Source organism: Mesorhizobium sp. M0621 (assembly GCF_040320745.1).
Taxonomy (GTDB): Bacteria; Pseudomonadota; Alphaproteobacteria; order Rhizobiales; family Rhizobiaceae; genus Mesorhizobium.
The window spans coordinates 56,341-114,011 of record NZ_JAMYQF010000002.1 but is presented as its reverse complement, the minus strand read 5'-3'; the positions used below and the strand labels follow the sequence as shown (position 1 = coordinate 114,011).

The following is a 57,671-nucleotide window of genomic DNA, read 5'->3' as shown; positions in this document are numbered from 1 at the left end:
TCTGGCGATGTCGGCCCCCGGTGCCTACTCGATCGAGATCCTGTCGCCGAAAAAGGACATAGAGGGCAAGCGCAAGGCGCTTGGCCTGAACTATGGCGATACCTGGCAGCAGATCGTTCCGGCCGGCGACTATGTGTTCGTCCGCCACATGTCCGATGCAGGCCATGACAAGGAAATGCCGGTGACGGTCAAGGCCGGCGAACGGAGCGAAATTACCGTTACGCCATGACCGCCATTTGACCGGTAGCAAAAAGGGCGGCCAAGCGCCGCCCTCTTTCATGGACAGGATGATGATTGCGTCAAGCCGTGCCGAAGGCGCTGGCGCCATGATCGGCGCGGCCGACCAATTGCCGGAACCCGGCAAACAGCTCGCGGCCGAAACCGAATTCGTTGCCGATGAGATCGGCATCCGCCGTCCGGCGCAAGGCGAAGTCGCCAGCCGGCACCAGAACCTCAAGTGTCCCAGCCTCGGCGTCGAGCCGGATGACGTCGCCTTCGTGGATCCTGGCGATCGGCCCGTCCTCGACCGCTTCCGGCGTCACATGGATCGCCGCCGGCACCTTGCCGGAGGCGCCCGACATGCGCCCGTCGGTGACCAGCGCCACGCGCTGGCCGCGATCCTGCAGGATGCCGAGCACGGTGGTGAGCTTGTGCAGTTCCGGCATGCCGTTGGCCTTTGGCCCCTGGAAGCGGATGACGGCGATGAAATCGCCGGTCAGCGTGCCCGCCTTGAACGCCTCGTTCAGCCCTTGCTGGCTGTCGAAAACCTTGGCCGGCGCCTCGATGATGCGCCGTTCCGGCTTCACCGCGGAAGTCTTGATGACGGCGTGGCCGAGATTGCCCGACAGCACTTTCAGACCGCCGGTCGCCTGGAAAGCCTTGCTGAACGGCGCCAGCACTTTCTCGTCGCCGCTTTGGCGCGGCGAGGCTTCGCGCACTACGCTGCCGTCGGCGCCGAGCTTTGCTTCGACCGCATAGGGCCGCAGCCCTTCGCCCCATACCGTCTGCACATCCTCGTGCAGGATGCCTTCGTCGAGCAGTTCGCGGATCAGGAAGCCGAGGCCGCCGGCCGCGTGGAAATGGTTCACGTCGGCGAGACCGTTGGGATAGACCCGCGCCAGCAGCGGCACCGCTTCCGAAAGGTCGGAAATATCCTGCCAGGTGATGGCGATGCCGGCCGCCGCCGCCATGGCGATCAGGTGGATGGTGTGATTGGTCGAACCGCCGGTGGCATGCAGGCCGACAACGCCATTGACGATCGACCGCTCGTCGATCATCCGGCCGACCGGCGTATAGGCATTGCCGAGCGCGGTGATCGCCAGCGCCCGCTTCGTCGCCTCGCGGGTCAGGGCGTCACGCAGCGGCGTGCCGGGATTGACAAAGGAAGCGCCCGGCGTGTGCAGGCCCATGATCTCCATCAGCATCTGGTTGGAATTCGCCGTGCCGTAGAAGGTGCAGGTGCCCGGCCCATGGTAGGACTTGGATTCAGCCTCCAGCAGTTCGGCGCGTCCGGCCTTGCCCTCGGCATAGAGCTGGCGGACCTTGGCCTTTTCATCGTTGGGCAGGCCAGTGGTCATCGGTCCTGCGGGAATGAACACCGCCGGCAGATGGCCGAAGGTCAGTGCGGCGATCACCAGGCCCGGCACGATCTTGTCGCAGACGCCGAGATAGACGGCGGCGTCGAACATGTTGTGCGACAGGCCGATCGCGGCGGCCATGGCGATCACGTCGCGCGAAAACAGCGAGAGCTCCATGCCGGGCTGGCCTTGGGTGACGCCATCGCACATTGCCGGCACGCCGCCTGCGACCTGGGCGATGCCGCCGGCCTCGCGTGCCGCGTCCTTGATCAGCGCCGGAAAGGTCTCGAAAGGCTGATGCGCCGACAGCATGTCGTTGTAGGAGGTGATGATGCCGAGGTTCGGCACCTTGTCGGCACCCAGCGCTTGCTTTTCCGAGGGGCTGCACACTGCAAAGCCGTGGGCGAGATTGCCGCACGACAGCACGGCCCGGTTGGCGGTGTGGCTCGACGCCTCGGCGATGCGGCTGAGATAACGCTCGCGGCCTGGCTTTGAACGCTGGCGGATGCGCTCGGTGATGGCTTCGATGTCGCGTCTGGTGGTCATGGTGTCGGTCCTTTCAGGCGAGGTCCCGGAACACAAACCGGCTGTCTGCCGGGACCCTCAGCAAGTTTCAAATCAGGGAGCCCAGAAAACCTCTACGGGCTTGCGCGCGGCATCGAGCACGGCGCGGATTGGCTTTCGCGGTCCGGGTGCCATCGCGCCGTCGAAGGCGATGCGCTTGTCCTCGCCTTCGATGTGCAGCGCAATGAAGCCGGCATCGACAATGCGCGCCAGCGACAGCGTCAGCCGCGGCTCTCCGGCACTCAACGCATGAACCGGCAGCACGATCCTGTCGGAGGACGGATCGAGCAATTTTTCCAGGTCGTCGGCATCGGGAAAGAACGAGGCGGTGTGGCCGTCGGGCCCCATGCCGAGCACGACGACATCGAGCGGCCAGGGCAGTGACTGCAGCGCCGCATTGTCGGATGAAGCCGCATCCTCGATGCTGGTGGCTTCGTGATAGAGCGGCACGAAACGGGCCGCCTTGGCCGTGTTCTGCAAGAGATTGGCCGTCACCAGCCCGGCGTTGGAACGCGGCGAGGAGGCCGGCACGAAGCGCTCGTCGACCAGCGTCACGATCACCTTGTCCCATGCGATGGGTATCGCCGACAGGGCGGCGAAGAATTTTGCCGGCGTGGTGCCGCCGGAGACGGCGAGCAGCCCTGTGCCGCGCTCGGCGATTGCCCTGGTCAGGCGGCCGGCGACATGACCGGCAAGAGCAGCCGCCAGCTCCTGGCGCCCGGCGAAGCCGTTCCAGCTATAGGCGGCGCTGTTCAATTGCTCTCGTGCCATGTCCGCCCGTCACGTTCGATCAGTGCAATGGAGGCCGAGGGTCCCCAGGTGCCTGCCGTGTAGCCCTGCGCCTCTTGTCTGGCGCTTTCCCATGCGTTCTGGATCGGGTCGATCCATTTCCACGCCGCCTCGACTTCGTCACGGCGCATGAACAGGGTCTGGTTGCCACGGATGACATCCATGATCAGCCGCTCGTAGGCGTCCGGCGCGCGGCCATCGAAGGATTGCGCAAAACTCATGTCGAGCGAGATCTGGCGCAGCCGCATGCCGCCCGGACCCGGATCCTTGATCATGATGAACTGCTTGACGCCTTCGTCGGGCTGCAGCCTGATGACCAGCTGGTTGGCGAAGATCGGACCGGCGCTGTCGCCGAAGATCGAATGCGGGATCGGCTTGAATTCGATGACGATTTCCGAAACCCGGGTTGCCAGCCGCTTGCCGGTCCTGAGGTAGAACGGAACGCCCGCCCAGCGCCAGGTGCCGATCTCGGCCTTGATGGCGACGAAGGTCTCGGTGTTGCTGTCGTGGGAAAGCTCCTCGACATAGCCCTTTACAGCTCCGTTGGCCGAGGCGCCTGCGCGGTATTGCCCACGCACGGTGTGCTTCGGCGCCTCGTTGCCGTTGATGCGCTTCAGCGCCCGCAGCACCTTCAGCTTCTCGTCGCGCACCGCGTCGGCATCCATCGATGACGGCGCTTCCATGGCGACGAGGCACAACAGCTGCAGCATGTGGTTCTGCACCATGTCGCGCAGCGCGCCGGCCTTGTCGTAATAGGTGACGCGGTCTTCCAGCCCCACGGTCTCGGCCACGGTGATCTGCACGTGGTCGATATGGGCGGAGTTCCACAGCGGCTCGTAGAGCGCGTTGGCAAAGCGCAGCGCCATCAGGTTCTGCACCGTCTCCTTGCCGAGATAGTGGTCGATGCGGAAGATCTGGCTTTCGTGGAAATCGTCGCCGACCAGATCGTTGAGCGCTTGCGCCGAGGCAAGGTCGCGGCCGATCGGCTTTTCCAGCACGATGCGGGAGTTCGGCGTGATCAGATTGTGCTCTTTCAGCTTGTGCGAGATATCGCCGAACAGCGCCGGCGCCACCGCCAGGTAGAAGGCGCGGATGCGGTCGCTGTCGCCGATCGCCTTTTTCAGTTTGTCGAAGCCGGCGCCGGTCGTTGCATCGGCAGAGACATAGGATAGCCGCGCCAGAAAGGTCTTCAGCTCCTTGGCGTCGATATCGGCCGGTTTGACGTGCTCGGAGATCGCTTGGCTAGCGAAGGCCTGGAATTCCTCATCGCTCATCTTCGAGCGTGACGTGCCGATGATGCGCGTCGGCTCGGAGAACTGATGATCGCGCTGGCGATAGTAGAGCGACGGCAGAAGCTTGCGTTCCGACAGATCGCCGGTGCCGCCGAAAATGATGAAGTCGAAAGGGTCGACGGGGATGATCTGGCTGGTCATGGTCTGTCCGCTTTGACGCCGGTCGCAAGTACGCGGCTGATATAATCTAATCGATTTAAATTTTCCAGTGCCATGGTGTCACATCTGGGTGTATGCGCCTGCCCCTTGACAGTCCGATGACCTGGAGGCTTGTCGACAGGCGCGGCTCCGGAAGCCTTCGCAGTTGCAGCATAGAGCGTGGACGAGGCGAAAGCCAAAGGAGAAATCGGCGATGGCCGCAGATCTTTCGAACAATCTGCTCAGAAGCCGTGGCTTTGCGTGGATGTGCATTATTGGCGTGACGGTCGATCGTCACCAATCATGAACGGGAAAATCATGCGTCTGGAAAACAAGGTTGCCGTCATCACCGGTGCTGCGTCGGGTTTTGGCGAAGGCATCGCCAGGCGCTTTGCAGAGGAGGGCGCCAGGGTCGTTGTCGCCGATCTCAATGCCAAGGGCGCGGAGCGTGTCGCCGGCGAGATCGGTGAAGCGGCGATCTGGACCCAGACAGATGTTTCGCTGCGCTCCGAATTCGACGAGATGGTCTATGCCGCGAAGAGCGCCTTCGGCCGCATCGACATCATGGTCAACAATGCCGGCTACACCCATCGCAACGGCGACATGCTCAATGTCGACGAGGAAACCTTCGACCTGATCACATCGGTCAACATGAAGGCGATCTATCACGCAGCACTTGCCGTGGTGCCGATCATGGAGCGGCAAGGCGGTGGCGTCATCTTGACCACGGCCTCAACCGCGGGTCTGCGGCCGCGGCCCGGCCTCACCTGGTACAATGCGTCGAAAGGCTGGGCGATCACCGCCACCAAGTCGATGGCGGTTGAGCTGGCGCCGAAGAACATCCGCGTCAACTGCCTCTGCCCGGTTGCCGGCGAGACCGGGATGCTGGAGAAATTCATGGGCGCCGACACACCCGAAATCCGCGAGAAGTTCCGCGCATCGATCCCGCTCGGCCGGCTTTCGACGCCGCTCGACATCGCCAACGCCGCACTCTGGCTGGCCTCCGACGAAGCCGCCTTCATTACCGGCGTGGCACTGGAGGTCGACGGCGGCCGCTGCATTTGAAGGCGCCAACACATGACTCCGAAAAATCGGCACCGATTTTCGGAACGGATCATGCGCAAGTCAAAATGCCTGAAAGTGGCAGCGCACTTGGCGGCAGGTCGGTGGCGTCAGGCGCCGGTCTTGATGTAGCTCTTGTAGACCCAGCCGGTCTTGCCGTTGTAGGTGATCTGGCACCATTGCTTGCAGCTCACCACCTGCACCGAGGTCCTGGCCGGCACCGTGCCGACGGCGGCGGCATTCTTCTTCGGCCCGCTACGCATGGTCACGGTCCTCAGGATACGCCCCGTTCCGGCGGCTGCGACCTTCCCAGGCTTCGCCTTGGCCTGGCTGTCGTCGCCTTCTGTTGCCGCTGGCTGCTGAGCCGGCACTGGCGGCTTCACTGCGGGGATGGCGGCGGTTTGTGCGCCATCGGGATGGCTGCCCGCGGCCGCGGGGGGTGCGGCAACTTTGGCAAGTTCAGCGGTGGCATCGGTATCGGCTGCCGGCTGCGCGAATGCCGCCGCCGGCTTGTCCGGCGTCTGTTCAGCCTGGCTTGGAGCAGTCGAGTCGGAAGCGGATGCAGCCTTCGGCTGCGAATCGGTCCAGCGCGGATCATTGGCCGCGAGCGCTTGTACGTTGGCTTGAGCGGCCGTGGCGGTCGAAACCGCGTCAGGCTTGCGCGTCTGCGGCACGGTTGTGGCGGCGACTCCGGCCCCCACCGGGGCTATTTTCGTCGTCTTCACCGGAATCGCTGGAATTGTCTGCTCGGGGCTTGCTGACGCTTGCCTGTCGCCGGCCGGCAATGCCAGCCATAGCGCCACGGCAGCGACGCCAAGCAACGCGGCAGTGCCGATTGCGGCGATCACCAGATGCGAGTTCGAACGGACTCCCTGCCAGAAGGACGGCCGCATGTCGTATCCGAACTGCATGGCAAAGCGCCGACGTTCCGGCGTACCGAAACTGAAGGGCTCTTTCACTTTTGCCACCTCCATAAGTGAGCCAATGTTCTTTCGATCGAATGCCAAGAACCTGGCTAAAGATCTGCATCGGTCCCAAGAAACCAAAGCGGGCAAACCCGCAGAATTCCCCATCAGTCGCCCACAGCCGGCATCTTTTGCCGGCGATTGTGGCATCACTACGCCTTCCCAGCCGATTCTGCACCTTTGATGGGGATTCCGCAATGTGCCGCTACGGCAACAAATATTACAGCAATATTACAGGAATTCAGAGCGATCTTGTCCAGCCGAAACGCAATCCCGAAAAGTGGGAACAACCCTAGATCCTGTCGCGCAAAGCAAACCAGTTGAGCGCCAGAAACAGCAGCGGCGTGCGGAAGCGCCGACCGCCAGGGAACGGTGGGATTTTCAGATCCTCGATCAGCTTCAGCCGGTCGCGGTTGCCGGCAACGGTTTCGGCATAGAGCTTGCCGAAGAAGTTCGACAGCATGACGCCGTGGCCGGAATAGCCGCCGGCCGAGATGACATTGGGCATCACTTCGCGCACGAACGGCTTTCTCGGCACCGTGATGCCGACATAGCCGCCCCAGCCATGCGTGATCTCGACATCCCTCAGTGCCGGGTAGAGTTCCGCGATCTGGCGGCGGATGTGAATGTGGATATCCTTCGGATCGTTGACGCCATAGATCTCGCGCCCGCCAAACAGCAGCCGGCCATCCCTTGACTTGCGGAAATAGCGCACGACGAAGCGGGAATCGTCGACCGCCTCGCCACCCGGCAACACGTTCGAGTCCGCTCCCAGAGGCACCGTCGCGCCGATGAACGAACCGATCGGCATGATGTGCGCCGCACTCACCGGCTCGAGCGTGCCGCCATAGGCGTTGACCGCGATCAGGCATTTCTGCGCTGTCAGCGTGCCTCTCGGTGTCGAAATCTTGACCTTGCCGCCACTGGAAATGATGCCGGTCGATGGCGTCCCCTCGAACAGCTGCGCGCCGGCAAGCGCTGCCACCCGCGCCGTACCGATCACCAGCTTCATCGGATGGATGTGGCCAGTGCCGGTGTCGCGCGTCCCGCCAAAGTAGGCGGTCGATCCCAGCCGCTCCGCCGTCTCCCTGGCATCCATGAACGAGATATGCGGATAGGAAAAACGGCTCGCCATGATCTCGGCATGCGCCTTGTAGTCGTCGACGTAGCGCGGCTTGTGCGCTACCGAAAGCTGGCCCGGCATGTAGTCGATATCGATCTGGTTGGCAGCGGCGAATTCGAGGAGATGCGTCTTCGCCTCTTCGGCGAGATCGAACAGCGCCTTGGCGCGGGAAAAGCCATATTCGGCTTCCAGGTCTTCGGCCCAGGCACGCTGGCCGGTGCCAAGTTGACCACCATTGCGCCCAGAAGCGCCATCTCCGAAGCGATACGCCTCGATCAGCACGACATCCGCTCCAGCCTTGGCCAGATGCGCCGCCGCCGACAAGCCGGTGAAGCCGCCGCCGACAATGACGACGTCGCAGGTACGGTCGCCATCGAGGCTTGGGTATTCGGGTCTTGGTCCGGCGCTGTCCTCGTACCAGGAACGGCCAGGGGAAATCGGGGATTGGTAGGGCATGAGAAGTCCTAGGGCAGTAGGGCAGTAGGGCAGTAGGTGAGGATTATTCGGGTGACAATTTACGGATCAGAAGCCGCAAGAGCGTTCCGACGCTCTCGCTGCGGATCGTCAACGGTTCGACGGCCACATGTGAAGCGATTCCGACGCGTTGTGCGATCAGCAGATGGGTCTCCAACTCCTTGAGGGATCCCTGCGCGATTCTCAGAAATTGTTGATAGGAAGCTCGGCTTTCTCGACCATAACCCTCGGCGATATTGGCAGGCACCGAGATAGCTGCTCGCCGTAGCTGAGCTGTCAATCCATAGATTTCCTCTTTCGGCCAGGCTTTTGTCACCTCGTAGATTGATACCGCCAAGTCCATGGCCTGCTGCCAGACGATCAAATCCCTGTACGAATCGATCTTCGCCATCATCCCCTACTGCCCTACTGCCCTACTGCCCTACTGCCTTACTCCCTTATTCCCTTATTCCCCTAGACATTCAGCAACAAATACTCCCGCTCCCACGGGCTGATCACTTCCATGAACGTCTCGAATTCTGCCCGCTTAATGGCCGCATAGGTCGCGGCGAAGGATTTGCCCAGCAGCGCGCAGAGTTCCTCGTCGCCTTCGAACAGGTCGACGGCTTCGAGCAGGCTGCGCGGCAGATCGATCTCGTCGGCATTGGCGGTGGTCAGGACGGGAGGCTCGGCCTTGATCTTCCTGGTGATGCCGATCAGCCCGCAGGCAAGCGATGCCGCCAGCGCCAGATAGGGGTTGGCGTCGGAGGAGGGGATGCGGTTTTCGACGCGCCGCGCCGCCGGGTCCGAACGTGGCACGCGAAACGCCGTTGTGCGGTTGTCATAGCCCCATTTGTTGTTGACCGGCGCCGACGCCGCCTGGGTCAGCCGGCGGTAGGAATTGACATAGGGCGCGAACATCACCAGCGCGTTCGGCACATGCTTCTGCATGCCGCCGATGAAATGGAAGAAGTTTTCGGTTTCCGAGCCGTCAGCCGCCGAAAAGATGTTCTGCCCGGTCTTCTTGTCGATGATCGACTGATGGATATGCATGGCCGAGCCAGGCTGCCCCTGGATCGGCTTGGCCATGAAGGTGGCATAGATTTCGTGTTTCAGCGCTGCCTCGCGAATGGTGCGCTTGAACATGAACACCTGGTCGGCCAGTTCGATCGGATCGCCGTGGCGCAGGTTAATCTCCAACTGGCCGGCGCCCTCCTCATGGATCAGCGTATCGATCTCCAGGCCCTGGCTTTCGGAGAAATGGTAGATGTCGTCGATCAGTTCGTCGAATTCGTTGACGCCGGCGATCGAATAGCCGGCGCCGCCGCCGATCGCGCGTCCGGACCGGCCCACCGGCGGGGTCAGCGGATAGTCCGGATCGGGATTCTTGCGCACCAGGTAGAACTCGATCTCGGGCGCCACCACCGGCTTCAGGCCGAGCTTGTCATAGGCGGCAACCACGCGTTTCAACACGTTGCGCGGCGTGAATTCGACCGACCGACCGTCCTGGTGGACAAGGTCGCAGATGACAGCGGCCGTCGGGTCTTCTTCCCAGGGCACTACTGTCAACGTCGACAGGTCCGGCATCAGTTTGAGGTCGCCGTCGTCTTCCGGATAATGGAAGCCGTTGCCATCCTCGGGGTAGCCACCGGAAATCGTCGTCATGAAGACCGCCGACGGCAGCGCCAGCGAGGTGTTGGAGGTGAATTTCTTCGATGGCATCATCTTGCCGCGCGCGACACCGGCCTGATCAGGCGTGATGCACTCGATGTCCTCGATGCCGCGCCACTCCAGCCAGGCGCTGACTTCCTTCCAGTTCTTGACGCCACGTTGGTTTTTCACGAAGGCAGGCGTGCGGGCGCGTCCTCCGCGGCTCGACGGACGGACTTCCTTTTTTGCAGGCGGCATCATTCACCAGATTGGGTTGCGGATTGTGGAGTATAGCCGTGCCCCTCCATGGAAGGGAAGGGGAGCCGCGCCGGGCATTGGCCGACACGGTTGAAAATCGCGCCAATCGGCTTAGTTTCCGCAATCCCGATCCCAATCGAGACCCCAATCTCAATCGAGAAATTGCATGCGGCACGACGGCAAACTGACGACGATCGGCTTCGACGCCGACGACACGCTCTGGCAGAACGAACAGTTCTTCCGTCTGACCGAGAAGCATTTTGCCGCCATGCTTGCCGATCATGGCGAAGTTGAGCACATCTCGGCGCGATTGCTGGAGGCCGAAAGGCGCAACCTTGCCGTCTATGGCTTCGGCATCAAGGGATTTACCCTGTCGATGATCGAAACGGCGATCGAGGTCACGCAAGGTCGCGTGCCGGCCTCGGTCATATCCGGGATTCTCGATGCCGGCCGCGAGATGCTTAGCCATCCGATCGAGGTCTTGCCGCATGCGCGCGAGACGGTCGAGAATCTTGCCGGCGCATTCCGCCTTGTGCTGATCACCAAGGGCGATCTCTTCGACCAAGAGCGCAAGCTGGCCGGGTCAGGCCTGGGCGAATTATTCGACGCGGTCGAGATCGTCAGCGACAAGAACGCCGCCACCTATGGCAGGATCTTCAGCCGGCACGGCGACGGTCCGGCAAAAAGCATGATGGTCGGCAACTCGCTGAAGTCGGACGTGGTGCCGGCCATCGAGGCCGGCGGTTGGGGTGTCCATGTGCCGCATGAACTGACCTGGGTGCTCGAGCATGTCGAGGCTCCGGTGGCCGAATCGAGGTTCCGCCAGATATCCGATCTCGGACAACTGCCGGAATTGGTTGAAAGCATCGTGGGCGAAGGCTGATCCCCGGAAACCGCCTATGCTCTAGCGGCCTACCAAGCGATCGATCACCGGTTGCAGCCGTTCGGGCGTGATCGGCTTGGCGACCACCACGTCGATAATGTCAGACAGGCCCAGGCTTTCCGTAGTGCCATTTTTGGTCGAAAGCAGGATCACCGGTGGCAGCGATTTGCCCGAGGCGCGCCGCAACGCGCCGATGCTGGACATAAGATTGTCGCAGTCCTTGTTGTCGGCGCCGCCGTCAAGGACAACCACACCAGGAATGAGGGACCGCAAGGTCCTTACCGCCGTGTCGGGAGATTCCGAGATTGGCTTGAGCCCGGATCGCTCGACGATTTTCGAAATCACCACGCGATTGATTGGCGATTTGCAGATGACAAGCACCTGCGACGGATCACGGATCGCCTCCATGGTTGCGTCGCGGGTCACCCCATTCAGATGTCTTGGAGTCTCGCCTTCACGATTCACTGGGCACACAAGTCGACCAAGAAGCTCGCCCCCATTTCAATGCAGAGTTGAATCTGGGGCGCAATTGGCGTGAGATCGTGGTCCATGTCAAGTTGAAATAAAAGACCCCGAATTCATACTCAGAGCAGTGAATTTCAAGCAACGCTACTGTACTGAACTGTCCACACCGGCATTTCATAAAAAGAGAATTCACCTGCGCGGAGGCCGCGCAGGTGAAGGGGCGGTTGCACGGATTGCGATCAGCCGTGGCCCTGCTGCGTGACGATCACCGGGATCAGCAGATCGCCCCAGTTGCCGTCGCCGCCGTGATGACGTGCCGAGCGCACGAGTTCCACCGAGACGCCTGCCTCGACCGCCTTCATCACCGACTGGTTGAGGCGGTGCAGATCGTTGGCCAGCATGCGGATCGTCGCTTGCTGGTCGACGCTCATCGTCGTGGACTGTTCCTCGGCGCGTTCCTTGACACGGCTTATCGATGCCATTGGTCTTCTCCTTGTATCCCAAGCCCTGCTGGGCGTTTCCTCTGTATTTCTGTGGTCGCTATTCCGCGGCCGGTTTGAACTGCGCGTGCTCGGTCGATTCATGCATGGCGGTGGTTGATGACTGGCCGCCGGTGATCGCCATCGACACGGCGTCGAAATAGCTGGTGCCGACCTCGCGCTGGTGCTTGGTCGCGGTGTAGCCATTGGCCTCCGCCGCGAACTCCGCTTCCTGCAGCTCGGAATAGGCCGCCATCTGCCGTGCCTTGTAGCCGCGGGCCAGTTCGAACATGCCGTAGTTGAGCTGGTGGAAGCCGGCGAGCGTGATGAACTGGAACTTGTAGCCCATGGCGCCGAGCTCCTTCTGGAACCGGGCGATCGTCGCGTCGTCGAGGTTCTTCTTCCAGTTGAACGATGGCGAGCAATTGTAGGCGAGCAGCTTGTCGGGGTGATGTTTGCGCACGTCCTCGGCGAATTTCCTGGCCTGCGCCAGGTCCGGCTTCGAGGTCTCGCACCAGATCAGATCCGCGTAAGGCGCATAGGCGATGGCGCGGGCAATGCAGGGCTCGATGCCGTTCCTGACGTTGTAGAAACCTTCCACTGTGCGCCCGGCGCCGTAGTCGACGAAAGGCTGGTCGCGTTCATCGATGTCGGAGGTGAGCAGCTTGGCGGCTTCCGCGTCGGTGCGCGCGACGACCAGGGTCGGCGTGCCCATCACGTCCGCCGCCAGGCGTGCGGCGTTGAGGTTGCGGATGTGCGCCGCGGTCGGGATCAGCACCTTGCCGCCGAGATGGCCGCACTTCTTTTCCGATGCCAGCTGATCCTCGTAGTGGACGCCGGCGGCACCCGCCTCGATGAATGCCTTCATGATCTCGAATGCGTTGAGCGGTCCGCCGAAGCCGGCTTCCGCGTCGGCGACGATCGGCGCGAACCAGGTCTCGACCGAGAGTCCATTGCCTTCGGAGGTCTCGATCTGGTCGGCGCGCTGCAGCGTGCGGTTGATGCGCTTGACCAGTTCGGGCGCCGCATTGGCCGGATAGAGCGACTGGTCCGGATACATCGCGCCAGCCGTGTTGGCGTCGGCGGCAACCTGCCAGCCCGACAGGTAGATCGCCTTCAGTCCGGCGCGCACCTGCTGCATCGCCTGGTTGCCGGACATGGCGCCGAGCGCGTTGACGAAGTCCTCCTCGTGGATGAGCTTCCACAGCCGGTTGGCGCCCATCTCGGCAAGGCTCTGGCGGATCTGCACCGAGCCGCGCAGCCGCTTCACATCTTCCGCGGAATAGGGCCGTTCGATTCCGTCGAAGCGACCTTCCGGCGCCGATGGGACGAGGTTGTAAAAATCAGTCATTGGTCACTCCGAAGGATTGCTGCACCCGTGTCCGGGCATCAATCATCTGTGCGCCGGAATATGACTGAATTTACATTGCGGTGCGAAACAGACCAGAAAAATCAAGGAAATTGGCGAGAGATAAGAGAAAACCTGTGTTGCGTTTGACAGGCGAGCGCTGTAAATTTGTCATGATTGTAAAAGGCAACGCAGTGAGGTTGCCGCGAAACCTGTGTAAATTCCTGTCAAGGACAGTCGATGGCTGACCAGAAGATATTTGCCGGGCCGCGCATCCGCCGCATCCGCAACGCCAAGGGCCTGACCCAGACGGCGATGGCCGAGGGCCTCGGTATCTCGCCATCCTACCTCAATCTGATCGAGCGCAACCAGCGACCGCTGACGGTGCAGCTGATCCTGAAACTGGCGTCCGTCTACAAGGTCGATCCGCACGAACTGCAAGGCGAGGCAAGGGGGTCTGTCGCCGCCTTGAGAGAGGTATTCACCGATCCTCTGCTGGTCGGCGAGTTACCCGGCGATCAGGAACTGATCGAGCTTGCCGAGGCGGCACCCAATGCGTCGGCGGCGGTGATAAAACTGTTCCGCGCCTATCGCGAACAGGCCGAGCGCCTGTCAGACCTCAACGAGCTTCTCGCCCGCGAAGGTCGGGCCACAGCACTTTCCGGCGCCCGCCTGCCGATCGACGAGGTGCACGAGATTTTTGAGCGCCGGCCGAACCATTTCGCAGCCCTTGAGGAAGAAGCCGCGGCGTTCACCTCGCTGCTCGATCCCGGCGACGATCTGTTCGGCGCGCTGAAGGCCTGGCTGAAGCGCGAATACGGCATCGTGGTCAAGGTGCTGCCGGTCGCCACCATGCCGAACTGGCGCCGCCGCTACGATCGCCACTCGCAGCGCCTGTTCCTGTCCGAGCGGCTGTCGCCGTTCGACCAGTTGCGCGAAGTGGCGATGGAGGCGTGCCTGATCCGCATGACGGTCGCGGTCGCCGGCGAGATCCAGGCGCTCAAGCTGACCACCGACGAGGCCCGCCGGCTCGCCCGCTTCGAACTCGGCCGCTATGCGGCGCATGCACTGATGATGCCCTACCAGGCCTTTCATGCTGCTGCCGTGCGCGCCCGCTACGACATCGATGTCCTGCGTTCGCGCTTCGGCGTCTCCTTCGAACAGGCCGCAAACCGGCTGACCATGCTGCAACGGCAGGGTGCCTCAGGCGTGCCGTTCTTCATGCTGGAGGTCGACAATGCCGGCAACCGCTTCCGCAAGGTCGGCAGTCAGGGCTTTCCGCAAAGCCGCTTCGGCGGCGCCTGTCCCAAACTGCCCGTGCATGTCGCCTTCACCCAGCCCGGCCAGATCTTCGTCGAGGCGGTGGAAATGCCCGACGGCGCCGAGTTCCTATGCATCGCCCGCACGCTGGAAGGACCGCAAGGCGCGTTCTCGGAACGCCCGCGCCGCACGGCGCTGCTGCTCGGTTGCGACATCGGCTTTCGCGACGACATCGTCTATGGCGCGGCGCTGCCCGGTGCGGCAATCGCTGCAAAGGCCGGCAGTGTCGCGGCGACGCCGGTCGGGCCTGCGTGCCGGCTTTGCGAACGCGTCGGCTGCCTGGCGCGCGCCGAGCCGCCGGTGACGCGCCCGCTCGGCCTCGACGAGATGGTGACGGGCTTGAGCGCCTTCGATTTCCAGTAGCGGCGCGAGCCTGCAAGGAAGGTCATCCGGCTTTGCGGAAGAAACTGCCGACCTTCGCCGCAAAGTATTGTCGATCGAAATATTGATTCGGAAATGACAACGGGATATCAAAAACGAATTGCGCAAGGCTGGGGGGCGGCGATGGGCAGGACGGTTTTTTGGCTTGGGCTGACATTTGCCCTCTCAGCTTCATCTGCGTATGCAGAAAAATCCTCGGATTTCTTCAGCTCCTACAAACAGTACAATGATGCCGGCAAGGCATTCCTGGACAAGATAGATCCAAAGACCGGACCGATAGACCTCGCCGAAGGCATTCACCTCGATCTCAAGGGCAAGTTCTACTTTCTGAATAAGAAGGACGCCGTCTCGGTCCTGACCGAGGCTTGGGGTAACCCACCCGACGCCGGTTCCGACGCGATCGGCATGATCTTCCCGAGCAATTATGATCCCATCGCCGACAACAATTGGGGCATAGAGCTGCGCTGGGAAAAGATCGGTTATGTCGATGATGGTGACGCTGCCTCCATCAATTACACCGAACTGTTGAGCAGCATGAAAGCCGATACTTTGTCGGGCAACGATCAACGGGTGAAGGACGGTTTTCCGCCCATCACGTTGATCGGCTGGGCTTCGCCGCCAGTCTATGATGCCGTCAACAAGCGTCTGCATTGGGCCAAGGAACTCCAGTTCGGAAACGACGCCGTCCACACGCTCAACTACGATGTCCGTTTCCTTGGCAGGGAGGGGGTCTTCGTGATGAGTTACATCGCCAATGTGGAGCAGTTGCCGGAGATAAAGCAGAGCCTGGATGAAGTGCTTGGCCTGGCGGGCTTTAGCGCGGGCAAGAGATACACGGATTTCCTGCCCGGCACCGACACCGTCGCCGCGGTTGGGATTGGCGGCCTCATCGCCGGGAAATTGGCGGCAAAGGCTGGTCTTCTGGCGGTGGCCCTCATCGCCTTGAAGAAATTCGGACTGATTCTGCTGGTTCCGTTGGCCGGCCTTTGGCGGCTAATTCGGGGCAACAGGAAGGCTTCCTCCTAGGTAGGGATGATCAGACAACGCTAGCAGGGCGAATTTGGTCCAGGCGTCTGACCAGTGCGCCAAAGGGGAACGTGAAGCTGGATCACGCCCGGCCGTTGCTGATGTATTAGGCGAAAACGGCACGTTTCTGTCGCCCATTGCGCATCGTGCAGCGCCGAAAACGCTGACAGTAGAAGCCATGATCGATACCGCATCGCCGATCGTCGCATCGCCAGCCGTCTCGCCGCGCGAGGAGCGTGTCGGCATGCTTTTGGTCTTCCTGTCGGCGCTGATGTGGAGTTTCGGCGGTACCATCGCCCGCTTCATCACCACCGGCGACAGCTGGACGGTTATTTTCTGGCGCTCCATCTGGGCAGCGGCCTTTCTGATCGGCTTCATGGTCTGGCGCGACGGCTGGCGCGGCATGTTGAAAATGTTCCGCGACATGGGTCTGCCCGGCCTTGCCGTCGGGGTCTGCTTCGCCACCGCATCGACCGCGTTCGTCGTGGCACTTGCCTACACCACCGTCGCCAACATCCTGTTGATGCAGGCCGGCGTGCCGCTGCTGGCGGCGCTGTTTGCCTGGGCGCTGTTTCGTGAAAGAGTTGGTGTCGCGACCTGGCTGGCGATTGCCGCCGTCATCGCCGGCGTCGCCATCATGGTGTCGGAATCGCTCGATGGCGCCGTCTCGCCGATAGGCGACGGGCTGGCGCTGTTGATCGCGGTCATGTTCTCGATCGCCACCGTCATCACCCGGCGGTTTTCCAGCGTGCGCATGACGCCGGCGACCTGCCTCGGCACCATGCTTGCGGCAGGCTTTGCCGCCTCGCAGGCATCGACATTCGCTGTGTCGACCAGTGACATGGGCTTTCTCTTTGTCTTCGGCGTGGTCAATCTGGGCCTCGGCCTCGCCTTCTTCGCCACCGGCGCGCGGCTGATACCGGCGGCAATAGCAGCACTGCTCGGCACGTTCGAGCCGATCCTCGGCCCGATATGGGTCTGGCTCATCCATTCCGAGGTGCCATCGGGGCGCACCATCATCGGTGGCGCGGTGGTGGTCACGGCGCTGCTCGTCCATATCGGGCTCGAATTCAAGCGCCAGACACGGCCCGAGCGTGCAGGGGTAACCGGGGTGCCATCGCCTAATTGAGGCGGCCTGCAGCTTTGCCATTGACAACGTCGCTGCCGCGCGGGCAGGCTGGGAATACGGCAACAACAAGACAGGCCTATCTTGCCAAGTCTCCCAGCCGGTCAGATTGAGACCGGACCATATCGTCGTATCTCTGCCCGCGCCACGGCGAAAGCCTATGACGGCATCTGCACGCCACACGAGTCCCAGCGACGACGCAACGCCTGCCGCTCATCGAACTGCCTGCATAGCGCCGGCAGTTCACGCTTGTCGCTTTTTGGAAAGCTCAATAGCCTGAAACAAATGCCCGGCCGCGCTGGAACCGCGACGAGCCGGCGAAGGAACACTCACCAAAGGAGAATAGTATGATCCGCAAAGCGCTCTGGCTTTCGGCGACTTCGGTATTTCTGACGCTTTTCACTGTCGGCGGTCATGCCGAGGATCGCGTCGTCAATGTCTTCAACTGGTCGGATTATATCGACAGTTCGATTATTGACGATTTCACCAAGCAAACCGGCATCAAGGTCGTCTATGACACGTTCGATTCCAACGAAATCCTGGAAACCAAGCTGCTTGCCGGCGGCAGCGGCTATGACGTTGTCGTGCCGAGCGGCAATTTCCTTGCACGCCAGATCCAGGCCGGGGTGTTCCAGAAGCTCGACAAGTCGAAACTGCCCAACATTTCCAACATGTGGGACACCGTCACCGAGCGAACCGCCAAATACGACCCCGGCAACGAATACTCGGTCAACTACATGTGGGGTACGGTTGGTATCGGCTACAACATCAAGAAGGTGCAGGCGGCACTCGGCACCGACAAGATCGACAGCTGGGATGTCTTCTTCAATCCCGACAGCCTTGCCAAATTGAAGGACTGCGGCGTCTACGTGCTGGACTCGCCCGCAGACATCATTCCGGCGGCGTTGAAATATCTCAACCTCGATCCGAACAGCACGTCGCCTGACGATATCGCCAAAGCCGAGGAGACTTTGCTCAAGGTCCGGCCTTATATCCGAAAATTCCACTCCTCCGAATACATCAACGCGCTCGCCAATGGCGACATCTGCCTGGCGGTCGGCTGGTCGGGTGACGTGTTTCAGGCCCGCAACCGCGCGGTCGAGGCCAAGCAGGGCGTCGAAATCGGCTATTCCGTGCCGAAGGAGGGCGCGCAGATGTGGTTCGACCAGATGGCGATCCCCGCCGATGCGCCGCATGTCGCCGAGGCGCTCGAGTTCATCAACTACATGATGACGCCCGAGGTGATCGCCAAGTCGTCGAACTACGTGCTCTACGCAAACGGCAACAAGGCTTCGCAGCAGTTCGTCGACAAGGCACTGTTGGATGACCCGTCGGTTTATCCCGACGCCGAGACGATAAAGAATCTCTACACCGTCTCGCCATACGATCCCAAGACCCAGCGCGTCATCACGCGCACTTGGACCAAGATCGTCACTGGCCAGTAAGCAAATCCGACATGGTCCCGGCAGCCACCTGCTGGGACCATTCTTTCTGGGGCAAGAAAGCAAGAATCAGGACGGAGTGGGACATGAAATCGCTTGGCAGCATCCGCAGGGATTTTGCGCCGTGGAACGACCCGAACGCCAAGCCATATATCCAGTTCGACAACGTCACCAAGAGGTTCGGTGACTTCACCGCCGTCAACAATCTGTCGCTGACCGTCTTCGAGCGCGAGTTCTTCGCCCTGCTCGGCGCCTCTGGTTGCGGAAAATCGACGCTGCTCAGGATGCTCGCCGGGTTCGAGGAGCCGACGGCCGGCCGTATCCTGCTCGATGGCCAGGATCTGCGCGGCATCCCGCCCTATCGCCGGCCGGTCAACATGATGTTCCAGTCCTATGCGCTGTTCCCGCATATGACGGTTGAGAACAACATTGCTTTCGGCCTCAAGCAGGACGGCATGTCGAAGCCCGAAATCGCGTCGCGCGTTGCCGAGATGCTGAAGCTGGTCAAGCTCGAGCAGTTCGCCAAGCGCAAGCCGCACCAACTGTCCGGCGGCCAGCGCCAGCGCGTCGCGCTCGCTCGCTCGGTCGCCAAGCGGCCGAAGGTGCTGCTGCTCGACGAGCCGCTCGGCGCATTGGACAAGAAGCTGCGTGAGGAAACGCAGTTCGAACTGATGGACCTGCAGCAGAACCTCGGCCTGACCTTCGTCGTCGTCACCCATGACCAGGAGGAGGCGATGACCATGGCCGATCGCATCGCCATCATCGACAAGGGCGAGGTGATGCAGGTGGCAACGCCAGCCGAAGTCTACGAGGCGCCTGGGTCGCGCTTCGTCGCCGGTTTCGTCGGCAACGTGAACATGTTCGAGGGCAAGATCGCGCGTGGCGATGCCGGTAGCGCCAGCATCGATGCCGGCAATGGCATCACCATCCGCACCGACAATGCCGGCGCTGCCAGTGCCGGGACGGCTGTCACCTTCGCCATCAGGCCGGAAAAGATCAAGGTGTCGTCGAAGAAGCCGGCCGAGGCTGTCAACGCCATCGAGGGCGAGGTCTACGACATCGCCTATCTCGGCGACATGACCGTCTATCACGTCAGGCTGGACGACGGGCAGGTGGTGCGCGCGAGCACCATGAACGCGGCCCGCATCACCGAGGATCCGTTGAGCTGGAACGACCGCGCCTGGGTTTCCTTCCGGCCCGACGCCGGCGTCGTGCTGAAGCGGTAGGGGCGACCATGTCGAGCGCCGCCGTCACCACCGCATCAGCCTCTCCGGCAACCAATGCCGGCAAATCCCCCTTCGCCAGGCTGGGCGCTGCCTTCGTTGGCCGCCTGGTCATCATCATCCCCTATGTCTGGCTGCTGTTCTTCTTTCTCATTCCGTTCGTCATCGTCTTCAAGATTTCGCTGTCGCAGACGGCGATCGCCATTCCGCCCTATACGCCGGCACTCGATTTCAGCGGCGGTATTTCCGGGTTTGTTGCTCAGCTGAAACAACTCAGCCTCGACAATTACACCTGGCTGACGCAGGACGCGCTCTACTTCAACGCCTATGTGACCAGCGTCATCATCGCCGCGATCTCGACGATGCTGACATTGCTCGTCGGCTATCCGATCGCCTACGGCATGGCACGCGCGCCAGCGACGATCCGCCCAACCTTGCTGATGCTGGTGATCCTGCCGTTCTGGACCTCGTTCCTGATCCGCGTCTACGCCTGGATCGGCATTCTCAAGCCCGAGGGACTGCTCAATCAGCTGCTGCTCGCCACCGGCGTCATCCACCAGCCGCTGATCATCCTCAACACTTATACGGCGATCTTCATCGGCATCGTCTATTCCTACCTGCCGTTCATGGTGCTGCCGCTCTATTCCGCTCTCGAGAAGATGGATTATTCGCTGATCGAGGCGGCAAAGGATCTCGGCTGTCCGCCAACCAGCGCTTTTTGGAAGATCACCTTCCCGCTGTCGCTGCCCGGCGTCATCGCCGGCTGTCTGCTGGTGTTCATTCCAGCCGTCGGCGAATTCGTCATTCCCGATCTGCTCGGCGGGTCGCAGACGCTGATGATCGGCAAGACGCTGTGGAACGAGTTCTTCGCCAATCGCGATTGGCCGGTATCGTCGGCCGTCGCCGTCATCCTGCTGTTGCTGCTGATCGTGCCGATCATGCTCTTCCAGCGGGCTCAGGCGCGCGCTCAGGAAATGGACAGGTGACCTCATGAACGCCACCTGGAGCCGCTTCAACATCACCTCGATCGTGCTTGGCTTCGCCTTTCTCTATCTGCCGATCGTGCTGCTCATCGTCTTCTCTTTCAACGAGTCGAAACTGGTCACTGTCTGGGGCGGTTTCTCGACCAAATGGTACGTCTCGCTATTCCACAACCAGGGTCTCATGGACGCGACCTGGGTGACGGCGCGTGTTGGCCTGATCTCGGCCACTGTGGCGACGGTGCTCGGCACGCTGGCGGCACTCGCCTTGACCCGTTACACCCGCTTCAAGGGCAGGGTGCTGTTCTCCGGCATGGTCTTTGCGCCGCTGGTCATGCCGGAAGTCATCACCGGCCTGTCGCTGCTGCTGCTCTTCGTTGCCGTCGGTCTCGACCGTGGCTTCCTGACCGTCACGCTCGCTCACATCACGCTGACCATGTGCTTCGTCGCCGTCGTCGTGCAGTCGCGCCTCATCACCTTCGATCGCTCGCTGGAAGAAGCGGCGATGGACCTTGGCGCGACGCCGGTGAAGACCTTCTTCCAGATCACGCTGCCGGTCATCATGCCGGCAATCGTCTCCGGCTGGATGCTGGCTTTTACGCTTTCGCTCGACGATCTGGTCATCGCCAGCTTCACCTCTGGGCCGGGCGCCACGACGCTGCCGATGAAGATCTACAGCCAGGTTCGCCTTGGCGTGACACCGGAGATCAACGCCGCCTGCACCATCCTGATCGCCGTTGTGGCGATCGGCGTCATCATCGCCTCGCTTGCCAACAAGCGGCGTGAGGTGCAGCGCCAGCTCGACGAGCAGGCCGCACAGCGCGGGTGAAGACGGAAAGCGCGGCTGCCTTATTCCCCCGAAACGCCGCGGCTGATCGGTGAAATGAACGGCGTGCTCCAGGTCCCGCCGACGAAGAACGATGCCTGGTTGGGGCCTTGCTGGCCGTTGGTCTGCGTTGCCGCCTGGTCCGGCTGAATGACACCGCCGGACAAGGCCAGCCCGCGTCCGGCGTAGGACGCGATCCCGGACAGCCAGATCTTGTATTTCGCCGAATTGGCTTCGGCCTTGTCGATCCGTGCCACGCCCTTCGAAATGCTGGCCTTGATCTCGGCACCGTCTATCGGCAGCGTGCCGTCGGAGACGTCGTCGAGCGCGAAAAAGCCGCCTTGTTCGGTATGCTTGAGGAACGCCGGCAGGTTGAGCTTGCTCAACGCACCTGGTCCGAAGGTCGCCGAAACCGAGCCGTCGGCATTGTCGAAAATGGAGTTCCAGGTTCTGCCAGGCCCCTTGAGGATGACCGAAACGGTCCCCGTGCCGACCGGCACCAGACGCGTCATCCCCGCCGCGGTGGCGAAAGCGCCGCCGTCGATGTCGGAGGCCAGCAGCCGGATTTCGACCTGCGAGCCTTCCGGCTTGCGGTCGAAGCGAAGGCTCGTCTGGATGTTGCCGCCGAAGGCCGAGGCATCGGAGATATCGAAGACGGACAGACCATCCTTGACCTGTGCGGTGGCGGCGACGTCGGCGAGCTGGATAGGCCCCGCCGTGGCGTGTGCCGCGGACAGCCTGAGATCGAGGTTGATCTTGTCGGCGAAACTTGTGTCGATTTCGCTGGGCCCGGCCCCTCCGGTCGGCGCCAGCGGCGTGAAGGCCGACAGGAACGATCTGAGATCGAGCGTGTCGAAGGCGAGTGTGCCGGAGATCACCGGCTGTGCTTCGCCAAGCGACAGGTCCAACGCTCCCATTCCCGGATTGTTGTCCAGCGCGATGGCGGTGTTGTCGAATTTGACGCGCCCGGCCGTCGTCGCCGTGACCTTGCTCGAAATGCTGACCGAGCCGATCGCGGCGCCCGGCGCGATGCCGGACTGCAACCATTCCAGCACGCGGCGCAGCGAGGGCGCCGAAAACTTCGCCTGACCGTCGAAATAGCTGTTTTCGGACATGCTGGCCGTGCCGTCGAAAGAGAAGGTGGCGGGCGCGGCCTTGAAAGACAGAGTGAGCGGCGCCATGCCGCCGGCAAACAGCACCAGCGGCTTCTCCGAGGCGGCGTCCACGGCCACGCTTTCGCCGCGCCAGATCCCCGTCGCCGACAGCGTCGCATTGCTGTTCATCGCCGCCCAGGTCGCCTGGCCGCTCAGGCTGCTCAGAATCTCGACGTCCCTGCCATTGACCGAAGCAACCATGCGGCCATCGCGAAACTCCACCGTGCCGAAAGTATCGGTCGGCAGCTTGTCGAGATCCGGCGTGGCGGGGTCGGCATTGACGACGCCGCGCGCCGCGTCGATGGAACGCGTGATGCGCCCGCCGGTCGGGACGGCGGGCAGGAAAAGGCCGGTTGGTGTGCGCTCAACCCGGATCGTCGGCCGCACCAGCCGCGCCGTCGAAAACACCACGTCGCCGCGCAAGGCCGCCATGGCGGAAAGGTCGACCTCGACCCGTTCGGCCTCGACGACCGGCGGCGCCTCGGTGTCGGTCCATTGCGACAGCGTCACATCGGTCAGGATTGCCCGGAATGTCGGCCAGACCTCGATGCGGGGCGAGCCCTCGATGGCGACCCGGAAGCCGCTCCACGCGCTCATTTCCCAAGCGATGCGGTCGCGCACGATACGGGTGGAGGCGATCAGCGGCAAGGTAGCAACCACCAGCGCGATGACGATCACGGCAGCGCCGATCGCCCATATTCCGCGCCGGATCAAAGATGATGGCATATCGCCCCGTATGCTTCCATTCCGACAAAATCGCCCGATGGTGTAACCCAGTCGTCACCACGACTTCCAGTCGTCACTACGACTTAGGGCTGACGCATTTCAAGTCTTTATGGCCCGGCGATGGCATTTGCGCACATCTGGCTGCATCGGCCGAACAAAATCTTGCTCTGCTGCGCTGCGATATGCATAAGCGATGGCGACCGCGGAGGAACGATCATGGCTGCCGAAGTACCGCTCTGGATCCCGACGCAAGACCAGATTGATGCAGCACCCTTGACCGCTTTCACGAAGGCCGCCGCTGGAAAAGCCGGCGTGGCGTTTTCTTCATATTCGCAGCTTCACGGCTGGTCGATCGAGGATCGCGAAGGGTTCTGGAGCCTGGTTTGGGATTTCTGCGGCATCGTCGGCGACAAGGGAGAGCCTGTGTTGGTCGACGGCGACAGGATGCCCGGCGCATCGTTCTTCCCCGAGGCCACACTGAATTTCGCCGAGAATCTCCTGAAGAAGACCGGCGCCAGTGAGGCGATCGTGTTTCGCGGCGAGGACAAGGTCGAGCGCCGTCTGTCCTGGAACGAGTTGCATGCGCTGACCTCGCGGCTGCAGCAGCTTTTCCTGTCGCTCAAGGTGAAGAAGGGCGATCGCATTGCCGCGATGATGCCCAACATGCCGGAGACCGTCGCCGCCATGCTCGCAGCCGCCTCGATCGGCGCGGTCTGGTCGTCCTGCTCTCCCGATTTCGGCGAGCAGGGCGTGCTCGACCGCTTCGGCCAGATCGAGCCTGTCGTCTTCATCGCGCCCGATGGCTATTGGTACAACGGCAAGGCGATCGAGGTCGCCGACAAGATCGCCGCGGTCGCGGCCAAGCTCGGCACTGTCCGCAAGATCCTGGTCGTCGACTATCTAGGCACTTCGAGCGATGTCGCTGGCACCATAGACAAGGCGGTGGCGCTGGAAGAGGCGCTGTCGCCCTTCGCCGGCAAGCCCGTTGCCTTCGAGCCGCTGCCTTTCGCGCATCCGCTCTACATTCTGTTCTCGTCGGGAACGACCGGCATTCCCAAATGCATCGTCCATTCGGTCGGCGGCACGCTGATCCAGCATGTCAAGGAACACCGGCTGCATGCAGGGCTGATCGAGGGCGACCGCTTCTTCTACTTCACCACCTGCGGCTGGATGATGTGGAACTGGCTCGTGTCGGGGCTCGCTTCGGGTGCCACGCTGCTGCTCTATGACGGCTCGCCCTTCTACCCTGACGGCAATGTGCTGTTCGACTTTGCCGATGCCGAGAAGATGACCTTCTTCGGCACCTCGGCCAAGTTCATCGATTCCGTGCGCAAGGCCGGCCTGAAGCCGATCCGCAGCCATGATCTGTCGAGCGTGCGGGCGATTTCCTCCACCGGCTCGCCGCTGTCGCCGGAGGATTTCCGCTTCGTCTATGACGGCATCAAGAAAGACGTCCATCTGGCCTCGGTCTCCGGCGGCACCGACATCGTCTCCTGCTTCGTGCTCGGTGTGCCGACGCAGCCGGTCTGGACCGGCGAGATCCAGGGTCCCGGCCTCGGCCTTGCCGTCGATGTCTGGGACGACGACGGCAGGCCGGTCCGGCAGGAAAAGGGCGAGCTGGTCTGCACCAAGGCGTTTCCGGCGATGCCGATCGGCTTCTGGAACGATCCCGAGGGCAAGAAGTACCGGGCGGCCTATTTCGAGCGCTTCGACAATGTCTGGTGTCATGGCGATTTCGCCGAATGGACCGAGCATGGCGGCCTGATCATCCATGGCCGTTCCGACGCCACGCTCAACCCGGGCGGCGTGAGGATCGGCACGGCGGAGATCTACAACCAGGTCGAGCAGATGCCGGAGATCCTGGAGGCGCTGTGCATCGGCCAGGACTTCGACAACGACGTGCGCGTCGTCCTTTTCGTGCGCCTGGCCGCCGGCGTGCAGCTCGACGAGGAACTTGAAAAACGCATACGGGCAAAAATCCGCGGCGGGGCAAGCCCGCGTCACGTGCCGGCCAGGATCGTCGCCGTCACCGACATCCCGCGCACCAAGTCGGGCAAGATCACCGAGCTTGCTGTGCGCGACGTGGTGCATGGCCGCGCCATCAAGAACAAGGAGGCGCTCGCCAACCCAGAGGCGCTGGAGCTGTTCAAGAACCTGCCGCAACTGGCGGACTGATCGCGATCTCCGGCATGGTTACCGAAATATGTCGGTAGAATTTACCTAGATTTCATGAGTGGTACACATCCGTAAATTTTCCGCCGGGCCGGTAAGGAGTTGTTAAGGTCCGGCGTCGATAGTCGCATTCAACTTGAGGGAGAAATCCCGTTCCTCGGCCTCCGGAGGATCCGAATTCGCTCAAGCCCCCGTTGTGACAGCAATCCTATCTCTTAAGGCGTCCTTTGGGCGCCTTTTCTTTTGCCGGTACGAGATCGAGCTGTGGAGGGGCGCTGGCCTATTCCGCAAGTACACGGGTCGAGGGAAAAGCGACCTCGACCAGCGTGCCTTCACCCGGTGTCGAGTTGATGATGAACCGGGCGCGGTTGGCTTCCACCATCGCCTTGGTCAACGGCAATCCAAGCCCGGTGCCGTCGCCGCGTCCGCGCTTCAGCGCATTGATCTGCTTGAACGGCTTCAGCGCCTGCTCGATCTCGGCCTGGCTCATGCCGATGCCGGTGTCGCGCACCCGCATGACGACGTCGCCCGATGTCTCATAGGCGGTCGAGACGATCACCTGGCCGCCGGCCTGGGTGTAGCGGATGGCGTTCGACAGGATGTTGAGGGCGATCTGGCGCACGCTGCGCAGGTCGGCCACCACTTCCGGCAACCGCGAAGCGAAGCTGGAGCGGATGATGACGCGCTCGCGGTTGGCTTGCGGCTGCATCATCGCCACTGTCTCGGCCAGCGTGTCGTTGAGCGACACCGCCTCGTAGGCCATCTCCTGCTGGCCGGCTTCGATCTTCGATATGTCGAGCAGGTCGTTGACGAGGTCGAGCACATGATTGCCCGACCGGTTGATGTCGCGCAGATAGTCACGGTAACGGTCATTGGCGACAGGTCCGAACTTCTCGTCGACCATCAGTTCGGAAAAGCCGATGATGGCATTGAGCGGCGTGCGTATCTCATGGCTGATACGGGCGAGGAAATCGGTCTTCTGCGAGGACGCGCGCTCGGCCACCGCACGCGCTTGCGTCAAGTCCTCTTCGGCCCGCTTCCACTGCGTGATGTCGCGCACGACAGCGCAGAAGCCACTGTCGTTGGGCAATCGGCCAATGGTCATGAACAGCGGGATGAAGCGCCCCTGCGCCTCGCGCCCGATCACCTCACGCCCGTCATTCATCACGCTCGCCACGCCGGGCTCGGACAGTCCGTTGAGATAGTCGCGGGCGGCGCGCTGGCTTTCGATCGCAAACAGCGAGGCGAACGGCTTGCCGGTCACGTCGTCGCTGTCGAAACCGAACAGCGCTTCGGCCGGACGGCTGATCGAGCGGATGGTGCCGTCACGGCCGATCAGCACGACGCCGTCGGTGGCGGTGTCGATGATGGTGCGCATCTCGGCGATTCGCGCCTTTAGCTCGGGAATGTCGGGCTGCGTCTGCTCGTCGCCAACCGCATTCACCGGTGCGTCATCCTCGCCGGAGCGGCGAACGACCAGCATCAGCGCCTTGCCGTCGCGCCAGGGGACTGAGCGCAAAATAGCCTCGATCGGGAATTCCTGCCCGTCACGCGTCTTCAACCGAAGCGCGCGATCGGCGCCGTCGGAAGCGCCGTCGTGGGCGTAGGGATCGGCAAACAGCGCGCCGAGGCCGCCGGCATCCGCCAGGTCGTCGAGCGCCTCATAGCCGGTCAGATTGAGGAATTCCTCGTTTGCATAGTGCAACTGGTCGCCGGAATGGATAAGCAGCGGCACGGGCAGCTTGCCGAGAAGCGAAGTGTCCGGAGCCTTGTGCTCATCTCCGGCCGAAAACGCCGACGGTACGAACCCTTCGGCCTTGAGCGGCGGCACCTGCAGGCGAGGGCGCTCGACGCGTGCCGCAACGGCGTCGCTTGGACTGGCGGGTTCCTCGGCCGACGCAACCGCCTGCTCGGCAGGCGCCGAGGCTTCCTCGTCGGGCTGCGCCCAATCTTCACTATCCTCGGCATCGCGAAAGTCCGCCGACGTCATGCTGTCGTCATCATGGTCGGCATAGTCGAGCAATGAGCCCGCCGCCGCATTCGACTCGGAGGGGTCTTCATGAACCGCTTCGTTCGGATGGCCGCCATCAAGCCGCGCCAGATCCCGCTCGTCCTCGGCATCGACATCGGTTTCGGACAGCTCGGCTGGCGCTGTTTCGTTCTCTGGCTCTGCCGCGGGGATTTCGCCGGCATGCGTGGAGTCTTCCTGCTGGACAGCATCGGGCGTCGACGCAACCTCGCCAGCCGCCTCGACCGGGGCTTCGGCCTCCGCTTTAGGCACGTCAGCTTTTCCCAAAGGTTCAGCAGATGTTTCGGTCGTCGCTTCCTCGAAGCTTTCAAGGCTGGGCTTCTCGGCCTCTGGCGGCTCGACCGGGGAGCTGTCTTTCTTCAGCCGCTCGCCGATCTCGCGGAACGCGCTGCGTTCCAGACTCGACAGACCCTTGTCGTTGGCTGGCTGCCGATGTTCGGCCAGCCTGATCACCTTGTCGGCAAAGCGCCGTTCCGGTTTCGGCACGATAGTCAGCGCCGGCACCTCGCCCTTGAACGGATCCGATGCCTGAGCATCCTCGGCCTTTGGCTGTTCGGGCTCGACTTCGACGGCTTGCGGTTCCGGCGTCGCTGGCGCCTTGCCGTTGGGCACCAGCGCCATGCCGATGGCTTCCGGATCGACGACCGCATCACTGGCGCGCGCGACGCCGAAGCCGCGGAAACCTTCGAAGGCGCGGCTGCGGCCATAGACAGGCAGCGCCGCCAGGTCGACAGGTATCTTCAGACCGGTGCCGACGACCGGCCAGAGCACGGAGCGCCCGGACCAGGTGTCGCGCCGTTCGAGCAGGCCTGATATTTCGCCGGAGGGGTCGAGACCGAAGGTGGCCGCGACATCCTTGAAGCGCCGGCCGATCACGTCGGCCGCCGGCTTGCCGACTATGTCGGCGAATTCAGGCGACAGCGCGCTGAACTTGCCCTCGGCATCGGTGCGCCAGACGAAGCGTACCGGCGCCGCCATGCGATCTGTCGCCGAGACCGTCGCGGGCGCGGAGGTGGCCTGGACATCGTCCCGTTTCGTGTCTTGGGCAGGAATTTCCAGGGCGGCCGGTTCAGCCGGTGCTTCAGCTTCGGGCGCGGCTGGTCGCGGCGCCCGTTGCCCTTCGTCCTCGCCGGCATTGAAGTACCAATGGTCGTGCTGCGCCGGCGTGCGCGCGGCTGCCGGTTGATCGCTGTTGGCTGCCGTGGGCGGCTGCGCCGTCGCGTCGGCGATCTCATGCGGCTGCGATGCGGCGACGTCGCCGGCCGGCGCAGCCCCGGCAATGGTTTGCGCCGGGTGTTCGCCGCCAGCGGTCGTGTCGTCGAGCTGGTCCTCGTCGATCACCACCAGCAGATGCCGCTCTTCGGTCAGTCTTGCCAGCCCCGCCGGATAGGAGGCGGTGCCACCGGGGACGAGGCGCTTGACGATGCGGTCGCTCTCGGCCGCGACATCGGCGACGAGCGCGGCCAGCGTCTCCGGCAGGATACCCAGCGCCGAAAACCCCTCCGAGGCGGCCTCGATGTTGCCCGCGGCATCGACAAAGGCGATGAAATGGCCATCCTCGGTAAGGCCGCTGATGGCGCGAGCGGCGATTTCGCCGGCACTGCGCGAACCCGTCTGCGCCGCCGGCACCGCCAGCATGATCGCCTTTTCGGCGTCCGGCATGGTCACGGCACTGGCCAGGAAGCCGACGGCGCGGCTGGTCATGCCGGTCGCCAGCCGCACCATGATGGCGCGGTCGCTGCCGATCTCGGGAAATCCGCTGGTCGCCATGATCTGTCGCCTGGCGATCAAGGGCAGCTGCGTCGAGGCGCCGATGATGGCCTCGATGTCGGGATAGCCGAACATCGCGGCTCCCGGCCCATTGGCCCAGATCACCTGCTCCAGGTCCGCCGACAGGATCGCGATCGCGTCGCCGGAGGCAAAGCGCTGGCGGACCGCGTCGAGCACGGCGACGTCGAGGAAGGAATATTCGGACGGCATGCGCTTGGCGAACCCTAACGGAGCGGCGAATTTGCAGTTAACGCTTTGTTAATAAAAGCCGGAGGCGCGAAGGTCCACAAGCCAGAACGTGCAAAGGCTGGAATTTGGGCTCTTGGTTAATGGCCCAAAAGAATTTATGGTGCACTGCAACAAAGATATTGCAATGCACAAAATTTGCCTTTATATTGCCATCATACATGAACGAGACGGCTTTCTGTCAAAGCCGCTGCCGCTGAAAAGGATGGAAAATGTCCAGGACCAAAACCGCCGAGACGATCGAAAACGTTGAATTCCCGAGCTTCGACGCTTCCAAGGCCACCGACCAGATGCGCGCCTTCGCCGAAAAGGGCGTTGAGCAGTCGAAGGAAGCCTATGCCAAGCTGAAGACCGGCGCCGAGGAGACCCAGAAGGCTCTGGAGTCGACCTTCGAGACCGCCAAGACCGTTTCCAGCGACCTTTCGCTCAAGACCATTCCCGCTCTGCGTGCCAATGCCGAAGCCGGCTTCTCGCACCTCGAAGCGCTGATCGGTGCCAAGTCGCTGTCGGAAGTCGTCGAACTGCAGACCGCGTTCCTGCGCAAGCGCGTCGAAACGACCGTCGAGCAGGCCAAGGACTTCCAGGCTGTCGCCTCCAAGGCGGCCGAGGACGTCTCCAAGCCGATCAAGACCGCCTTCGAGAAGGCGATGAAGGAAATCAAGGTCGCCTAACATTTACGCATGATCTGAAGATGCAACAAAAGGTCGCATTTTCTTAAGATAGATCAGCCGTATGATGGTGACCATCAAGGAATGCCCGGCGGGTGGAACCTCCTCCCTCTGCCTCCCGGGGTGACCAGCCAGCACCTCCTCCCGCTGGCTCGTAACAGGAAAAGGCCGGCACCTCCTCCCGCCGGCCTTTTTCTTTGTCTGGCGCCCTGTTCTTGCCTTGTGCCCCTTTTTGCCAGGCAAATGTCGTGCCGAAGTGGGGAAGTGATCTTTGCTTTCCAAAAGCCTTGAATTAGAATCCATAAGCCCGTAAGGACGCATCGCCGAACGACAGAGCGGTCGAGTGGGATGAGTTTCTGCTTCGATCCCACTCAGGCAAACGTGCCGTTGTAGCTCAGATGGTTAGAGCGCCGGATTGTGGATCCGGAGGTCGCTGGTTCGATCCCAGCCAACGGTACCATCGGCTTCTCGCTTAAGCAATTGATTTTACATCACAAAATTCAAGCTGTCAGCTTCCAGGCTTGCTGTCGGAGCGTTCAGGCGTCAGCTAGAAGCGATAACGGACTCCAACGGTATTCGCGTTGGAACCCTCTCCCATATTTCCAAACGTGCCACCGGCGCCGGATCTGTGGTGGAGTTGATAGACAAGCTCGACGTTGGGAGCTTGTCTTAGCCTGAAGGAAAGCTCCGCGCCGATGAAACCAAGGAAAGATGCGTCGCCGTCGTAATAGATTTCGCGTTCGCGTTCGATCCCGGTGGTGCCCGTAACGGCACTCAGACCGGCCGTCAGTGCGGGCGCAATTGCCAGATCGCCAATGACAAGGCCCTGGTGACGAACCCTAACCCCGGCCCAAACTTCTCCTGATGTGTCGTCGTCCTCGCCAAACCTTGCGGCGGCCCCGGCCACACCGCCAAGAACGAAACCAGCGCCAATATCGGCAAAGTCGCGGCCGTAAGCAGCTCCGATTATGTAGTTGTTCGTATAGTCGGCGCCGAAGACGTTGATGGTATCCCCGAAGGACCCGGCCGCAAAAACGCCGCCAAAAAAATAGACGTCGTTCTTCGCCGGTTGACCGGCAGCGAAAGGATCTTCGGTTGCAAGATAGATGAAGGGAGAACTGTTGTCGGCGAGGGCGGAAGTAATGGAACTGGTCAGGATCAGTGCAGCCAAAGCCACTTGCACCCCGCGCATGCACAAGCTCCGAATCAATCGCCAGTCGATCCATCCTTCTTCCGGTATTTCACGGGAAGAAGCAAGTTCCCCGCTCCAGGAGTTGGAAAAGGCTCTATCCCATTGCTTGAGATAGCGGGTCGCCTCGAGCCAGTTCTCGCGGATCTTCACCGCCAACGCCCGAACCAGCCGCAGGCAGCTCCGCGGGTTGGGGGAGATGCGAACGACCAGGGTGCCTGGATCGACACGCCAATCTTAGGTTTCGCTCACTCCGCAGTCACCGCCCGGTTGCGAGCCACGATTTCGTCGTGGCTCAGCTTACCGCCGGCCGCCATGAATTCCCTGATGAGGGCCGACGTCAGGCCGGCAGCCCGAGTTGCTTTCGCAGGCTCTTGTCGAATGCGGACGCGGGGACGAAACGGCGCAGGAAACTGACCTGGCGCGCCATTTTTCCCGCCGCATAGCGTTTCTTCGGAGTGGGATCGATCGCAGCGGCCAAAACGGTCTCGGCTACCACTTCGGGCGCATCACCTTTTTCCATCGATTTCCGAACGGATGTGGTCATGCCAGCGCGCGCGGAGTCATAGATATCAAGCAACTGATCGGGGGCGGCGAGATTGTCCTCGAATGACGTACGGGTATAGGCGGGCTCCACCAACGACACGCGAATGCCGAACGGGCGCAATTCGTGATCGAGCGATTCGGAATAACCCTCGATGGCATGTTTGGTCGACGAGTAAAGCGCGAAATAGGGGGCGGGGATAAACCCCTGTACCGAGCTCAAATTAACGATTCTGCCCTTCCCTTGGCGTCGCATTGTCGGCAACACCGCGTTGGTCACGCGGAAAACGCCGAAGACGTTCACGTCGAACAGCGCCTGAGCCTGTGCGATTGAGGACTCCTCCGCGCCGCCAAACAGACCCATGCCGGCATTGTTGACAAGCAGGTCGATGCGCCCGGCCTCGGCCAGTACCTTCTCGACCATCTTCACGACGGACTCATCGTCGGTCACGTCACAAGCCAGCATGGTAATGCCACCAGAGCTTTCGGCGGCTCCGCGACGACTGGTACCGAATACGCGATAGCCCGCGCTTAGCAAGGCATTGGCGGTAGCGCGGCCGATGCCGGAAGATGCCCCTGTCACAAGGGCGACGCCAGGATTGGTCTTGTTCATGGAAATTATGTCTTTCTTTGTGTTGGACCGGAGTTGGAGAAGCTTGGAAGGGGGAGCGGAGGGCGTCAGTTATGAGCGCCCCTGGCGCTCGCGTCGGGCCGCCGGGACGGTCCAGCGCCTGAACAAGGCGCTGGCATTCACTCCGCCAAAGCCGAAGCCATTGGAGATCGCGTATTCCATCTCCATTGGCCGGGGCTCGTTTGCGACGAAGTCGATACCGTCGGCGGCCGGATCGGGAGCGCTTAGATTGAGTGTCGGTGGTGCCACCTGATCCCTGAGCGCCAGGATCGTGAAGGTGGCACCAAGCCCGCCGGCCGCGCCCAGCAGGTGTCCGGTCGCGGATTTCGTTGCGCTGACAGCTATCGCGAAATCGTGCCCGAAGACGCTCTTGATCGCTTCGATCTCACCCAGGTCGCCGATCGACGTAGAAGTCGCATGGGCATTAAGATGCCGAACCTCGCGTGGCGAAATCCCCGCTTGCGCAATCGCGATCTCCATGGCCCGGCGCGCGCCGTCGCCGTCTTCAGGCCCGGAGGTGACATGGTGGGCATCCGCCGTCGTGCCGTAGCCGACGAGCTCAGCCAATGGCTTTGCGCCGCGCGCCAACGCGTGGCTCAACGCCTCGATGACCAGCACGCCGGCTCCTTCGCCCATGACGAAGCCGTCGCGTGACGTGTCGAAAGGGCGCGAGGCTTGACCAGGACGGTGATTGAAGGAGGTTGAAAGAGAGCGTGCCGCTGCAAAACCACCGAGGCTGACGACATTCATGCATGCCTCGGTTCCGCCGCATACGGCGATATCGGCTTCATTGGCGCGGATGAGGCGAGCCGCATCGCCGATCGCCTGGATGCCGGCCGCGCACGCCGTGACCGGCGCGCCGAGCGGGCCTTTGAAGCCATGGCGGATCGAGATGTGGCCCGCCGCGAGGTTTACCAGGAAGGATGGTACCGTGAAGGGTGAAAGACGGCGAACACCGCGCTGATCAACCGTTCGCACGGCTTCGGTTATCGCCGGGAAGCCGCCGACCCCTGAAGCGATGATCGTGGCCGTGCGCAGGCGATCTGTCTGCGACACGGGTGCCCATCTCGCCTGGGCAAGCGCCTCATCCGCAGCCGCCAGCGCGAAAAGAATGAAGCGGTCTACCCGGCGCTGGTCCTTCGGAGCCAAGATCATATCGGGATCGAACCCGGACTCGGGGTCTTCTTCCACGCTGGGGACCACGCCGCCGACCTTCGCCGGCAGGTCGCCCACCATATCGTCCGGAAGCTTCCGGAGCCCGGAGCGACCGGCCAGGAGACGCGACCACGACGCCTCGACATTGGCGGCCAGCGGCGTGACCGCTCCTACGCCCGTAACCACAATCCGTCGCATCCATTCTCCTATGGCTTGGGCGTTTCGGTCGCGCTGTGAATGCCCTTCAAGCCGCGACTGCTTTGCGCACTTGATCTGTCGCCGCATCGAGAAAGGCCTTGGCGAGGTCCGGGTCGTTGACCGCGCGCGAGAGGACGACCGCACCGACCATTGTCGAGAGAATGGCCATGGCATTGCGGCCGGGCTGCGCGCCGCCAGCCTCGTCGACCCATGGTCCCAACATCTTGAGGTATTCCCTGATTCCGGATTCGAACGATGCTTTGACGTCGCTGCCCTGCCTGGCAGCATCCGAGCCGAGGGCAACAACCGGACAGCCGTCCATCTTTTCTTCGCGATGCCCCGTGCTGAGATAAAGGTCGATCACCGCGCCAAGCGGGTCCCCGGGTTTCGCCGCGACCGCAGCCGACCATCTGCGGGTCGCGTGTTCCATCGCCCGGCTCGATGCCTGGGCAGCCAGATCCTCCTTGGATGCGAACTGCTTGTAAAAGGCGCCTTGGGTCAGCCCGGCACCCTTCATCAGATCCTTGAGGCCGATGCCGTCAAAGCCGCGCTCGCGAAAAAGGCGACTTGCCACATCGATCACGGTTTGCCGGTTTTGCTCTGCCTGACTGCGACTTACGCGCATCATCAGTCTCCTTTTTTAGATTGCATTCGTAATCAATAGCAGATATAGAGTTCGAACGCAATCTATTTCGGCATGAGGCGATGGGTATGAAAAAGCGACTTGTCATTGGGCTGGGCAGCATCCTGGCCGCTGGGTTAGGGGTGGCCGCATTCGTCACGCTGCCCGTTCGCACGCAGGCAGCCGCAGTGGCGGATCCGAGGCAGGAAGCGCCGATCGTCAGATTGGTGACGGCGGCGCCAGTGGCTGGATCCGAACGCGGCTTCACGGGCACGATTGCCGCGCGGGTGCAGAGCAATCTTGGTTTTCGCGTACCCGGCAAGATCATCGAGCGCTTGGTGAACGTCGGTGAACGGGTCAAGGCGGGCCAACCGCTTCTGCGTATCGACGACACCGATCTGGCTCTCGCGCTCACCGCCAAGCGCAATGCGGTCGCCGCGGCACGCGCCGTGCTGGTTCAGGCGAGCGCTGACGAAAAGCGCTATGCCGTTCTGGTCAAGAAGGAATTAGCAGCAACTCCGCAGCGCTACGAGCAGGCGAAGGCCGCGTTGGATACCGCGACCGCACAACTCGCCGCCGCCGAAGCGGAAGCGAAAGTCGCGGAAAACGAAGCGGCGTATTCCGTCCTGGTGGCGGACACGGATGGAACTGTGGTCGAAACCATCGGCGAGCCGGGACAGGTCGTCTCCGCCGGTCAGACAGTGGTTCGGATCGCCCAGGCCGGCCCCCGTGAAGCGGTGGTCGCGCTTCCCGAAACGATCCGGCCGGCGATCGGTTCTGTGGCCGAGGCCGCCGTTTATGCAGCCGATGGGCGCCACACGGCACATCTGCGGCAGTTGTCGGATGCCGCCGATCCCCAGACCCGTACCTATGAGGCCCGCTACGTGCTCGACGGGGAGGCCGCGGCAGCACCGCTTGGCGCGACCGTGACTATCCGGATCACAAGCCAGGCGAACCAGCCGGAAGTCCAGGTGCCGCTCGGAGCCGTGCTCGATGATGGCGGCAAGACCGGCGTTTGGACCCTGGATCGCGCCACGTCGACCGTACACTTCCGACCCGTCAGCCTTGTTCGTGTGACAAGCGAAAGCGCCGTGGTCTCCGGGCTGAACATGGGAGATCCGGTCGTTTCGCTCGGCGCTCATCTCCTGCAGGAGGGCGCTCGCGTCAGGACTGCCTCCGAAAGCGGGAGCAACTGACAATGAACCTCAATCTTTCAGCAATCGCCGTTCGCGAACGCGCCGTCACCCTGTTCTTCATCCTCCTGCTCGTGGCGGCTGGCGCCTACGCGTTCCTTATGCTCGGGCGGGCGGAGGATCCCAACTTCACCATCAAGACCCTGACGGTCACGACGGCATGGCCGGGCGCGACGGCCCGCGAGATGCAGGACCTTGTCGCCGAGCCGTTGGAGAAGCGGCTTCAGGAGCTCACCTGGTACGATCGGGTCGAGACGACCACGCGGCCGGGATACGCCTATATGACGGTCACGCTGAAGGACAGCACGCCGCCATCCGCCGTGCAGGAAGAATTTTACCAGGCCCGCAAGAAGCTCGGGGATGAAGCCCGCAACCTGCCGCCCGGCGTCTACGGCCCCTTCGTCAACGACGAATATTCGGATGTGAGCTTCGCCCTTTATGCGCTGAAGGCCAAAGGCATGCCGATGCGTGAGCTGGCCAGGCAGGCCGAGACCATTCGCCAGGATCTTCTGCACGTGCCTGGCGTCAAGAAGATCAACATCCTAGGTGAACGTCCGGAGCAGATATTCGTCGAGTTCTCCTATGCCAAGCTGGCAACCCTCGGCGTGTCCGCACAAGATATCGTTGCGGCCTTGCAAAGGCAGAACACCGTCACGCCGGCGGGCTCGATCGATACTCAGGGGCCGCAGGTCTTCATCAGGCTCAACGGCGCTTATGACGGTGTCCAGGCTATCGCCGACACGCCGATCGTTGCCGGGGGGCGGACGCTGAAGCTTTCCGACGTTGCCGAGGTCCGCCGCGGCTACGAGGACCCTCCCACCTATCTCATCCGACGCCAGGGCGAGCCCACCATCATGCTCGCGGCCGTCATGCAGGAGGGTTGGGACGGTCGCGCGCTCGGCAAGGCGCTGGAGGACAGGACGGCGGCCATCGCACGGACATTGCCGCTTGGGATAACGCTCGACAAGGTGTCCGACCAGGCCGTCAACATCACCTCGGCGGTCGACGAGTTCATGTTGAAATTCGCGATGGCGCTCGGTGTCGTGCTACTGATCAGCCTGCTCAGCATGGGCTGGCGCGTCGGCATCGTCGTGGCGGCCGCCGTCCCGCTGACGCTTGCCGCCGTGTTCCTCATCATGCTGGAGACCGGCCGGTTCTTCGATCGCATCACGCTCGGCGCCCTCATCCTGGCGCTCGGTCTTCTCGTGGACGACGCCATCATCGCCATCGAGGTGATGGTGGTGAAGATGGAAGAGGGCATGGATCGCATCAAGGCGGCGGCCTATGCCTGGAGCCATACCGCGGCGCCGATGCTGTCGGGAACGCTCGTGACGATCGCTGGGTTCCTGCCCGTGGGCTTCGCACGCTCGACGGCCGGCGAGTACGCCGGCAACATCTTCTGGGTCGTGGGGTTCGCCCTCATCGTCTCCTGGATTGTCGCCGTGGTCTTCACGCCCTACCTCGGCGTCAAGATGCTGCCCGCGATCAAACCGGTCGAAGGCGGCGTTCACGCCATATACGACACGCCGAACTATCGGCGCCTGCGGCGGCTCATCATCTTTGCCGTGCGCCACAAGTTCGTGACCTGCGGTGTCGTCGCCATCGTTTTCGCGCTTTCGGTTGTCGGCATGGGCAGCCTGAAACAGCAATTCTTCCCGACATCCGACCGCCCCGAAGTGCTGGTCGAGGTTCGTCTGCCGGAAGGCACTAGCATCGAGACCACGACCGCCACAGTGGAGAAGCTCGAGCATTGGCTGGACGGCCAGCCCGAAGCCAAGATCGTGACCAGCTACGTCGGTCAGGGCGCTCCGCGCTTCTTCTTCGCCATGGCGCCGGAACTGCCTGATCCTGCCTTCGCCAAGATCGTCGTGCTGACACCGGACGCGGAGGCGCGCGAGGCGCTGAAGCACCGGCTCCGGGAGGCGGTATCGCAGGGGCTTGCGCCCGAGGCCAATGTGCGTGTCACGCAGCTTGTGTTCGGACCCTACACACCGTTCCCTGTCGAGTTCCGGGTCATCGGGCCTGATGCCACGCAACTCTACAGCATCTCCGAGAAGGCCCTCGACATCATGCGGAGCGTCCCGGACGTGCGGCAGGCCAACCGCGACTGGGGCAACCGCACGCCCGTACTGCGCTTCATCCCTGACCAGGATCGGCTGAACCTCATTGGGCTGTCCCCTGCGGAGGTGGCCCAGCAGCTCCAGTTCCTCCTCACCGGCATTCCCGTCACGCAGGTCCGCGAGGACATTCGCAATGTCCCGATCGTGGCGCGCAGCGCTGGGGCTGAGCGGCTGGACCCGTCGCGTCTGGCGGATTTCTCGCTGATGAGCCGGGACGGCCGCCAGATTCCACTCGACCAGATCGGTCATTCGGAGGTCCGCTTGGAAGAGCCGATCCTGAAGCGCCGCGATCGTCTGCCGGTCATCACGGTCCGCTCGGATATCAATGAGGCAACGCAGCCTCCGGAGGTCTCCAAGCAGATCATGACGGCCCTGCAGCCGCTGATCGCTTCCCTTCCGGCCGGCTATCGCATCGAAATGGGTGGATCAATCGAGGAGGCGACCAAGGCCAACACTGCTTTGGGCAAGATCTTCCCGGCCATGATCGCCGCCATGCTGATCGTCATCATGCTGCAGGTACGATCCTTCTCGACGATGTTCATGGTCGTGCTGACGGCACCGCTTGGCCTCGTCGGCGTCGTGCCGATGTTGCTCACCTTCAACCAGCCTTTCGGGTTCAACGCCATTCTGGGCCTCATAGGACTGGCCGGCATCCTGATGCGCAATACGCTGATCCTGACGGAACAGATCAAGGAGAACCGTGCTGCCGGTCTTGACGACTATCACGCCGTCATCGAGGCCACCGTGCAACGCACGAGGCCGGTGATCCTGACGGCCCTTGCCGCCGTGCTCGCCTTCATCCCCCTCACGCACTCCGTCTTCTGGGGATCGATGGCTTACACGCTGATCGGCGGAACGGCGGCCGGCACGGTTTTGATCCTGCTCTTCCTCCCAGCGCTATACGCCGCGTGGTTCCGCATCAAGCCGACTGCGGATGAGATCCAGGAGGTTTCGACGGAGCAACCGGACCTGCGACTGGCTATGGCTGCCGAGTAGAGGCCTGGTGTCGGACGAGACGAGTCGAGTTCTCGTCCGCCGGATTTGTCCGCGACAGAGGGAGGATCGGGCCGTTAAAGCACTCCGAGTGCGATGTTCAGGTAGCGCTGTGCCAGTGGCCCTCTCACGTTAGCCGCGCGTACGCACTATCATCTCCATCAGGCAATCGCCGCCCTGCGTGCCGGCGACGCCGAGGTCCCTTACACTGTTCATATGGTTTCGGTGTTTTAGGCACAGGTCGTGAACTGCCAAACCCTGCTGTCGCAATCGCAGGCTGAAATCGGCCGCTTGCTGGTGAAAAGGCGGCGTTTCCTCTTCTCCGACGAGAATGGTCACTGCCGTCTTTGGGTCGTGCCGTCGCGTCATTGGGGTGAAGGCAGTCGTCTCCTCATCGGTGATCCCGATTAGTGGCTCGAGGAAGCATGTCTGAAGGGGCTTCAGGTCGTAAAGACCACCCAACAGCAGAGCTTCACGGATGCATGATGGCATTGGCGTCTTTTCGAACAGGAACGTGGCCAGGTGCGCGCCCGCCGAATGACCGCTTACGCTTAGCCGGCCGGGGTCGCCGCCATGGTCGCCGATATTATCCAGCACCCATTGTTTGGCACGCCGGACCTGCTCGACGATTGCCGCCATCCTGAACTCGGGCATCAGCGCATAATCGACGATGACCGCGATCGCACCGGCTTTGGTGACTGTGTTCGCCACATAGGAATAGTCGCTCCTTGAAAACATGCGCCAATAGCCGCCGTGGATGAACATATGAACCGGAAGATTCTTGCGCTCTCCCGGCGGAAAGAACAGGTCGAGCCTCTCGGCTGTGCCGTTGCCATAGGCGACACTAGCCACCATGGGCAGTGTCGCGCGCGTCGCTGCGCTGCGGGCGACGATGTCGGTCACGATGTCATCGAAGTCGGCGACGTGGTCGCGGGTGCGGAAGGGGTCTTTCTGCATGGATGCCCGATCAGAAGGTAACGGCGATATATTTCGCCTCCATGAATTCAGCGATGCCGTGGTGCTGGCCGCCCTCGCGGCCAAGGCCGCTTTGTTTGACGCCGCCGAAGGGCGCCGCTGGATCAGACATCAGTCCCCGGTTGAGGCCTATCATGCCGGCCTCGATTCCCGACGCTATCCGCATGCCGCGCCCCACGTCGCGCGTATAAATGTACGCGGCAAGGCCATATTCCGTGTCATTGGCATGCGCGACAGCCTCCTCCTCGGTCTCGAACCTGGTGATGGGAGCTACCGGCCCGAAGATCTCCTCATGCGCCATGTCAGCTTCCAACGATACCTCCGACAGCACCGTCGGAGGATAGAAAAAGCCTTCCCCTTCTGAAATCGAGCCGCCGCAAAGCACCTTGGCTCCCCGACCCACCGCGTCCTTGACCAGGCGGTCGATCTTGTCGACCGCCTTTTTCGTGATCATCGGTCCGCACTCTGTATCGGCATTTGTGCCCGCTCCCACCTTGAGCGCCGCCATGCGTTTGGAAAGGCCGTCGGCGAACGCGTCATGGATGCCCGACTGCACATAGAGGCGATTGGCGGCGGTGCACGCCTCGCCGGCATTGCGCATCTTTGCGATCATGGCGCCGTTGAGCGCGGCATCGAGATCAGCATCGTCGAAGACAATGAAAGGTGCATTGCCGCCGAGTTCCATTGAACAGGAGATCACATGCTTGGCGGCCTCGCCGAGCAAGGTTCGGCCAACACCGGTAGAGCCGGTGAACGAAAGCTTCCTGACGCGCGGATCGGCCAGCATGGCCGATGTCAGTGGACCGGGGCTGGTCGTGGTGAGCACATTGACGACGCCGGCCGGCACGCCGGCCTCGCTGTACAGCGCGGCGAGCGCATAGGCCGTCAGCGGCGTTTCACTGGCGGGCTTCAGAATGACCGTACAGCCCGCCGCCAGCGCCGGCGCGATCTTTCGTGTCGCCATCGCGGCCGGAAAATTCCACGGCGTGATGAGTACGCAGATGCCGATCGGCTCATAGTCGACCACGATGCGGTTGGTGCCTGCCGGCGCGGTCCCGAACTCACCGGTGATACGAACCGCTTCTTCCGCGTTCCAGCGGAAAAATTCGGCGGCGTACGCCACCTCGCCGCGCGCGTCGCGCAGGGCCTTGCCGTTCTCCAGCGAGATCAGCATGGCCAGTGTGTCAGAGCGTTCGACCATGAGTTCGAAACAGCGCCTGAGGATTTCCGAACGCTTGCGTGGCGGCGTCTCCCGCCATCCTTTGGACGCCTTGGCCGCGGCTTGGACGGCAGCAGTGGCATCCTCGACCGTCGCATCGGGAACCGCCGCGATCTTCGCCCCGGAGGAGGGGTCGACGACATCGATGAGCCGGCCATCGGAGGACGGCCGCCATCTGCCGTCGATGTAAAGCCCATGCGAAAAGCCGCGCACGTCGTAGCCGTCCCGATCGAGCTGGTGAGCATTCGAATTCATAGTCTTGTTCCGTTGTTACATAGCGCAGGCGGCGAGGTCGCCGCCATGAGCTGCCTGGACAAGGCGTCGCATGGCGGAGAGATCGAAGGGGCGCGGGTTGTTCTTGATCAGGCGGTCGATGCCGAGCGCCTGCTCGGCGGTCCAGTCGAGCTTGTCGGCGGGAAGGCCGAGATCCGCCAGTGTTGGCGTGATGCCGATCGCCGTGAATAGCTGCCGGATTTGCTCGATGGTGGCGTCCGCCATCTCCTCAGCGCTCCGCCCCTTGGCCTCAAGGCTAAGCGCTCCACCGATCTCGGCCATTTCAGCGGCAGCCACACGCCTGTTATAGGTCATAACGTAGGGCATCATGGTTGCCACACCCAACCCGTGCGCGGTGTGCGTAAGCGCGCCGGCCGGATACTGCACGGCATGCGCCGCCGCAGTACCCGCGGTACCGAATGCACACCCTGCCGCCAACGCGCCCATCATCACATCGGCACGCGCATCGGCGTCAGTGCCGTCTGCGCAGGCTCTCTGCAGACTGCGCCCCAGCAACTTTATGGCCAGCAGCGCGAAATGATCGGTCAGCGCGGTCTTGCCTATGAACACGTGTTTTTGCGGCAGGTCGGGGTCCGCGTCGCGCCGCATGGCGGTGAAAGCCTCGATTGCGTGTGTCAATGCGTCGGCGCCGGCGATCGCGGTCAGCCCTGGCGGACAGGTCATCGTCAGTTCGGGGTCGCACAAGGCAACCGCAGCGATCAGATACGGGCTCGATATGCCGACCTTGAGCGTCCGGTCAGGATCGGAGATCACCGCGACCGGAGTCACTTCGGAGCCGGTGCCCGCGGTGGTGGGCACAGCGATCAGCGGCAGCGTCGGGCCAGGAACCTGGAACTCACCGTAATAGTCCTGGAGTTTGCCGCCGTGACTGAGCAGCAAGGCGGCGCATTTGGCGAAATCGAGGCAGCTGCCGCCGCCGATGCCGATCACCATCTCGGGCCGGAACCCCTTCGCGTCGTCGACGCAGATGCTGACTGTGTCACGCGGCACGTCGGGAAGGACGCGGTCATGCACCAGCACCTCAATCGAGGCAGCCTGGAGCGATTTGACGATCTCCGCGAACACCGCGGTGCCGGCGAAACGCTCGTCGGTACAGACCAGCGCGCGCCGGCCGAACCTGCTGGCGACTGTCGGCAGCACATGACGCTGGCCTTTGCCGAAAAGGATTTCACGCGGAAGCCGGAGGGCGGCGAAGAGGCTCATGATGATCTTTTGTCCTTTGACGGCGGCTCAAACTGGAAAGGCTATCGCGACGGATCCGCCATCTTCCGCAAAAGGCGCTTGGCACCATGTGACGGTCCAAAACATATCCGCTTTAAAATCGTATAGGATATAGGATTGCATCGACCGGAGCATCGTGTTAGCAGTCCTCACTGTCAAGAGGCAAAAAGATGCAGACCGCCGACTTAACCGAAACGACCGAAACGACCGCCGCCGGCGGTCGCATCCAGCGCTCCAACAGCCTGGTCGAGGATGTCTACGAAGCGATCTTCGCGCAGCTGATGGCGCTGAAGATCGCGCCGGGTTCCCGCATTACCGTCGATAGCCTGGTCAAGGAATTCAACGTCTCGCACACGCCGATACGCGAGGCGCTCGGCCGCCTCGAAGGCGAAGGCCTGGTACTCAAGACGCATCTCATTGGTTACCGCGCGGCACCCCAGATTACCCGGCGCCGTTTCGATGAATTGTATGAGATGCGCCTTCTGCTTGAGCCGCATGCCGCGGCGAAAGCTGCCGCTGCCATGGACGAAGCGAAGCTCAACACTTTGCTGGAAGCGGCCGGCGTGATGTCACGGCGCGAAGGCAAGGACGATCGCCTCCGCTATTCGAATTTCGCCCGGCAGGACGCGATCTTCCACGACAAGATCATGGAGTTTTCCGAAAACGAACTCATTCGCGAGACGTTGAGTCACCAGCATATCCACTTCCATATCTTCCGCTTGATGTACCATGCCCGCGTGACCGAGGAGGCGCTCGACGAACACGAGGCGATCCTCGCCGCGTTCGGCTCGGCCGATCCCGACGCCGCCCAAAAGGCGATGCGCGTTCACATCGAGCATTCGCGCGATCGCTTGCTTCCGGCATTCGATTGAGGCCGGAACCGATGTCCATTGCCGCCAATATCGCTGGAGAGGGAGGAAGCACGCTGCCCTCTGGCGACGCGCCGGGCACCGTCGAACCAGACTTCACAGCAGGGCAGGGCGCGATCTGCGCCTTGCCTGGCCCAAAACACTGAGAGGAAGAGCCATGCCAGGCAAAAAGATACTGATGTTGACCGGTGAGTTCACCGAAGAATACGAGATCTTCGTCTACCAGCAAGCGATGGAAGCCGTCGGTCACACTATCCATGTGGTCTGCCCAGACAAGAACGCTGGGGACCTGATCAAGACTTCGCTGCATGACTTCGAGGGCGACCAAACCTATATCGAAAAGCTCGGCCATTACGCGCTGATCAACAAGACGTTTTCCGACGCTGAGAAGCAGCTCGACCAATACCACGCAGTCTATTGCGCGGGCGGCCGTGGCCCTGAGTATATCCGCACCGACAAGCGCGTGCAGGCGATCGTGCGCCATTTCCACGACGCCAAGAAGCCGATCTTCACGATCTGCCATGGCGTCCAGATTTTGATCGCGGTCGACGGCGTCGTTCGCGGCAAGAAGGTAGCAGCACTCGCGGCTTGCGAGCCGGAGGTGACCCTTGCCGGCGGCACTTACATCGATCTATCTCCCACCGATGCCTATGTGGATGGGACGATGGTTTCGGCCAAGGGATGGACGGCGCTTGCTGCATTCATCCGCGAATGTTTGAAGGTGCTGGGAACGGAAATCCGCCACACGTAGGCTTTTGGCGCCGACGCATTTCTGAGGAGATGCGTCGGCTCCCTTCAACGGCGTGGCGCTTCTATCTCCGTCAGGCGCACACGCGGTCCGCAGATCCATGGCGGGGCGGGGCACCGCACCTTGGTTATCGGCGCCGGACCGATCGGCCTCGGCACCACGCTTTTTGCACACATAGCGCGCCACAACGTGACCATCATGGACATCGACGCGGAGCGGCTGGCCTTTGCCGCTAGGCAATTGGGCTTCCTGGTGATCGACGGCTCGAAGGGATCGATCGTCGAAACGATAGCGGAGCGAACCGCCAAAACAGGTTTCGATGTCGTCTTCGACGCAACGGGAAACAGCCGTTCGATGCAGTCCGCCTTTGCCTATGTAGCCCATGGCGGCGTCATGGTGATGGTCAGCGTCGTGCAGGACAACATAACCTTCTCCGATCCAGAGTTTCACAACCGGGAAATGATGCTGATCGGCAGTCGCAATGCGACGCATGGCGATTTCCAGCACGTCATTGCCTCGATGCGCGCTGGAAAAATGCCGGTCGATCAACTCGTCACCCACCGCACGACCCTGCGTGACAGCCCCCGTGACATCACGATCTGGGCGCAGCAGAAGTCCGGTCTGATCAAGGCTGTTATCGACGTGGCGGCACCTTGTTGACCTCCACTGTCATGACATCTCGCGGCAGGCGGATCGCCTTATTTTTGGCCGGGCTGTCGAATGCGCAACGCCTCGACCTATCGCAAAGCTGGCGGCAAAGGCGCCTGGCTGGTCGACAATGGCGATGACGCGCTCTGGAAGGCGGCACGATCTACATGCGGCTGAAGAGCGGCACGCCTGCTGGTCTGGTGTCGGCGATGGAAGAGTTGATGCTGCTGGTCTTTCTCAGTCGCGACGCGCCTTTCAGATCGTGAGGAGAGAAGTCCATGCTTGAGCTCTTGCAGGGACCGCTGCTGATCAGCCTGTTGGCGTCGATGGTCGCATTGCGACACCGCTGCTGTTTTCGGCAATGAGCGAACTCGTCACGCAGCGCGGGCATTTGGAACATCGCTGTCGAGGGCACCATGCTGATCGGTGCGGTGGTTGCCTACATGGTCGTGGGGATACCCGTCCCCCATCAGATATTCCTTGTGCTGCCCTATGTGGCATCGCTGGTGCTGCTGGCCGGGTTGCGATAGCGCACGCATCAGCCGGTGGCGCTCGGCATATCCTACAACAGAGAATAGTTCCTGGTTCAGGTCGCTGGGCGGAAGGGCTTTGCAAGCGAGGCCGGGAAATGCAGCGCGAGCATCTGGCGGTTTCGCGAAATGAGGACCAGCACGATGATGGTGGCCAGATAGGGCAGGGCCGACAGCAGTTCCGACGGCACTTCCAGCCCGAGCGCCTGTCCTTGCAGCTGCAGGATCGTCATGCCGCCGAACAGCCAGGCGCCAAGCAGAATGCGCAGCGGCCGCCATGTGGCGAAAACCACCAGCGCAAGCGCTATCCAGCCCTTGCCGGCGGTCATGTTCTCGACCCACAGCGGTGTGTAGGCGACCGACAGATAGGCGCCCGCCAGTCCGGCCATCAGTCCGCCGAACAGGACGGCCATGTAGCGGATCTTGATCACCGGATAGCCGATCGCATGCGACGTCTGCGGTGACTCGCCGATCGTGCGCAATATAAGCCCGGCCTTGGTCCGGTAGAGAAACCAGCTGATCGCGGCGAACATCAGCAAGGCCAGGTAAACCATCGGGTCGAAGCGGAACAGCATCGACCCCAGGAAAGGTATATCCGACAGATAGGGGATGTCGACGCCATGCAGCGCTTCGATCGGGGAACTGCCAAAACCGCGTCCGAGAAAGGCCGAAACACCTGACCCGAAGATCGCCAGCGCCAGACCGGCGGCGTATTGATTGGTCAGGAAGGTCAGCGCCAGAACGCCGAACAGCAGCGATGCGGCAGCACCGGCCAGCGCGCCGGCCATGATCGCGACAGGCATGGAAAAGCCCGCGGTGACAGCCCAGAACGCAAGTGCTGCCCCCATCAGCATCATGCCTTCGATGCCGAGATTGAGAACGCCTGACTTTTCGACCACGAGTTCGCCGAGTGCGGCGAAGATCAGGGGCGTCGCGGCAATGACGGTGCCGGTGAAGATGGCAATGAACAGATCCATCAGGCTTTCTCCCGGACCAGGCGAACGCGGTAGAAGATGAAGAAGTCGGCGGCGAGCAGGAAGAACAGCAGGATGCCCTGGAAAATCCGCGTCAGCGCCGAAGGCAGGCCAAGCGTCATCTGCACGCCTTCTCCGCCAAGGAAAAGCAGCGACATCAGCAACCCGCCGAGCACGATGCCAAAGGCGTTCAGCCGTCCGATGAAGGCGACGATGATGGCCGCGAAACCATAACCCGGCGATATCTGTGGCGAGAGCTGGCCGAGCGGTCCGGCAGCTTCCGCCATACCGGCGATGCCGGCTGCTGCTCCGCCGGACAGCAGGCCGATCCAGATCGCCGCCGACTCACGGAACCCCGCATACCGCGCGGCCAGCGGTGCCGCGCCGCTCACCGACATCTTGTAGCCGAGGAAACTGCGGTCGGTGAACAGCCACATCGCGATGACGGCGACGACGGTGATGAAGACCGAGGAATTGAGCCGGTATGCCGGATCAAAGGACGGGAGCATCGCGGCAGCCGGCAGGAGGGCCGTCTGTGGATAGTTGAAACCGGCCGGATCGCGCCACGGTCCGTGCACGAGATAGGACAGGAACAGCGTGGCGATGTAGGTCATCATCAAGGTGACGAGGATTTCGTTGGTGTTCATGCGGGCACGCAGGAAGGCCGGAATGGCCGCCCATGCTATGCCGGCGCCCATGCCGGCCAGGAACATCAGGGGCAACAGCAGCATGCTCTCCGGATTTGGCCAGAACAGCCCCACGCCGCTGGCGGCAATCGCACCCATCGTGAACTGACCCTCTGCGCCGATGTTCCAGACATTGGCGCGAAAACCGACCGCCAGCCCGCAGGCGATCAGGATCAGCGGCGAGGCCTTGAGCAGCCATTCCGACAGTCCGTTCATCGAACTGAGCGGCTCGACAAAGAACGCATGGAGCGTCGCCAGCGGGTCATGTCCCAGAGACGCGAAGAAAACCGAGCCGACGACGACCGTCAGTATCGTCGCCAGGATCGGTGCGGCAATGCGCATCGGCGCGGATGGCTCCGGCCTTTGTTCAATCCTGAAGTGCAATATCGCCACTCCCGTTTGCCGATGTCGGCTCGTTCATTGTCCGGCCGGTCATCAGAAGTCCGACCTCCTCGCGGTCGGTTGTCGTGCGGATGAGTGGCGGTGATACCTTTCCCTTGCAGATCACCAGCAGCCGGTCACAGATCTCGAACAACTCGTCGAGTTCTTCGGAGACGACAAGCACCGCTGCCCCGGCACGGCTGAGATCGATGATGGTCTGCCGGATGAAGGCGGATGCTCCGACATCGACACCCCAGGTCGGCTGCGAGACCAGGAACAGCTTTGGCTTGAGCGCGATCTCGCGTCCGACGATGAACTTTTGCAGGTTGCCGCCCGACAGGCTTTGCGCGGTCGACTGCGCTCCATTGGCCTTGACCTTGAACCTGTCGATGATGCCGGCGGCGAAAGCCTTGGCCTTGCGGCGATCCACCAGTCCGTTGCGCACCGTGCCGAAGCGATGCGCGGTCAGCACGGCGTTCTCCCACAGCGTGTGCGACGGCACCGCACCGCGTCCGAGCCGTTCTTCGGGAACAAAGGCGACGCCGAGCTTGCGGCGCTCGTGGGCACGCAGGCGGGCGGCGTCGGTGCCGCAAATCCTGATCGCGTCGCCGCGGTCATGGGTGCGTTCGCCGCTGAGCAGGGCGATCAGCTCGGCCTGGCCGTTTCCGGAAACGCCGGCAATGCCGACGATTTCCCCGCCATGCACATTGAACGACACATCCTTCAGGTCGACGCCGAAATGGTCTCGGGCCGAGACCGAAAGGTTGTTGACCTCGAGCACCGGCTTGTCGCTCGGGCTTGGCGGGCTGACATGCATTTCAGGCAACTTGGAACCGACCATCATGCGGGCAAGCTCCAGCGATGTCGTCTCTTTCGGGCGGGCGGTGCCGGTGACCTTGCCGTTGCGCAGCACGGTGGCGGTGTCGCAGAGCTCCTGCACCTCGTCCAGCTTGTGGCTGATGTAGACGATGCTGCAGCCTTCGGCGGCGAGCTGCCGCAGCGTCTCGAACAGCTTGACCACTGCCTGAGGCGTCAGCACGGAAGTCGGCTCGTCGAGGATCAGGAGTTTCGGCGCCTGCAGCAGGCAGCGCACGATTTCCACACGCTGGCGCTCGCCAACCGACAGGTCGTGCACCTGGCGATGCGGATCTATGGGCATGCCGTAGCGCATGGAGAGGTCGCGGATCTTTTCGGCAAGCGTCGGCAGATGGAACGCGGCGCTTGTCGACAGGGCGATGTTCTCGACCACCGATACGGATTCGAACAGCGCGAAATGCTGGTAGACCATCTCGATGCCGAGCGCGCGGGATACCGCCGGATTGTGAGCGACGATCGGATTACCATCGCTATGGATTTCCCCGGAGTCGGCCTGCGCCGCGCCATAGATGATCTTCATCAGGGTGGATTTGCCTGCGCCATTCTCGCCCAAGACAGCGTGGATTTCGCCGGGCTGGATAGACAATGAAACGTCGTCATTGGCGACGACGCCCGGATAGCGCTTGCAGATGTTGCGCAGTTCTAAACGCGGATGCATGGCGGGTCCTGCCGTGGCGTGGAGCGGGGTTGGACTAGGCGCAAGCTGGCAGACGCCGAAGCATTCCAGCTTCGGCGTCGGTTGGCTTTTTGAGCGACGATCAGCTCAGCTTGCCGATCATCCCCTTCACGAACCAGTTCATGCCGCGAATGTCGTCGTCGGCCAGAACCGAACCGGCGGCGACCTTGACATTGCCGTCCTGGTCTTTCAGCTCGCCGCCGTAGGGATGAACCTTGCCGCTGCCGATATCGGCCTCGAGCTGTTGTAGCTTGGCCTTGGTGTCGGCCGGAATACCGTCATTGTAGGGCGCCATTTTCACGACGCCTGCCGCCAGTCCGTCCCAACGCACTTCCGGCTTCCAGGTGCCCGCGGCAACGGCCTTGGCGGCGCCAACATAGTCGCTGGTCCAGTCGAGCACGAATGCCGTCAATTGCTTGCCGGAGCCGAATTTCGCCATGTCGCTGGCATAGCCGATCGACCAGGCGCCGCCTTCGCCGGCGACCTGGACACCGGTGGCCGTGTCCGTCATCGAGCAGATGACGTCGCAGCCTTGTGAAAGCAGTGTTTTGGCGGCCTCCTTTTCCTTGCCCGGATCAAACCAGGAGTTGAGGAAGATGGTGTTGCAGGTGGCGTTCGGGTTGACGCTTTGCGCACCGAGCAGCAGCGCATTGGCCGGCCCGACGATGTCGGGGATCGGGAAGCCGCCGATGAAGCCGATCTTGCCTGATTTCGACATGTAGCCGCCGGCAGCGCCGGCGACGAAAGTACCCTCGTAATATTTGGCTTCGAAGGTGCCGAGATTGGCAAGGTGGACGATGCCGGAGCAATGTTCGAATGCCATTTTGGGGAACCGCGGCGCCACTTTCTGCATGGGCGTTCCGTGTGAAAAGCTGGTGCCGAAAATCAGCTTGTTGCCGGCGCTCGCCAGTTCGCGAAAAATGCGCTCGGCGTCCTGCGGCATGAAGATGTTGTCGATGACGGTCAGCTCGACCTTGTCGCCGAATGCGGCCTTGATGGCTTCGACACCGAGGCTGTGCTGCTTGGTCCAGCCGATTTCAGCCACCGGCGAGACATAGACGGCGCCGATTTTCAGCACCTCCTGCGCTTGTGCGATCGTGCTTAGGCCTCCTGCGCCAAGTGCTGCGCCCAGCGCGCTGCCGTATTTCAGGAAATCCCGTCTTGTTACGTCGTTCATGATGGTAACCCTCTGTTGGTTTTTTTGGTTGATGCCCGGCTTGTGGATGCCGGATCTGTTTTTGGAAGATGAACATGGAGATGCGCTGCGGCTCCGAGATGCGTTGCGGCGTCGCCATTCCCGGGCGACTTCGCCATCCTTCTGAGCGGAACCGCTGTTGTCGCCGCATCGGCCGTGCCGTCGAGATAGGGGGCAAGGGCCTCGGCCGGTGTCATTTCCGGAAACACCTCACGGTTCATGATGTAGCCGCGCACCACCGTGCGGTGGTGTGTGTCGATGAGATCCATGGCCTGCTTCAAGCGACCTTTTTCCAGCAGGTCAACGACCCGCGAGTGGTCGTCGAGCAGATTGCAATAGTCGAAATCGGCGGTGATGAGGGAGCGCAGCAACGTCGTGCGGCGGACAAGCTGCGCATGGATTTCCTGCATCACCTTGTTGCGGCTGAGGCGCACGAACACGGTGTGGAACTCCTGGCCGAGTACGTCGGCCAGGGCATCGTTGCCGGCGGCTACGGCCTGGCGTTGCCGTTCGACATGATGGCGCAGTTCGGCCCAGCCGGCCGGTCCCAGCCGGTCGCTGAGCTGGGCTGCCACGCCCTGTTCGACAAGCGTCAGGGCGTCGTAGATTTCCATCGCCTCCTGCATGCTCGGCTTGGCGACGAAGGCACCACGATTGCGCTCGATCTGGGCCAGTCCGTCATCGGCGAGGCGTATCAAAGCCTGGCGGACGACGATGCGGCTGACGTCGAATATTTCAGCAAGTTCGCGTTCACCGAGCTTGCAGCCGGGGACGAGACGATGATCAATGATGGCGCGCGTCAGCGTGTCGGCGATTGACTGGGAACGGCCGCTCACGAGACGGTGCTCCACGTGGGTTTCCACGCGTCTTTCGCAATGTCACTGCCGATGATCGGCGTCATTCCAGCGCCCCATATCCCAGGTTGCGGTGTGCCATATATGGGATGCAATCCTTTCAGTCTGTCAACCAAAAAACATTCATTGGCTACAAAAAATGCATTGATTGATATCCAATCTTGTGTTTGCAATGGTGGCGCTGACCAAGCCGGGTTCGATGTGAAGAGCCGGCCAGGGAGGACGATTGCGATGACCAGCCCTTGCAGCGACGGGGTTCTCTTGAACGACTGGCATATTGTTGCGGATTGCTCGATGCTGTCCGCTGGTGCACCGTTCAACACACGGCTTTTGGGGGTCGCTCTCTCGATCACCTGCAAGGGACGCTACAACAAGGAGATCGTCCGCCAGGACACCGGCGAACAGGTCAATTCGGCCGAGCGCTACGGCTTCGTCTGGGCATGTCTTGGCAGGCCTTGGCGGGACATCATTTACATTCCGGAATCGAACGAGGCGGACCGGCATCTGGTCAGCGGCGGCTCGATCGCGGTCAAGGTGTCGGGTCTGCGCGCCGTCGAGAATTTTCTCGACATGGGGCACTTCCCCTTCGTGCATACAGGCCTGCTGGGTGACGAGCCGCACACCGAAGTGGTGCCCTACAGGGTCGAGATCACCGACAAGGACGAGGTGCTGGCGACCGAATGCAAATTCTATCAACCGCTGGCCTCGCCGACCGCCAAGGAAGGCTTTGTCGTCGACTACATCTATAAGGTGATCCGGCCGTATACGGTGGCCCTCTACAAGAGCAATCCTGTGAAGAAGGACCGGCTCGACGTCATCACCCTGTTCGTGCAGCCGGTCGATGAGGAGAACTGCGTCGCTCATCCCTTCCTTTGCTACCTTGTGGACGGCATCGACGCGGCGACGGTGCGCAGCTTCATGCAGCTGATCTTCGCCCAGGACAAGCCGATCCTGGAAAACCAGGTGCCGCGACGGTTGCCGTTGGATCCGCGGGCTGAAACACCGATCCGCGCCGATGCCGTCTCTGTTTCCTACCGGCGCTGGTTGCGGGATCAGGCAATAACTTACGGCGCCATTCCGGCCCAGGCCTGATGGGATCGATGCCGGCCTGGCTCCTTCGAGGGACATGAAAATGATACAGACGAAATGTTCGGACCCGGTCATTCTCAATCTCTGGCATCCGATCGGTGCCATTGCCGAGACGACGCCAGACAGTGTGGTGGAGACGACCCTGCTCGGCGAGCAGGTCAGTTTCGCAATTGGCGCGAGCGGCGTCATCGGGGTCTGGATATCCCGGCCCGACCTGCCATCCGGCGCCTGGGTCGATCCGGCCTCGATCCGTGAAACATTGCCCACGAAGAGCGCCTATGGCTATGTCTGGACCTCGCTCGGTTCGCCGCCGGCAGAGCTGTTTCCGATCCCTGAATATGAAGAGCCGGACCGCCGCAAGCTCAACGCGGCAACGTTTGGCGTCAACGTCTCAGCGCCGCGCGCCATCGAGAATTTTCTCGACATGGGCCACTTTCCCTATGTGCATACCGACATCCTCGGCGTCGAACCGCATACCGAAGTCAAGGAATACGATGTCGAGATATCCGTCGACCGCGACGAGATCCTAGCCACGCGTTGCCGCTTCTTTCAGCCGATGGCTTCCACAGCTTCGGATGGTGGCGCGGATGTGGACTACGTCTACCGCGTGCCACATCCCTATTGCTCGGTGCTCTACAAATCGAGCCCGGTCGACGAAGCCCGGCGCGATGTCATTGCCATCTTCCTGCAGCCGGTCGACCAGGAGCATGTGCGCGCCCACATGCTGCTTTGCGTGCTCGACGAAGACAATGAAGACAAGATCATCAAGCGCTTCCAGCAGACGATCTTCGGGCAGGACAAACCGATCCTCGAGAACCAGGTGCCGAAACGCCTGCCGCTGGACCCTCGTGCCGAAACACCGATCCGGGCCGACAAGTCGGCCATCGCCTACAGGCGTTGGCTTAGCCAGAAGGGCGTGACCTACGGCGTCATCCCGGTTGCGGCCTGACATTATTTTTGGAGACGACGAAATGTTGCAAGAAGCCAGAAGCCGGTGGTATCCGATCGCCGCCGCCCATGATTTGCCTTACCGCCACGTCTTCCATGGCCAGCTGCTTGGCCGGGAATTCGCCGTCTGGCGAGCCGATGACGGTTACGTCAACATCTGGGAGAACCGCTGCCTGCATCGCGGCGTAAGGCTGTCGATCGGCATCAATGACGGGCGCGAACTGAAGTGCCAGTATCATGGCTGGCGTTATTCGAACCGCACCGCCGGCTGCACCTATATTCCCGCCCACCCCGCCGATGCGCCGGCCCGCACCATCACCAACCGCACCTTTCCGGCGGTGGAGCGCTATGGCCTCGTCTGGTCGTCCGAAGAGCCGCAAGGGGAGGTTCCCGATGTCGCCGGGCTGCTGGAGGGCAAGTTGCTTACCTTGCGTGGCATTCCGGTCAATGCGCCGGCCGGCAAGGTCGTGGAAAAGCTGAAAGCCTATCGGTTCCAGCCCAGCGGAGCCGTCGAGGGCGACGCCGCCGAGATCCTGGTCGAAGCCGTGCAGGATTTTGCCGTGGCGCTCCGCTCGCGTGACGGCAGCCGGGAGACGCAAGGCGTCTTCTTCGTTCAACCCGTCGATTCCAACCGTTCGGTCATTCGCGGCGTGCTCGATCAGGACCTCGAGGGAGCCGCGCGTATCGCCGCCTTGCGCCACCACAACGAACGGCTCGGCAAGTTGCGCGATGCGGCGGAACATGAGGCGGCAAGCGCCGCCGCGCCCGCGCCGATCGAGCCTGTCTATGAAAAAGTATCAGCCGAACTCGCCGAAATGCCGGAACTGACGACGCATGGCCGCAAGGCGGCGCTGCGCGTCTCTGTGGCAAGGAAATGGCGGGCCGCCGACGGCATAGCCGGCTTCGAGCTTCGCCCGATCAAGGGCCTTCTGCCCACTTTCCAGCCAGGCGCCCATATCGATGTCCACATGCCCAATGGCGAGGTCCGGCAATATTCGATCACCAACGGTCCTGGCGAAACCGACAGCTTTACCATCGGCGTCAAGCTGGAGAGGGATTCGAAAGGCGGTTCGAAATGCATGCACGAGACGGTGCGTGAAGGTGACGTGCTGGCGATCTCCGAGCCGCGCAACAATTTTCCGCTGCGCCGCGACGCGATCAGGACGCTGTTCGTCGCCGGCGGCATCGGCATCACGCCGCTGCTGGCGATGGCGCAGGCGCTGAAGAATCAGGATCTGGCGCACGAATTGCACTATTTCGCGCAAGGGGAGGAGCATCTCGCCTTTTCCGATCGGCTGCGGCAACTCGGTGGCTCACTGGTGCCGCATCTTGGCCTCACGCCGGAACAGACAGGCGCGAAACTGCACGAACTGCTTTCCGCATACCGGAACGGCATGCATGTCTATATCTGTGGCCCCGGTCCGATGCTGGAAGCTGCCCGCAGGACAGCGGCGGAGCAGGGATGGCCCGACAGCGCGGTTCATTTCGAGTACTTCAAGAACACCAACAAGATTGATGACAGTTCGAGCTTCGAAGTGGCCCTGGCGCGCTCCTGCGTCACGCTCAAGGTGCCTGCCGGCAAGACCATCATGCAGGTCATGCGCGAGAATGGCATCGATGTACCGTCGTCCTGCGAACAGGGTGCCTGCGGCACTTGCGTGGCGACGGTGATCGAAGGCGAACCGGACCATCAGGATGTCTACCTGAACGACGCCGAAAAACAGGCCGGGACCAAGATCATGACCTGCGTTTCGCGGGCCAAGTCGGCACGCCTCGTGCTGGACATCTAGGAGCAGCCGATGATCACGCTTTATGACTACGAACTGTCCGGCAATTGCTACAAATTGCGGCTGCTGATGAGTTTCCTCGGCATCGACTACAAGACCGTGCCTGTCGACTTCTACCCCGGTCGCGAGCACAAATCCGAATGGTTCCTGAGGCTCAATCCGCTCGGACAGCTGCCGGTGCTCGAGGATGACGGTCTTGTGCTGCGCGACGCGCAGGCGATCCTTGTCTATCTCGCAGCCAGATACGATCCGTCGAAGAGTTGGTATCCCCTGGACAATCCGGCGTTGCTTGGCGAGATCAGCCAGTGGCTGGCTTTCGCCGACGGCATCACCGGAACGGCATCTGCGGCGCGTCTGCATGACAGCCTGTTTTACGATTTCGACATCGATGCCGCCCGCGCCGGCGCGCATCGGCTATTCCGTATCCTCGACGAGCACCTGTGGTTCGGCGAACAGCAGAGCCGCGACTGGATCTGTTCGGCCGGCCGCCCGACCATCGCCGACATCGCTTGCTTTCCCTACATCATCTTGTCGGAGGAGGGCGGCATTCCGCGTCAGGACTATCCGGCAATCCGGCGCTGGTGCGACCGGGTCAAGCGCATCAAGGGGTTCACGGTGATGTCGGGCGTGTTCCCGGCTGGTCCCGGCAAGGTCGCCGCTTAGAGCATGATCCCGAAAAGTGGAACCCGGTTTTCGGAAAAGATCATGCCCAAACACTGAAATAGAGCCTCATCCCGATGCCATTGGGATGGAACAGGCTTTAGACCGATCACCACGAGCGGAGCCATGGCTTCGGCAAGAACAAGTTTTGGGAGAGAGAAAAGATGAAAACCCGCGCCGCAGTTGCTGTCGCCGCCGGAAAGCCGCTGGAGATCATGGAGGTCGACCTCGATGGTCCGCGCCAGGGCGAGGTGCTGGTCGAGATCAAGGCGACCGGCATCTGCCACACCGACGAATTCACGCTGTCGGGTGCCGATCCCGAAGGCCTGTTCCCGGCCATCCTTGGCCATGAGGGCGCCGGCGTGGTGGTCGATGTCGGCAAGGGCGTCACCTCGGTCAAGAAGGGCGACCACGTCATCCCGCTCTACACGCCCGAATGCCGCCAGTGCCCGTCCTGCCTGTCACGCAAAACCAATCTGTGCACGGCGATCCGCGCCCCGCAGGGCCAAGGCCTGATGCCGGACGGCTCGTCGCGCTTTTCGATCGGCAAGGACAAGATCTTCCACTACATGGGCTGCTCGACCTTCTCGAACTTCACCGTGCTGCCCGAGATCGCGGTGGCCAAGGTCAATCCCGACGCCCCCTTCGACAAGATCTGCTACATCGGCTGCGGCGTCACCACCGGCATCGGGGCGGTGATCAACACCGCCAAGGTCGAGATCGGCGCGACCGCCGTCGTCTTCGGCCTCGGCGGCATCGGCTTGAACGTCATCCAGGGGTTAAAACTTGCCGGCGCCGATATGATCATCGGCGTCGACCTGAACAACGACAAGAAGGCCTGGGGCGAGAAGTTCGGCATGACGCATTTCGTCAATCCGAAGGAGATCGACGGCGATGTCGTGCCCCACCTCGTCAACATGACCAAGCGCGGCGCCGACCAGATCGGCGGTGCCGACTACACATTCGACTGCACCGGCAGCACCAAGGTGATGCGTCAGGCGCTGGAAGCCTCGCATCGCGGCTGGGGCAAGTCGGTCGTCATCGGCGTTGCCGGCGCCGGCCAGGAGATCTCGACACGGCCGTTCCAGCTGGTCACCGGACGGACCTGGATGGGCACCGCCTTTGGCGGCGCGCGCGGCCGCACCGACGTGCCGAGGATCGTCGACTGGTACATGGACGGCAAGATCCAGATCGACCCGATGATCACCCACACGCTGAAGCTGGAGGACATCAACAAGGGGTTTGATCTCATGCATGCCGGTGAAAGTATCCGCAGCGTGGTGGTCTACTGATCGGTTTGAGCCATACGCCGCGCTGAAAGCTCTGTGTTCCCAAAATACCGGCTTCCCCAGCATTGGCGTAAGACCGGCGGCGCGATTGGCATTCGGGAATGCCCGCGCCGCCGGTCGACCAGACCTGCGTCATCCCACGGAATCCGGATCATGGTCCATCCTCCAGGGGTTGCCGCGATCCCGACCGATGCCGTATTGACGGCGACCATGGTTGGCGTTTTGAAATTGCCGGAGAAAAAGCACATGTCAGAACAGATGAAGATCATCTCCGCGGCCAGGTCGCACGGCGGCATGCAGGGCGTCTATTCCCACGTTTCGGATGCCTGCGCCTGCGAAATGACTTTTGCCGTTTTTGTACCACCGCAGGCCCGTGAAACGCCTTGCCCCGTAGTGTGGTACCTCTCCGGCCTCACCTGCACCCATGCCAATGTGATGGACAAGGGCGAATACAGGCGGATGGCCGCGGAGCTTGGCCTGATCGTCGTTTGTCCCGACACCAGTCCGCGTGGCGCCGACATTCCCGACGAGAAGGACAATTGGCAGTTCGGCAGTGGCGCCGGCTTCTACGTCGATGCGACGCAGCAGCCCTACGTGAAGAACTATCGCATGTATTCCTATGTCACTGAGGAACTGCCGGCCCTGATCGCGCAGGAATTTCCGGCCGACATGAGGCGCCAGGCGATCTTTGGCCACTCGATGGGCGGCCACGGCGCGCTGACGATTGCGCTGAAAAATCCAGAGCGCTTCAAAAGCTGCTCGGCGTTTGCGCCGATCGTGCAGCCGGCCACCGCCGGCTGGTCGAAGCCGGCCTTCGAAAAATACCTTGGCAACGACGAGGCCTCGTGGCGCGGCTACGACGCCACTTCGCTCATCGAGGATGGACACCGCTTTCCGGGATTTCTCGTCGATCAGGGAACATCGGACGGATTTCTGAATGACGGGCTGAGGCCCTGGCTTCTGGAAGCGGCCT

The 57,671-nt window shown here is 62.2% G+C and carries 47 protein-coding genes, 1 tRNA gene and 1 pseudogene (2 of these 49 only partly in view); 24 read left to right on the top strand and 25 right to left on the bottom strand.

Annotated elements, in window-relative coordinates; translation table 11 throughout:
- On the top strand, positions 1 to 229 hold the final stretch of the coding sequence (locus NKI38_RS02105) for a vWA domain-containing protein (protein WP_352654399.1). Its footprint begins 1,430 nt before the window's first position; only the last 229 of its 1,659 coding nucleotides appear in the window; its start codon lies off the left edge, out of view; it ends in the stop codon at positions 227 to 229.
- Between the two features lie 70 nt (positions 230 to 299).
- Here the strand turns inward: NKI38_RS02105 and edd are convergent, their stop codons facing one another.
- The 3 genes from edd to zwf form a co-directional block, all read right to left on the bottom strand.
- Positions 300 to 2,123 carry a phosphogluconate dehydratase gene (gene edd, locus NKI38_RS02100; protein ID WP_352654398.1) on the bottom strand — a complete coding sequence of 608 codons (1,824 nt, stop codon included), beginning with the start codon at positions 2,121 to 2,123 and terminating at the stop codon, positions 300 to 302.
- A gap of 72 nt (positions 2,124 to 2,195) precedes the next feature.
- Entirely contained in the window at positions 2,196 to 2,912 is a 717-nt protein-coding gene (gene pgl / locus NKI38_RS02095; RefSeq protein WP_352654396.1) for a 6-phosphogluconolactonase, read from the bottom strand.
- Complete coding sequence (zwf, locus tag NKI38_RS02090; RefSeq protein ID WP_352654394.1) at positions 2,894 to 4,363, bottom strand: glucose-6-phosphate dehydrogenase; 1,470 nt, start codon at positions 4,361 to 4,363, stop codon at positions 2,894 to 2,896. The genes pgl and zwf overlap by 19 nt, the downstream gene beginning before the upstream one ends.
- 315 nt (positions 4,364 to 4,678) lie before the next feature.
- Here zwf and NKI38_RS02085 point away from each other — a divergent pair, with 315 nt between their 5' ends.
- Positions 4,679 to 5,425, top strand: a complete 747-nt coding sequence (locus tag NKI38_RS02085) for an SDR family oxidoreductase (protein WP_352654393.1) — start codon at positions 4,679 to 4,681, stop codon at positions 5,423 to 5,425.
- A gap of 107 nt (positions 5,426 to 5,532) precedes the next feature.
- Here the strand turns inward: NKI38_RS02085 and NKI38_RS02080 are convergent, their stop codons facing one another.
- The 4 genes from NKI38_RS02080 to NKI38_RS02065 all read right to left on the bottom strand — a co-directional run bounded on the left by NKI38_RS02080 (position 5,533) and on the right by NKI38_RS02065 (position 9,874).
- Entirely contained in the window at positions 5,533 to 6,381 is an 849-nt protein-coding gene (locus NKI38_RS02080; protein ID WP_352654391.1) for an SH3 domain-containing protein, read from the bottom strand.
- Between the two features lie 298 nt (positions 6,382 to 6,679).
- On the bottom strand, positions 6,680 to 7,966 hold the full coding sequence (locus NKI38_RS02075; RefSeq protein WP_352654389.1) for an NAD(P)/FAD-dependent oxidoreductase: 1,287 nt from the start codon (positions 7,964 to 7,966) through the stop codon (positions 6,680 to 6,682).
- Positions 7,967 to 8,009: 43 nt separating this feature from the next.
- Positions 8,010 to 8,375, bottom strand: a complete 366-nt coding sequence (locus tag NKI38_RS02070) for a four helix bundle protein (RefSeq protein ID WP_352654560.1) — start codon at positions 8,373 to 8,375, stop codon at positions 8,010 to 8,012.
- Between the two features lie 62 nt (positions 8,376 to 8,437).
- Positions 8,438 to 9,874, bottom strand: coding sequence for a glutamine synthetase family protein (locus NKI38_RS02065; protein WP_352654387.1), 1,437 nt, complete (start codon positions 9,872 to 9,874; stop codon positions 8,438 to 8,440).
- 163 nt (positions 9,875 to 10,037) lie between these two features.
- Between NKI38_RS02065 and NKI38_RS02060 the strand changes: the two genes are divergently transcribed.
- Positions 10,038 to 10,754: an HAD family hydrolase gene (locus tag NKI38_RS02060; protein WP_352654385.1), complete on the top strand. Its 717-nt coding sequence runs from the start codon at positions 10,038 to 10,040 to the stop codon at positions 10,752 to 10,754.
- Positions 10,755 to 10,775: 21 nt separating this feature from the next.
- Here the strand turns inward: NKI38_RS02060 and NKI38_RS02055 are convergent, their stop codons facing one another.
- The 3 genes from NKI38_RS02055 to aceA all read right to left on the bottom strand — a co-directional run bounded on the left by NKI38_RS02055 (position 10,776) and on the right by aceA (position 13,049).
- Complete coding sequence (locus NKI38_RS02055; RefSeq protein WP_502899235.1) at positions 10,776 to 11,219, bottom strand: ANTAR domain-containing protein; 444 nt, start codon at positions 11,217 to 11,219, stop codon at positions 10,776 to 10,778.
- A 239-nt stretch (positions 11,220 to 11,458) separates the two neighbouring features.
- Positions 11,459 to 11,701 carry an SMc00767 family acetate metabolism repressor gene (locus NKI38_RS02050; protein ID WP_352629639.1) on the bottom strand — a complete coding sequence of 81 codons (243 nt, stop codon included), beginning with the start codon at positions 11,699 to 11,701 and terminating at the stop codon, positions 11,459 to 11,461.
- Between the two features lie 58 nt (positions 11,702 to 11,759).
- A complete protein-coding gene (aceA, locus tag NKI38_RS02045; RefSeq protein WP_352654382.1) occupies positions 11,760 to 13,049 on the bottom strand; it encodes an isocitrate lyase in 1,290 nt (429 codons plus the stop codon).
- Between the two features lie 237 nt (positions 13,050 to 13,286).
- On the opposite strand from aceA, the gene NKI38_RS02040 reads away from it, so the two are divergent.
- The 7 genes from NKI38_RS02040 to NKI38_RS02010 all read left to right on the top strand — a co-directional run bounded on the left by NKI38_RS02040 (position 13,287) and on the right by NKI38_RS02010 (position 21,373).
- A complete protein-coding gene (locus NKI38_RS02040) occupies positions 13,287 to 14,729 on the top strand; it encodes a helix-turn-helix domain-containing protein (protein ID WP_352654381.1) in 1,443 nt (480 codons plus the stop codon).
- 93 nt (positions 14,730 to 14,822) lie between these two features.
- Positions 14,823 to 15,773 (top strand): DUF2167 domain-containing protein, encoded by a 951-nt coding sequence (locus NKI38_RS02035; protein ID WP_352654379.1) that lies wholly within the window; start codon positions 14,823 to 14,825, stop codon positions 15,771 to 15,773.
- Between the two features lie 178 nt (positions 15,774 to 15,951).
- Positions 15,952 to 16,902, top strand: coding sequence for a DMT family transporter (locus NKI38_RS02030; RefSeq protein ID WP_352654377.1), 951 nt, complete (start codon positions 15,952 to 15,954; stop codon positions 16,900 to 16,902).
- Positions 16,903 to 17,246: 344 nt separating this feature from the next.
- Positions 17,247 to 18,344 carry a polyamine ABC transporter substrate-binding protein gene (locus NKI38_RS02025; protein WP_352654375.1) on the top strand — a complete coding sequence of 366 codons (1,098 nt, stop codon included), beginning with the start codon at positions 17,247 to 17,249 and terminating at the stop codon, positions 18,342 to 18,344.
- An 83-nt stretch (positions 18,345 to 18,427) separates the two neighbouring features.
- Positions 18,428 to 19,567, top strand: a complete 1,140-nt coding sequence (locus tag NKI38_RS02020) for an ABC transporter ATP-binding protein (RefSeq protein WP_352654373.1) — start codon at positions 18,428 to 18,430, stop codon at positions 19,565 to 19,567.
- An 8-nt stretch (positions 19,568 to 19,575) separates the two neighbouring features.
- Entirely contained in the window at positions 19,576 to 20,550 is a 975-nt protein-coding gene (locus NKI38_RS02015) for an ABC transporter permease subunit (protein WP_352654372.1), read from the top strand.
- 4 nt (positions 20,551 to 20,554) lie between these two features.
- Positions 20,555 to 21,373 (top strand): ABC transporter permease, encoded by an 819-nt coding sequence (locus tag NKI38_RS02010; protein ID WP_352629624.1) that lies wholly within the window; start codon positions 20,555 to 20,557, stop codon positions 21,371 to 21,373.
- Positions 21,374 to 21,393: 20 nt separating this feature from the next.
- Here NKI38_RS02010 and NKI38_RS02005 read toward each other — a convergent pair whose 3' ends face one another.
- Positions 21,394 to 23,250 carry an AsmA family protein gene (locus NKI38_RS02005; protein WP_352654370.1) on the bottom strand — a complete coding sequence of 619 codons (1,857 nt, stop codon included), beginning with the start codon at positions 23,248 to 23,250 and terminating at the stop codon, positions 21,394 to 21,396.
- 216 nt (positions 23,251 to 23,466) lie between these two features.
- Between NKI38_RS02005 and NKI38_RS02000 the strand changes: the two genes are divergently transcribed.
- Positions 23,467 to 25,425, top strand: coding sequence for an acetoacetate--CoA ligase (locus NKI38_RS02000; protein WP_352654369.1), 1,959 nt, complete (start codon positions 23,467 to 23,469; stop codon positions 25,423 to 25,425).
- Positions 25,426 to 25,702: 277 nt separating this feature from the next.
- Here NKI38_RS02000 and NKI38_RS01995 read toward each other — a convergent pair whose 3' ends face one another.
- Positions 25,703 to 29,431, bottom strand: coding sequence for a PAS domain S-box protein (locus tag NKI38_RS01995; protein ID WP_352654367.1), 3,729 nt, complete (start codon positions 29,429 to 29,431; stop codon positions 25,703 to 25,705).
- A 248-nt stretch (positions 29,432 to 29,679) separates the two neighbouring features.
- Here NKI38_RS01995 and NKI38_RS01990 point away from each other — a divergent pair, with 248 nt between their 5' ends.
- Complete coding sequence (locus NKI38_RS01990) at positions 29,680 to 30,138, top strand: phasin (RefSeq protein WP_352654365.1); 459 nt, start codon at positions 29,680 to 29,682, stop codon at positions 30,136 to 30,138.
- A gap of 380 nt (positions 30,139 to 30,518) precedes the next feature.
- A tRNA-His gene (locus NKI38_RS01985) sits at positions 30,519 to 30,595 on the top strand.
- Positions 30,596 to 30,682: 87 nt separating this feature from the next.
- On the opposite strand, the gene NKI38_RS01980 is transcribed toward NKI38_RS01985, so the two are convergent.
- The 4 genes from NKI38_RS01980 to NKI38_RS01965 form a co-directional block, all read right to left on the bottom strand.
- Positions 30,683 to 31,483, bottom strand: coding sequence for a hypothetical protein (locus NKI38_RS01980; protein ID WP_352654363.1), 801 nt, complete (start codon positions 31,481 to 31,483; stop codon positions 30,683 to 30,685).
- 181 nt (positions 31,484 to 31,664) lie between these two features.
- The gene (locus tag NKI38_RS01975) at positions 31,665 to 32,480 is read right to left on the bottom strand and encodes an oxidoreductase (protein WP_352654361.1); all 816 of its coding nucleotides are present in this window, start codon (positions 32,478 to 32,480) and stop codon (positions 31,665 to 31,667) included.
- A gap of 69 nt (positions 32,481 to 32,549) precedes the next feature.
- Complete coding sequence (gene fabF / locus NKI38_RS01970; protein ID WP_352654558.1) at positions 32,550 to 33,851, bottom strand: beta-ketoacyl-ACP synthase II; 1,302 nt, start codon at positions 33,849 to 33,851, stop codon at positions 32,550 to 32,552.
- 46 nt (positions 33,852 to 33,897) lie between these two features.
- On the bottom strand, positions 33,898 to 34,476 hold the full coding sequence (locus NKI38_RS01965; protein ID WP_352654556.1) for a TetR/AcrR family transcriptional regulator: 579 nt from the start codon (positions 34,474 to 34,476) through the stop codon (positions 33,898 to 33,900).
- An 86-nt stretch (positions 34,477 to 34,562) separates the two neighbouring features.
- Between NKI38_RS01965 and NKI38_RS01960 the strand changes: the two genes are divergently transcribed.
- On the top strand, positions 34,563 to 35,669 hold the full coding sequence (locus tag NKI38_RS01960) for an efflux RND transporter periplasmic adaptor subunit (RefSeq protein WP_352654359.1): 1,107 nt from the start codon (positions 34,563 to 34,565) through the stop codon (positions 35,667 to 35,669).
- 2 nt (positions 35,670 to 35,671) lie between these two features.
- Entirely contained in the window at positions 35,672 to 38,782 is a 3,111-nt protein-coding gene (locus NKI38_RS01955) for an efflux RND transporter permease subunit (RefSeq protein ID WP_352654357.1), read from the top strand.
- 129 nt (positions 38,783 to 38,911) lie between these two features.
- On the opposite strand, the gene NKI38_RS01950 is transcribed toward NKI38_RS01955, so the two are convergent.
- From NKI38_RS01950 to NKI38_RS01940, 3 genes are read right to left on the bottom strand one after another with little or no spacing between them, the layout of a single operon-like run.
- The gene (locus NKI38_RS01950) at positions 38,912 to 39,736 is read right to left on the bottom strand and encodes an alpha/beta hydrolase (protein WP_352654355.1); all 825 of its coding nucleotides are present in this window, start codon (positions 39,734 to 39,736) and stop codon (positions 38,912 to 38,914) included.
- A gap of 10 nt (positions 39,737 to 39,746) precedes the next feature.
- Positions 39,747 to 41,228: an NAD-dependent succinate-semialdehyde dehydrogenase gene (locus NKI38_RS01945; protein ID WP_352654353.1), complete on the bottom strand. Its 1,482-nt coding sequence runs from the start codon at positions 41,226 to 41,228 to the stop codon at positions 39,747 to 39,749.
- Between the two features lie 15 nt (positions 41,229 to 41,243).
- Positions 41,244 to 42,470: an iron-containing alcohol dehydrogenase gene (locus tag NKI38_RS01940; protein WP_352654351.1), complete on the bottom strand. Its 1,227-nt coding sequence runs from the start codon at positions 42,468 to 42,470 to the stop codon at positions 41,244 to 41,246.
- A gap of 188 nt (positions 42,471 to 42,658) precedes the next feature.
- Between NKI38_RS01940 and NKI38_RS01935 the strand changes: the two genes are divergently transcribed.
- The 3 genes and pseudogenes from NKI38_RS01935 to NKI38_RS01925 all read left to right on the top strand — a co-directional run.
- Complete coding sequence (locus tag NKI38_RS01935) at positions 42,659 to 43,360, top strand: GntR family transcriptional regulator (RefSeq protein WP_352629603.1); 702 nt, start codon at positions 42,659 to 42,661, stop codon at positions 43,358 to 43,360.
- A gap of 154 nt (positions 43,361 to 43,514) precedes the next feature.
- On the top strand, positions 43,515 to 44,108 hold the full coding sequence (locus NKI38_RS01930) for a DJ-1/PfpI family protein (protein WP_352654349.1): 594 nt from the start codon (positions 43,515 to 43,517) through the stop codon (positions 44,106 to 44,108).
- A gap of 73 nt (positions 44,109 to 44,181) precedes the next feature.
- A pseudogene (locus tag NKI38_RS01925) lies at positions 44,182 to 44,765 on the top strand (zinc-binding dehydrogenase); the annotation flags it as partial.
- Positions 44,766 to 44,916: 151 nt separating this feature from the next.
- Here the strand turns inward: NKI38_RS01925 and NKI38_RS01920 are convergent.
- The 6 genes from NKI38_RS01920 to NKI38_RS01895 form a co-directional block, all read right to left on the bottom strand.
- Entirely contained in the window at positions 44,917 to 45,144 is a 228-nt protein-coding gene (locus NKI38_RS01920) for a hypothetical protein (protein ID WP_352654348.1), read from the bottom strand.
- Positions 45,145 to 45,339: 195 nt separating this feature from the next.
- Positions 45,340 to 46,260, bottom strand: a complete 921-nt coding sequence (locus tag NKI38_RS01915; RefSeq protein WP_352654346.1) for an ABC transporter permease — start codon at positions 46,258 to 46,260, stop codon at positions 45,340 to 45,342.
- Positions 46,260 to 47,327: an ABC transporter permease gene (locus tag NKI38_RS01910; protein ID WP_352654344.1), complete on the bottom strand. Its 1,068-nt coding sequence runs from the start codon at positions 47,325 to 47,327 to the stop codon at positions 46,260 to 46,262. Before NKI38_RS01910 ends, NKI38_RS01915 begins: the two co-directional genes overlap by 1 nt.
- The gene (locus NKI38_RS01905) at positions 47,311 to 48,858 is read right to left on the bottom strand and encodes an ABC transporter ATP-binding protein (protein ID WP_352654342.1); all 1,548 of its coding nucleotides are present in this window, start codon (positions 48,856 to 48,858) and stop codon (positions 47,311 to 47,313) included. Before NKI38_RS01905 ends, NKI38_RS01910 begins: the two co-directional genes overlap by 17 nt.
- Before the next feature lie 100 nt (positions 48,859 to 48,958).
- Positions 48,959 to 50,053, bottom strand: coding sequence for a BMP family ABC transporter substrate-binding protein (locus NKI38_RS01900; protein ID WP_352654340.1), 1,095 nt, complete (start codon positions 50,051 to 50,053; stop codon positions 48,959 to 48,961).
- Complete coding sequence (locus NKI38_RS01895) at positions 50,050 to 50,907, bottom strand: GntR family transcriptional regulator (protein ID WP_352654338.1); 858 nt, start codon at positions 50,905 to 50,907, stop codon at positions 50,050 to 50,052. The genes NKI38_RS01900 and NKI38_RS01895 overlap by 4 nt, the downstream gene beginning before the upstream one ends.
- A 249-nt stretch (positions 50,908 to 51,156) precedes the next feature.
- On the opposite strand from NKI38_RS01895, the gene NKI38_RS01890 reads away from it, so the two are divergent.
- The 6 genes from NKI38_RS01890 to fghA all read left to right on the top strand — a co-directional run.
- Positions 51,157 to 52,017: an aromatic ring-hydroxylating dioxygenase subunit alpha gene (locus NKI38_RS01890; RefSeq protein ID WP_352654336.1), complete on the top strand. Its 861-nt coding sequence runs from the start codon at positions 51,157 to 51,159 to the stop codon at positions 52,015 to 52,017.
- A 40-nt stretch (positions 52,018 to 52,057) separates the two neighbouring features.
- A complete protein-coding gene (locus NKI38_RS01885) occupies positions 52,058 to 52,963 on the top strand; it encodes an aromatic ring-hydroxylating dioxygenase subunit alpha (protein WP_352654335.1) in 906 nt (301 codons plus the stop codon).
- A 22-nt stretch (positions 52,964 to 52,985) separates the two neighbouring features.
- Positions 52,986 to 54,752, top strand: coding sequence for a Rieske 2Fe-2S domain-containing protein (locus NKI38_RS01880; RefSeq protein WP_352654333.1), 1,767 nt, complete (start codon positions 52,986 to 52,988; stop codon positions 54,750 to 54,752).
- Positions 54,753 to 54,761: 9 nt separating this feature from the next.
- Entirely contained in the window at positions 54,762 to 55,412 is a 651-nt protein-coding gene (locus NKI38_RS01875) for a glutathione S-transferase family protein (protein WP_352654331.1), read from the top strand.
- A gap of 161 nt (positions 55,413 to 55,573) precedes the next feature.
- Entirely contained in the window at positions 55,574 to 56,701 is a 1,128-nt protein-coding gene (locus NKI38_RS01870) for an S-(hydroxymethyl)glutathione dehydrogenase/class III alcohol dehydrogenase (protein WP_352654330.1), read from the top strand.
- Between the two features lie 243 nt (positions 56,702 to 56,944).
- A protein-coding gene (fghA, locus tag NKI38_RS01865) for an S-formylglutathione hydrolase (RefSeq protein WP_352654328.1) crosses the window boundary here: on the top strand, positions 56,945 to 57,671 show its 5' portion. It continues 131 nt past the right edge of the window; the window shows 727 of its 858 coding nt (coding positions 1-727); the start codon lies at positions 56,945 to 56,947; its stop codon lies off the right edge, out of view.

What these genes read in the sequence shown, in the direction of transcription:
- NKI38_RS01930 (WP_352654349.1), top strand. Translation starts at nt 43,515, where the DNA reads ATGCCAGGCAAAAAGATACTGATGTTGACCGGTGAGTTCACCGAAGAA.
- NKI38_RS01905 (WP_352654342.1), bottom strand. Translation starts at nt 48,858, where the DNA reads ATGCATCCGCGTTTAGAACTGCGCAACATCTGCAAGCGCTATCCGGGC.
- NKI38_RS02065 (WP_352654387.1), bottom strand. Translation starts at nt 9,874, where the DNA reads ATGATGCCGCCTGCAAAAAAGGAAGTCCGTCCGTCGAGCCGCGGAGGA.
- NKI38_RS01940 (WP_352654351.1), bottom strand. Translation starts at nt 42,470, where the DNA reads ATGAGCCTCTTCGCCGCCCTCCGGCTTCCGCGTGAAATCCTTTTCGGC.
- NKI38_RS01960 (WP_352654359.1), top strand. Translation starts at nt 34,563, where the DNA reads ATGAAAAAGCGACTTGTCATTGGGCTGGGCAGCATCCTGGCCGCTGGG.
- edd (WP_352654398.1), bottom strand. Translation starts at nt 2,123, where the DNA reads ATGACCACCAGACGCGACATCGAAGCCATCACCGAGCGCATCCGCCAG.
- NKI38_RS02010 (WP_352629624.1), top strand. Translation starts at nt 20,555, where the DNA reads ATGAACGCCACCTGGAGCCGCTTCAACATCACCTCGATCGTGCTTGGC.
- NKI38_RS02005 (WP_352654370.1), bottom strand. Translation starts at nt 23,250, where the DNA reads ATGCCATCATCTTTGATCCGGCGCGGAATATGGGCGATCGGCGCTGCC.
- NKI38_RS02000 (WP_352654369.1), top strand. Translation starts at nt 23,467, where the DNA reads ATGGCTGCCGAAGTACCGCTCTGGATCCCGACGCAAGACCAGATTGAT.
- NKI38_RS01870 (WP_352654330.1), top strand. Translation starts at nt 55,574, where the DNA reads ATGAAAACCCGCGCCGCAGTTGCTGTCGCCGCCGGAAAGCCGCTGGAG.
- NKI38_RS01920 (WP_352654348.1), bottom strand. Translation starts at nt 45,144, where the DNA reads ATGCCCGCGCTGCGTGACGAGTTCGCTCATTGCCGAAAACAGCAGCGG.
- NKI38_RS01890 (WP_352654336.1), top strand. Translation starts at nt 51,157, where the DNA reads ATGACCAGCCCTTGCAGCGACGGGGTTCTCTTGAACGACTGGCATATT.
- NKI38_RS02015 (WP_352654372.1), top strand. Translation starts at nt 19,576, where the DNA reads ATGTCGAGCGCCGCCGTCACCACCGCATCAGCCTCTCCGGCAACCAAT.
- NKI38_RS01900 (WP_352654340.1), bottom strand. Translation starts at nt 50,053, where the DNA reads ATGAACGACGTAACAAGACGGGATTTCCTGAAATACGGCAGCGCGCTG.
- NKI38_RS01995 (WP_352654367.1), bottom strand. Translation starts at nt 29,431, where the DNA reads ATGCCGTCCGAATATTCCTTCCTCGACGTCGCCGTGCTCGACGCGGTC.
- NKI38_RS01990 (WP_352654365.1), top strand. Translation starts at nt 29,680, where the DNA reads ATGTCCAGGACCAAAACCGCCGAGACGATCGAAAACGTTGAATTCCCG.
- NKI38_RS02050 (WP_352629639.1), bottom strand. Translation starts at nt 11,701, where the DNA reads ATGGCATCGATAAGCCGTGTCAAGGAACGCGCCGAGGAACAGTCCACG.
- NKI38_RS01950 (WP_352654355.1), bottom strand. Translation starts at nt 39,736, where the DNA reads ATGCAGAAAGACCCCTTCCGCACCCGCGACCACGTCGCCGACTTCGAT.
- pgl (WP_352654396.1), bottom strand. Translation starts at nt 2,912, where the DNA reads ATGGCACGAGAGCAATTGAACAGCGCCGCCTATAGCTGGAACGGCTTC.
- NKI38_RS02020 (WP_352654373.1), top strand. Translation starts at nt 18,428, where the DNA reads ATGAAATCGCTTGGCAGCATCCGCAGGGATTTTGCGCCGTGGAACGAC.
- NKI38_RS02085 (WP_352654393.1), top strand. Translation starts at nt 4,679, where the DNA reads ATGCGTCTGGAAAACAAGGTTGCCGTCATCACCGGTGCTGCGTCGGGT.
- NKI38_RS02025 (WP_352654375.1), top strand. Translation starts at nt 17,247, where the DNA reads ATGATCCGCAAAGCGCTCTGGCTTTCGGCGACTTCGGTATTTCTGACG.
- aceA (WP_352654382.1), bottom strand. Translation starts at nt 13,049, where the DNA reads ATGACTGATTTTTACAACCTCGTCCCATCGGCGCCGGAAGGTCGCTTC.
- NKI38_RS01945 (WP_352654353.1), bottom strand. Translation starts at nt 41,228, where the DNA reads ATGAATTCGAATGCTCACCAGCTCGATCGGGACGGCTACGACGTGCGC.
- zwf (WP_352654394.1), bottom strand. Translation starts at nt 4,363, where the DNA reads ATGACCAGCCAGATCATCCCCGTCGACCCTTTCGACTTCATCATTTTC.
- NKI38_RS02070 (WP_352654560.1), bottom strand. Translation starts at nt 8,375, where the DNA reads ATGGCGAAGATCGATTCGTACAGGGATTTGATCGTCTGGCAGCAGGCC.
- NKI38_RS02035 (WP_352654379.1), top strand. Translation starts at nt 14,823, where the DNA reads ATGACAACGGGATATCAAAAACGAATTGCGCAAGGCTGGGGGGCGGCG.
- NKI38_RS01955 (WP_352654357.1), top strand. Translation starts at nt 35,672, where the DNA reads ATGAACCTCAATCTTTCAGCAATCGCCGTTCGCGAACGCGCCGTCACC.
- NKI38_RS02040 (WP_352654381.1), top strand. Translation starts at nt 13,287, where the DNA reads ATGGCTGACCAGAAGATATTTGCCGGGCCGCGCATCCGCCGCATCCGC.
- NKI38_RS01965 (WP_352654556.1), bottom strand. Translation starts at nt 34,476, where the DNA reads ATGCGCGTAAGTCGCAGTCAGGCAGAGCAAAACCGGCAAACCGTGATC.
- NKI38_RS01915 (WP_352654346.1), bottom strand. Translation starts at nt 46,260, where the DNA reads ATGGATCTGTTCATTGCCATCTTCACCGGCACCGTCATTGCCGCGACG.
- NKI38_RS02075 (WP_352654389.1), bottom strand. Translation starts at nt 7,966, where the DNA reads ATGCCCTACCAATCCCCGATTTCCCCTGGCCGTTCCTGGTACGAGGAC.
- NKI38_RS01975 (WP_352654361.1), bottom strand. Translation starts at nt 32,480, where the DNA reads ATGAACAAGACCAATCCTGGCGTCGCCCTTGTGACAGGGGCATCTTCC.
- NKI38_RS02030 (WP_352654377.1), top strand. Translation starts at nt 15,952, where the DNA reads ATGATCGATACCGCATCGCCGATCGTCGCATCGCCAGCCGTCTCGCCG.
- NKI38_RS01885 (WP_352654335.1), top strand. Translation starts at nt 52,058, where the DNA reads ATGATACAGACGAAATGTTCGGACCCGGTCATTCTCAATCTCTGGCAT.
- NKI38_RS02060 (WP_352654385.1), top strand. Translation starts at nt 10,038, where the DNA reads ATGCGGCACGACGGCAAACTGACGACGATCGGCTTCGACGCCGACGAC.
- NKI38_RS01935 (WP_352629603.1), top strand. Translation starts at nt 42,659, where the DNA reads ATGCAGACCGCCGACTTAACCGAAACGACCGAAACGACCGCCGCCGGC.
- NKI38_RS01880 (WP_352654333.1), top strand. Translation starts at nt 52,986, where the DNA reads ATGTTGCAAGAAGCCAGAAGCCGGTGGTATCCGATCGCCGCCGCCCAT.
- NKI38_RS01875 (WP_352654331.1), top strand. Translation starts at nt 54,762, where the DNA reads ATGATCACGCTTTATGACTACGAACTGTCCGGCAATTGCTACAAATTG.
- fabF (WP_352654558.1), bottom strand. Translation starts at nt 33,851, where the DNA reads ATGCGACGGATTGTGGTTACGGGCGTAGGAGCGGTCACGCCGCTGGCC.